Genomic DNA, 44055 nt, shown 5'->3' with positions numbered 1-44055 from the left:
ATGTTGGTAGAGTTAAAATCGTTGCAGTGTTGATGGAAAATCAGAAAAACCTAAGTATCTGGTCTCTACAAACCATAAAAGAAGGCAGAGAACATAATAAGCGAGTATATGAAGAGACCAAAGATAGAAGAAAAGCATAGAAGAGATAAATCGATTTTAGATGTTGAGGGAAATTACCTAACGTCTGAAAAGAGCAATATTGGGTTTGTTAGGTTTATAGCAATGGTATCAAACTGTATAGAATATTTAAGCCACAAATATGGATTATCATTCTATGAAGTGATTAAAGAGTGCAGTAAAGAGCTAATAAAGAAAGGATTCTCGTAATCACACTGTCAGTAGATTAAAAAAATCGTAGAAAAAAATATATATAAAAACTAGACATTTTAAATCAGTAAATGCAGAATTTGCAGTTCGGTGGAAAGGGAGGGAAGTGAAATGAGGGAGATAGTAGCAAAGGTAAAAGAAAGGACATCAATTCCAGTCTACGAGCGCAGTGTAGGGGAGGTTATAAGTGCCATAATGGCAAGTGATGATTTTTGGAGCATTGTTGATATAAGTGAGGAACCATTGCCATTAGTTTGCGATATTATCAATGTTTTAAAAGAAAGGGGTTATGTGGAAATTAAAGAAAACAGAATACTCCTCACAGATAAAGGGGAAGGGTTGGTAAAAGAATACAGAATCGGTCCAAAAATTAACACTACTTGCAAATGCTGCGAAGGAAGAACTGTGGATTTGAATGACTTTAAGGAACCCTTAGAGAGATTTAAAGAAATTGTCAAAAACAGACCTCATCCATTGCATGAATTTGACCAGGGTTATGTCACTCCTGAAACAACAGTTTCAAGAGTCGTTATGATGCATTCGAGAGGGGATTTATTAAACAAAGAGATATTTGTCCTTGGGGATGATGATTTAACAAGTATTGCATTAATGCTCTCTGGACTGCCAAAAAGAATTGCTGTTGTTGATATTGATGATAGGTTGATAAAGTTCATAGAAAAAACTGCAGATGAGATTGGCTATAACAACCTTGAAATATTGACTCTTGATATTAGAAAGCCATTACCGGATTACTTGGTTGGTAAGTTCGATACCTTTATAACAGACCCTCCAGAGACATTAAATGCAGTAAGGACATTCATTGGTAGGGGAATTGCAACATTAAAAGGCCCAAGATGTGCAGGATACTTTGGAATAACAAGGAGAGAATCTTCAATTGATAAATGGAGAAACCTTCAAAAGATTTTAATTAATGAGTTTAATGTTGTTATAACAGATATTGTAAGGAACTTTAACCACTATGTAAATTGGGGATATGAGGAGGAGACAAGGGCTTGGAGGTTATCTCCAGTTAAAGTTCTTCCAAAGGATATTTGGTATAGATCATACATGTATAGAATTGAAACACTTGAGGGTTCAAGGGGTTTGATGGAAGAGATGAATGTTGGACAGGAGTTGTATGATGATGAAGAAAGTTCAACAACATAATTTAGAAAAATTTAAAAATATTTAAATCATAAAATTTCACAAAATTGTTTTAGTGTGGTGATAGTATGGAAGTTAATATGGTTGTTAGTGATGCAATGAGTACTCCAGTTATAACTGTTAACGTAGATACAACAGCATACGATGTAGCAAATATAATGAAAGATAATAACATAGGTTGTGTGGTTGTTGTTGAAAAAGACTCAAAACCTTTGGGTATTGTAACAGAGAGGGATTTGGTTATAAATATAGTAGCAAAGAATTTAAAGCCAAAAGATGTTTTGATAAAGGATATAATGACTACAAAATTGGTTGTCATAAGCCCAACAGCAACATTAATGGATGCTGCAAAAAAGATGACTGAGAAGAATGTTAAAAGGCTCCCTGTTGTGGAAGGGGACAAACTCCTCGGTATAATAACAGTCAGCGACATAACAAAAATCTCTCCAAAGATCTTTGAGATTATGTCTGAAATGAGTAAAATGGGTGGGGAACTTCCATACCGTGGGGATGAGTATATTGAAGGTATTTGCGAAGTTTGTGGTAGTCAAGGGCCTGTAAGACTTGTAAATGGAAGATACATATGCGACAATTGTATTGATGAACTTTAAGCAAAACTTAAATAATAAAAAATTAGGGGTCTGTCCAATATGGACATTTATGGACATAAGTCCACGTTGGACTTGGGCGTCATCAGCCACGCAAGCGTGTCTCTGCCCCTGTCGTGGACTTTAAAACCTTGTGGTTTTTAAGTTCTCGTCGCTTCGCTCCGAGAAAACCCAACTCCTCCCATCAATTAATAAAACCAAATAATTCCTGTCTCTCAGGTCTCCAGTATCATCCTCATCAGGCAGGATTATAATGTAATCTTTTTATATAAACTCGTATATAAAGATTCTTTATATAAAAACTTACAAATAATTTGGTGGTTTGATGTCCAAAAGAGAAGATAGAGGACTTGCTACAAGTGCTGGATTAGTAAGATATATGGATGAATCACTTTCAAAAATAAGAATAGAGCCAGAAAAGGTTATAGGGATAACTTTGTCCATAATTATTGCAGAGGTTATATTAAACTACGGGATATTCTTACACTAATTTTCACTTACTCTAAAAATAACCTTTTAGTAAAAATTTGGCAGTAGCGTTGGATTTTGTCTACTGTTTTTATTATGTTATATAGATTCTTTTTATCTCAAAATTTAATGTTGAGATATTATTTCTCCATCCTTCATTTTCACAATCCTTGTGGCATATTTGGTTAAATTTGCATCATGGGTAACCATAACAATCGTTATTCCTTTTTCATGTAACTCCTTTAATATATTTATTATCACTTCACCGCTTTTGCTATCCAAATTTCCTGTCGGTTCATCTGCAAATATTATCTTTGGATTGTTTGCTAATGCTCTTGCTATAGCCACTCTTTGCTGCTGTCCACCACTTAATTGGTTAGGATAGTGATTCATCCTATCCTCTAAACCTACAAGTTTTAATAGTTCCTTTGCTATCTTTCTTCTATATTCTTTATTTTTTTCATCAAGCATTAATGGCAATTCCACATTTTCAAGGGAGGTTAGTGTTTTTATTAAATGGAATTGTTGGTATATAAATCCACTTATTTTTCTCCTAAAAATTGCCCTTTCATTTTCATTCATCAATGTAGTTTTTTTGCCTTTTATATGGACCTCTCCCTTTGTAGGTACGTCTAAAAGTCCTAAAATGTTTAGAAGAGTTGATTTTCCACAACCACTCGGTCCCATTATTGCTAAAAACTCCCCCTCATCGATGGCAATATCTACTCCTCTTAAAGCGTAGGTTTTTGCCTCTCCAGTTCCATAAATTTTCCAAATATTTTTTCCTTCTATTATTGCCATTATTCCCCTCTTAATGTTTCAATTGGATTTAATTTTGCCCCACTTCTCGCAGGGAAATATCCGCTAATTACTCCAACAATAAATGAGAACCCTAAAACTCCAACTGCGAGCTCCCATGAAATCCATGCTTGAATCATACCATACCCCATATTTTGAGCTATTATTTCAACTAATTTGGCAATACCTATACCAATTATCAAGCCCACAATCCCACCTAATAAACCTAAAAATCCTGCTTCAACCACAAATATTGATAGTATCGTCGTGGTTTCTGCACCAAGTGCTTTTAAAATCCCAATGTCTTTTCTTCTTTCCAAGATGCTCATATGCATAGTATTGGAGATTCCAACTGCACCAACTAATAAGGATATCCCCGCAACTCCTGCTACAAACATGGTTAAAACACCTAATATTCCACCAATTGATTTTGCCATCTGTTCAGCAGTTAAAACACTGAAATTATCCGTCCCCATGGACTTTTCCAAGGCATCTTTTATATCTTCCGATATTTTTTTAATATCTGCACCTTCTTTAATTTTCACTACTATGAAATTATACTCTCCTTTTTTATTAAATAGTTCCTCCCCTGAGCTCATGGGTATCATTACCATATTATCATCTTGCTGGTTGCCCACTTGAGTCATGATTCCCACAATTTTAAATTTTTTTCCATTGATATATATTGAGTCCCCTACGTCCAATTCTTTTTTGAATAAGTTATGTGCTATTCCATAACCCACAATACATTTATAGTTATCATTATCTGATAACCACCGCCCTTTTTCAATACCATACCCTCCGACATCAGAATAAACTGATTTTTGAAGAGATGGTTTTGCATAGAATATATTTACGAAATATTTTTCGCCCCCGTATTCAACATTAACACCGCTGTACCATCCATATAATACTTCATCTACTCCCCTTATATTTTTAATTGCTTTAATCTCTTTATCTCTAAATAGTTTGGTTGGCGGAGTTCCAAACTGTTTCATAGGGAAAATTTGTATTTTATTTGCCCCCAACTTTGCAGTTTCATCTTGTATGTAATTTTGAACACCATACCCCAAAGAAACAAGGCTGACTATAGCCACAATGCCTATTACAATCCCCACAATTGTTAGCAAACTTTGAGTTCTTTTTTGTTTCATGTTTTTCCATGCAAATGAAATGATATCAACTGTTTTCATGATTTTCCACCATTAATTATATATATGAATTTTTTGATTATGTTTATATATAAGTGTTATGGTTAAATTATGAATAAACCTTAAATGGAGGTCAATGAAATGAGAAAATTTCTGATACTTGGTTTGATTTTTTTATTAACTCCACTATATGCCCTTCAAATAGACAATCCCCAATATGAACCACTAAAAATACATCCTGGGGATGATGTAAATTTGTGGTTTAAAATAACAAACAACAAGGGGGAGGGGGTTAATGATATTGTAGTTGAAATAACACCTCATTATCCATTCGAATTAAGGCAGGTAAATCCCACAATTGGAAAAGCAACAATATCCCACTTAAATGAGGGGGAGAGTGATACGGTTTACTTCAAACTGCACGTGGATGAAAATGCCCCTTCAAGGGATTATAAGATAGATGTTAAGGTTAGTTATAACATAGCAGATGAAGAACGCAGTTATGAATTCACAAAGGTCTATTATTTGCCAGTTTATGGTATTGCAAGATTTCAGGTTGAAGTAGATAATAACTCAATCTCTCCATCAGAATCAAAAGCCATAAAAATAAAATTAAAAAATTGTGGGACTGGAAATGCAAAGTATCTATCTGTAAATTTTTTGGGAAATGATAAAATAAACATTTTAGGGAGTGGGAGTTATTATATTGGATTTTTAAAGGCAAAGTATGAAAAAACCATCCCTCTAACAATATATGCAGTTCCAGAGATTGATAATGGAATTTACTCAATATATGCAAACGTTATTTGGGTTGGGGAAGATGGCAATTTTTACAACTTCTCAACACCAATAAATATAAAGGTTGTCAAAAGAATCTATGAAAATCAGCCATTTGTCTATTTGGATAGTGTTGAGTATAAGGACAACTATGAGGTAACCATTGGCATTGCAAATAGGGGAAGTTCAAAAATAAGGCATTGTGTCTTAACATTAAATGTAAATGGGAAAAACCATACAAAATACATTGGGGATTTGGATGAGGATGATTACGACACCTCAATATTTGAATTGGATAACGTGAATGGAACAGTTCCTTTAAATGTATCTGTGAATTACTTTGATGATTATCACAATGAGTATAAATTTTCAAAAACATTTGTTGTAAATTTTGTGGAACACAGAGAATCTAAACAAAACAACTACTGGATAATTGGAATTTTGGGGGTTTTTGTAGTATTGCTTTTGATATATTGGAGAAAAAGAAAAAGAGAAATTGAGAGTTTTGAATAATTACTCATTAAAAAATTCATTATAAAACACATCAAAATCTTGATTGTATTTTTTGCCTATTTTTAAGGCGATCTCTGCCTTTGCCAACTCTCTTCCAAAATATGCAGCATGGTCTAACTTTTTTATTAAATTTAATCTTATAGCGGTTTCATAGATTTCTTTTGGAGTTTTTCCCCTAATAATTAATTTTGGCTCTCTTTTTTTGAAGTAGATTGCAACAATTTCCTTCTTTTCCCTATCGAGTTCTATCTTAAAACTTCCTTCATCTAAAATCTGCTTTTCATCTTCCTTTGCATAAACAACTGAAACATTCAAGTCCTTAAAGGTTGTTGTTTCCTCAAACTTCTTATCCTTATAATTTATCAAATTAAAACCTAAATCCTTTGGGAGGGAGTTTCTCTTTTTAGATAAAAACATCATTTTTGATGCTATTTTTAGTTCTTTTATTGAGAATTTGCACTTTGAACTAGCCTCTGGCGTAAAGAGGATATTTGCTCCTATCTCGCTTCCTATTGCTGTAAGTGTTGCATTAACTCCATGGCTATCTACATCAAACAATTCTGAAACATTTCCTATTCCAAAGAACAGTGGAATTTTATGCTTTTTCTTAAACTCTCTGCATGCAATAACACTTTCAATAAAATTGCAACCGCTATTATTTATTGGCTCCAAAATAGGGTCTGCAACAACTTTTATATCATGCTCTATAAGATTTTCAATATTTTTTTCTAAGGATTTAACCTTATCCTCAATAGTTTCTGGGACGTAATTTATTTTGTAGTTTGTTGGTAAAACTACTGCCGCTGTATTTCCTTCTTTTAAATAAGGTAGGAGTTCATCAACATTTCCTCCATCAACACTCAAAACCATATCCACATCCAATTTTATTGCAACAATTAATTCTTTTGTGTTTAATGTATCAATGCTTATTGGTTTATCCGTTATATCCCTCGCTATTTTTATTATCCTCTTTAAATCGTCTGCATGATTCTCATTACTAACCATCCCCAAATCAATCATATCTGCTCCACTTTCAATATAATAGATGATTTTTTTCTCTAATTCTTTATCACTTAACCATGGGGTGTGAACAATCTCTCCCAAGACACGCATTGGGTAATCATCACCAACCTTCAAATTGCCAATTTTTATGTTTGGGGGTTTTAAAGGTATTTTTTCCGCTTCTTCAATCTCCTTTTCAGCATTTTTCTTTATAAATTCCATTAATTGATTGTCAGCATAATCAATTGTTGATAACTTTATATTATTTAGGTTTTCTATTAAAATTGGGATGTCAGAGGCCTCTCTTGTAGATTTGAAGGTTTTTATTCCCGTTTCTTCCTCTACTTTTTTTAAATCATGTCTTATTAATCCCGTAACTAAAACAAAATCATAAATATCTTTTAATTTGATGTTTTTTTCTTTTTCTATTTGTTTTATTTCTTTTATAATCAAATTTGGTGTCAAAAATGCTGCAATTGAGATGTCTGCTACATGGACATCTATGAAATCGTATTTTTTTACAGCATTTTTTACTTTTTTTTCTGCTATCTTTCCAGTTATTATTAAGATTTTCATAGTTTTCCCTTGCAATTTTACTGTGTTTTTTGGATTCTATAAAAATTATAAAAAATATAATAACAAATTTCAAAAAATAAAAAAATTCATAAAAAAGTTAAAAAAATCCAGACTTAAAAATAATAAAAAAGTATTAAATAGAGTTTATTGGCTGTTTAATGGTGCTAAGTTTCCTGCCAAGTTTCCTGCATAGTTTCCAGGCATGATGTTTCCTGCCAAGTTTCCTGCATAGTTTCCAGGCATGATGTTTCCTGCTAAGTTTCCGTTGTATACTACTGTATCATCTATTACTGAGCCATCTCCAAGGACTGCATGAATTATACCAATGAACAATTTAGTTATGCTATTCCATAAACCAACTAACCATGAATCGCTACCTTCTTTTATATTTCCTCCACTAAGTGTTGCGTTTACAGGGTATACGTTATTGTCATTAACCATACTGTCAACTAATGAATCAATAGTATCATTTGTCTTTTCTTTTATTTTCTCTGCAATTATTGTTTTATTTCCAGAACTATAGCTTACATTTGCTGTTTTTATTCCTTCACTTGTATTTAATGTTATACTATTTCCATCAAGAGTTACACTGTTTAATGTTGCAGTTTTGGTTGGTGGGGTTGTTGATGTTGTTGCGCTTCCTCCAGAACTTCCAACATGCCTAACTGGTGTAACACCTGTTGTTGTTGATACAGAAACAGTTGCTCCTTCAGATTTTGACACTTTTGTTATAACATTAACTACTTTATCCATTATTGTTGAAGATTCACCAAACACATTTACATTGGTGTTGATTGAGATTACCCCACTTATAATATTTGATATTGATTTATCATCTTCTGTTGGGATTGGTACTATAGAGCCGACATTTCCTTTTACAAATTCAAGTATTGCATTAATTATTGGATTATTAGTTTTTTCAAATGCTACTACAGCAACTGATTTTTTAGAAATTTCTGGGTTTATTTCTTTGGCAAAACTAATTGCAGTTTTTATAACTTTTGCTGGGTCTTTATCTGATGCAACCATTACTGTTTTACTAATTTTTGAAACTTCTTTTACCTCTTTAGGCACTTCAGTTCCAAGAATTACCGCTTTGTCTATTTTTACATTTAATGTTTTTAATGTATTAATAGCAATTTCTGCCTTATTTGGAGCGTAGTATAACACTGGTGCATCAAAACCAACTGCAACTGGGATTATTTTTTCATTAAATCCTTCTGCAAGGACGACTTTTTCTGCAATTTTTGGGTCTTCTTTAACCCATCTTTCGAAGAGTTTTGCTGAGGTTTCTACTCTTGTTTCCCCCCAAACTCTTTCAGTTTTTATCTTTAAATCCAACTTTAATTTATTTTCTACATTGTTACTTACTGCTACAGGACCACCAACTATGATAACCTTGTTAATATGTTCTATCTCAAGAGTTCTTTTTGCATCTTCTGATAGGTCTTTTGATGGTGTGTATATTAACTTATAACCCATCGCTTTTGCGTAAGGTGCTGCCACAACAGCATCTGCCGGTGTTGAAACAATTATTGCAACATTTTCTTTCGAATCTGCAAAAGTTAATGGCATCACACTAAGTATCATTAGAATCGAAATGAGTATAGACACTTTAGGCTTCAATTTAGTTCACCCCCAAGTTATGCCATAATTTGTTTATATTCTACAAAATAAAGTATATATACTTTTTGGATATATTTTACTAAATATCTTTATTCTGCCATTGGGTGATAACATGAGAATATTGCAGATTTTTAAAATTGGTGTAATGGTTTTATTTGGAATATTGGGATTGTCAATAGTATATTATGTTGAAGGGATTTATAAATATTTATTGGTTTTGATTTTCATCCCTTCGATATTACATATATTATTAATAAAGTCATTTAAAAAATTAGAGTTATTTTTAAATTACTATTGTTTATCAACATTCATAATAGTTTTAATTTTGCTTGCAATAAATAATCCATCATACATAAAAAATGCAATGTTACTATTCATGATTCCAATAGTGGTTCTAATACCATCAGTTAGGGTTTCTCCACAATCGTTTATTAAAATATTTATTTCTGTATTTTCATTGTGGATTACTGTAGCATATTTTAAAACCATTGGGATATTTGCCGTCTTACTATCAATTTTTTCATTTGTTTTGGTGTACATCTCTTTATATTTAAAAAATATTAAAAAATTCAGTAATTTACCAATTGGGGATTTAGAACCTTCAGGGGTTTTTATTTTGGGGGCAATACTGGGTTTAATTATCTCAGCGATATGCCTGATGAAAAATAACGAATATTTGGCAAATAAAATAGCAGAGTATGCATACTTTTTGTTAGTTGTTGGAGTGTTTAGAGCATTTTATGAATACATTAAAGATATAAGAGAAAATGGGGATGATACACATGAAATTTATTGATAATATTTCAAAAAATGCCAAATTTTGGATTTTAATTTTGTGCATTGTTATTTTAGGTTTTATTCTTAGGATAAAAACACTTAAATATGATTTATTATTACTTGCAGACCCTTGGTATCATTATGCGATGATTAAATCAATAGTCAATAACGGCTATTATATCCCATTTAACAATTTATCAAATCATCCATTTTATGGGAGATCCCCCAACCCCTCTGGTCTTTATTGGATTCCGGCAATTCTATATTGGGTAGTATCTAAATTTTACAATGTTGATTTATTAAAGTTTGTTCAGATTATCCCCCCAATTATTGGCTCTTTAACAGTGATTCCTATTTATTTAATTGGAAAGGAATTAAAAAATAGATATTTAGGAATAACCATGGCTTTTGTATTTGCAGTATCTCCGATTATCGTTAAGAGTGGTCTTGCTGGGTATTATAGAGGAGAAGTTTGGATGGTTTTCTTTGGTATGTTTGCAGTGTATTACTTTTTGAAATATTTAAATTCATTGAAAATGAAATTTGTTTTTTTATCATCCGTTTTTACATTATTGTGTTCCCTTGTATGGAATGGATGGGTTTATATACCAATAATCATTGGGATTATTCATTTTGTTTATGTTATATTTAAAAAAGAAGATGTTCTAAAGGGATTTACAATTTATATTGGATGTTCATTAATCTTTGTAGGAATTTGGAAGGTATGGTTCTTTTACCACTATGTTAGTCATTTATTAGTGTTTTTGGTATTATTTGGAGTTTATTTATTTGAGTTGGTATATATTAAATATATAAAAATTAAAAATGCAAGTGTTTATTTGGGGATTTTTCTGTTGTTTGGGCTTTTTTTGATATTGGGTTTTAAAATGTTGAATATAGATATAGTATCCAAAATAATTTCTTTAATACTCACTGGAAAGATTGGAAAAGGCCCAAGAATTATTTTAACAGAAAGTTTTTTCAGTTATTGGGACTTACTTTTAGGTTTTAGTATCTATATATTTTTGATTGTGGCATTTATTGTTAAAATTATTAGAATGCTAATAAAAAAGTCAATAACATTTAACTATCTATTGGCATTGGCACTTTTTGTTTCTTCTATTGTTTTATGTTTTAATGGAGTGAGGTATGTTTTTGTGGGCTCTTTGGGATTTATACTACCAATTGGGTTGATTTTTTCAGATTTTACAGAAAATATCCAAAAAAGAATAATAAATTTTAAAAATTATGACATTTCTTTGAAATTAAGAACTGTGTTTAGCATATTTATATTTTTGATATTGGTATCTGTTCCTGTAGTTAGTTCAGAAAACCAAATGAGTAAAATAACTCCATATATTTCAGAAGATTGGTATAAAGCAAGTTTGTGGATGAAAGATAAGGATGGAAAAACAATATTCACATTTTGGGATCAGGCAAATTGGTTTATTGCAATATCTGAAAAAACTGTCTTTACTGATACTCAAACAGAATTTGGAAACAACCCATACAAAAACGCCTATGTATTTTGTGCTAATTATTCAACTGGTGTTGAGAGGTTGAAAGAGTTAAGGGCAAATTATGTTGCAGTTGATAAGAGGACTTTGTTGATGTGGTATTGGTTACAGGCATTTAACAAAATGGATAAAGATGTTAAATTTAATGAGTCCTTCCTTTGTCATCTCTATTACGAGAATATCTCTTCCAAAGATTTAAAACTTGTATTTAAATCAGATGATTTAAAGATTTATGAGGTTGTTTATGATAAACCAGTTATATACAATGTTTTATGCAATAACTCTAAGATAAGAATATATTGCTATTCCCCATATACCTCCAAAATTAATGCAACTTTAAAGATTTGTGAGTTTAATAAAACAAAAGTTGTATTTGAAAAGAATTTTTCGTTTGAATGTTATGGAGATGATATAAAATTATTAAATGTTAGTTTGGATAAAGGAATTTATGATGTTTATGTTTCTGATGGAGAAGTGACTATCAAGAAAGTTCTTGTTGTAAGATAATTCTTCTTTATTTAAATTTATTTTTAAGAATTAATGGGCTAAGATACGCTTAGCAATTTTTAAAAATGGAATTTGAATGATTATAGATAATATTGAAGTCATTAGGACAATATCTATTATTTGGTTTATATTTTGATGGAAGATAGTAATCCCTATTATCTCGATTACTAATGTTAGGGATAATGCATAGGCGACTCTTGTAATTCCTAATGACAGGAGATAATTCATAATCAATCCAGAAATTGCAAAGAAGAACATCGCCAAAGCATATTTTGCTAAGTAAGGGATTGCTTTTAGATATTTTGTTCCAAAGATAGTTTTTATGATTAATTCTGGGAAGAATTTGAATAACAACAATGTAGGTAATGTTAAGATAATTGTTAATACTAGTGCTTTTATAAATAAGTTGAAATGATTTAATTCCTTCTCTTTTAATTCTGATGCTTTTGGGAATAGAACTACTGCTATTCCCCCCGGAGCAAATAAGATTATTTTTCCTAAGACAGAGACTGATGAATAAATTCCCGCTAAAAATCCAGTTAGATAGTGTTTTGCTAAGATTGTGTCTATTGAATAGGATGTGGTATAGGTCAATAATGCTAATAAAGTTAAAGTTGAGTATTTGTACAGGTTTGGGATTTTGAATGGTTCTGGTTTTATTTTCATTAGGTCTTTTAGAAAGTAGAAGGAAATGAGAAAAACAATTATATTTGCAATTAAGAACGGTGCTAATGCTCCGCTAACGCTAAAGCCCAAATATACAAACGCTATTCCTAACACAAATTTTAAGAAAGCCCATAGTGTTTGAGTTATTCCCAATGGGATGAATCTTTGTAAACCTTGTAAAATACCTGAATTTACGGGAGATGCGTAAGCAAATAGTAGGGATGAAAATAATATTAATGCTGGTATTTGAGAAGGAAGATGAAGGTAATTTGATAAGAAAGGAGTTATCATAAAAAATAAAATTGTTGTTATTACTCCAAATGTGAAGGATTTTTTTAATGCATATCTCCAAAAGTAGGAGAGTTTATTAAATTGATTTTTTGCTTTTAGTTGGGATGTATATTTTGTCATTATAGTTTGAACTGTTAAGGATAGAACGCTAAAAATATAAAAAATATTTATTAAAGAGAATAAGATTCCATATTCCTCTGGAGTTAATAACCTCCCCATAAAAAGTTGATAAAGGTAGTTAAAAAATGCTGCTGATAAAGTAAAGAATATCATAATGAAACTATGTTTTGCTAATTTTTGCTCCATAGTTATCTCCTTTTTAAGATAATTATTTCTTTATAAAATCTTCTTTATTGCATTCCAAACCAAATAGCTTTGTGGCTTTAAAGTTCCTTCAATTGGATTTAAAAACAAAATATTTTCTTTAATTAAATAGATATAAACTGGAGTTGGAATTTCTTTTTTAGAAATTTCATAATTGTTTTTAAATAATTTTAATGCATTTGTAATGTCCTCTTTTTTAATCTCTATAATTTCATCTCCAATCTCTATTTTTGGTTTTGAGTAATCCAAAATTTCCAATAGCATATCTAATTTTGAGATTTCATCTTTTAACATCGAATTTAAAATCTCATTTAAACTTATGGTATCTAATTTATTCATAACTTTAACAATAAGTTTTGGCTTCCCACCAACATAGCTATAGATTAATTCCTTATCATCATCAGAGAGTTTAATATTATTTTCTTTAGCTAAAAAATCCATGAACCTTATCGCTGTTTGTTTATCAAAGTCATCTACTAAAATATAATCAGCCCTGTCTTTTAACTCTCCTGTGTTATAAACATATTCAATAAATAAACTATCAGAACTTAAGCAAAAAACATGGCATAGATGTTGTTCTTTAGTTAATGAGACTAAGAATTGGAATAATTCTTTTAATAAATATTTTTGTCCATTTAAAACAACATCTTTAATCATCTGGAGTTCATCAAATATTAAAATTGGCTGTTTTCCGCTATTTTTAACAACTAATAATAAACTATTTAAGTATTGAAAGGCATCGTTTATCTTCTCCTCAAATAGTTTATCAAATTCAATCTCAGGAATTGGAATGCCGGTTAAAATCTTAGCTCCTTTGGTTATTAACTTTAAAACCTCTGATTTATCCTTTATTTTTTCAAAGAAATCATCTTTTTTTGTCGTGAAGATGGCTTCAATAAACTCTCTTTTCTCTGAGATTAAATAAGTTCTGAAGTTGATGTAAAAGATTTTATAATTGTCGTTTAGTTTATTTTCTATAATATGTTTTATTAAGGTTGTCTTTCCTGAATTTATAGAGCCGTAGATAAAATAAATATCATCAGGTTCTCTATTTAAAATATTTAAAATCTCATTAATCTCTTTCTCTCTGTTGAAAAATTTCATTTAAATCACCTTTTTAATAGCATTCCAAACTAAATAGCTTTGAGATTTTAAAGTTCCCTTTTGTGGATTTAAGAATAAAATATTTTTCTTGACTAAAAATTCCCTAACTTTTTTAGGTATTCTTATATCCTCAACTTCATAAGTTTCTTTAAATATCTTTAATGCATCAACAACTTTATTATAAAACTCTTCATTCTCTTCTTTAACATCTTCTAAGAAATACTTTAACTTTTGAATTTCATCTCTGAGCATTTCATCTAAAATTTCCTTTAAGTCCTTATTTTTAAGTTTTTGAATTATATAAATTATATCAATTGGTTTTCCTCCAACATAAGAATAAATTAACTCTTTCTCATTATCGGAGAGTTTTTTATTTAAAATTTCTTCAGATAGAAAGTCAATAAATTTTAAGGCAGTTTCTTTATTAAAATCATCCACTAATAAATACTTAGCTCTACCATCTAACATTGCCTCATTATAAACCTGCTCTATAAATAAGCTATCTGAACTCAAACAAAAAACATGGCATAAATGCAACTCTTTCGTTAAATTAATAAAGTAGTTAAACAACTCGTATATTAAAAACCCGTTTATTTTCATATCTCCTATTTTTTGTAATTCATCTATTATTAAAATTGGTTGCTTTCCATCTTTTTTAATCTCCATTAAAACATTGGTTATATACCTAAATACATTTTTAACTTCTTTATTCTTTAATATCTCCCTTAATGTGTTTTTAGGTATTGGAATGCTATCTAAAACCCCACCAGATATTTTGGTTATTAAAAAACTCTTAACAACATCTGGAGAGTCTTTTATTAAAGATAATAATAATCTTTTAATCCTATCAATAAATGATTCCTCATACTCTTCAAATAAGACTTCTATAAAATCATTATATCCTGAAATAAATATTCCTCTTAAATTTATATAGAAGACAACATACTTATTTTTGTTCAACCTATTGTTAATTATCTCACTAATTAGGGCAGTCTTTCCAGAGTTTATAGATCCATAGATAAAATAAATTAGATTTGGTTCGGATTCAATAATTGATAGAATTTCTTTAATCTCTTTTTCTCTATTAAAAAACTTCATTTTTTCACCCAAAATAATATATTATGTTAATTTAATTCTTGATAATAAGTTGTTGTTTCCTTTTCCTTTTTAATATGCATATTTACATTTTAAAGTTTGATGCAACATAATGGATTGTTTAATGATGTATCTTTAGTAAATTATATAATATCTAATCAACATAATACATTTGCATATTTGATGGAAATTGGAGTTTTAACAAACTTAAATATATATGGGGATATATGGTTATAAAGGTGATGAAGTGTTGTTGGATGATGATAAAGATTATACTATTGAAGATGTTATAAACATGCTAAAAAATATTGATGGAGATAACTTAATTAAAACTGAACATTTTATATCGCAACATAATGAGAGGATTCCAGAATTGGATATTATCAATGATTTTATTTTAAAAAAGGAGGTTGTAGGCATAATAAAACAAGATAGAGCAAAATTTAAATTAATATATGAAATTAATGAAAGATACGATTTAATTGTAATAATAGGTATTAAATCTGAAAACCCTAACAAAATTAGTTTAATTACTTGTTTTAAGCAGTCCTCAAAAAGAAGGGTGAGACGTGATGAAAAAAGTTAAATTAAATAATAAAGAGATTAAAGGGGAGGCAGGTTTAGATTATGATGCTGAAACTGATGCCCTTTATGTTTATGCAAAGGATATAAAATATGTTGAATCTATTGATTTAGATGATATTATTTTAGATATTGGAGAAAATGGAATTATAAAAGGTATTGAGATACTTGACGCCTCAAAAAAATTTAAGTTAAATAAATATGATTTAAAACATATTAAAAAATTAATTGCTGAAATTGAAATAACTCCTGATGTCATTAAATTAAAAATAACCATTAGCGTTTTAAAAAGAAATAAAGAAATAGAAAGATTCACAACTGCAAAAGGTTTGAATGATATTTCCTTACCTTCTGGCGTTGTTTGTGTAGAGTGCTAATGATAAAACATTATTATAATAAAAATTTATGTTAATTTAATTTTTGATAATAAGTTATTTAGTTTTTTATTTAAATTGATTACCCATTTATCTCCTTTTTCCCTTCTCCAATCATAGATTAGATAAGTGACACATAATAAGAAAGTTATTCCTGAGATTGCTAAACCAATCTCAAACCAGTCTTGTGGTTTATATCTAATGATTATTTTTAGGTCTCCTGTTTCATTTATGTAGAAACCATTTATCACCCCATATAATGGAACTGGGGAAACTTTTTGTATTAGTTTTCCATCTTTGTAAATTCTTGCTTCCCATAGTGGGTTGTAGGATTCTGCAAATGACAACATGAAAGGTTTTGTTGCATTTACTTGAACTTCCCATAGAGTTGGGTTGATTTTGGTGTAGTTTATTATTTCTGCTGGTTTTTCTTTAACTTGGAAGAGTTGGTCTATAGTTTCGTTGTTTTTGGTTGAATAGAGCCAGATAACATCAAGTTTTGGAGCTTTATCAAGTGGTATAATTTCTATATCGTCGAACCAAGTTACAGCTTCACCTTTACTTTTATTGAAACCCCAGCCAGCGTTTAAAACTACTCTTATCTTTGTAACATTTTCAGGTATTTTGAGAATGTAGCTGAATTCTCTCCAATCATAAGTTCCAGTTCCTACCGCTCCACAAGGTATTTGGACTAATTGTTTCCATTGTTTTTTATTTTCAACATATCCCTCTATTGGAATATGACTTGCATTTGCATTGTATATTTTCATGTGAGTTATAATTAGATATTTTTTATTTGGTTTAACATCTATTGGTTCACTTCTTATCCAACTCCAAGATTTGGTCGTTGTGGTAGTTGATACTCTTAAACTATAATATCCTTTATAGGATGTTGTATTGTCTAATTCTACATTAAATTTTTTAGTTTTCCAATTCCAGAACTTAATAGCTCCAATTTCAAATGATGGATTTTTAACTAAGTTATTGTTATTTGTCAATACTGGAGTTATTTCTAGTACATAATTTCCTTTACTAAGATTAAATATTGGCGAATATGTGAAGTTTGTAGAATTTAAGTTAAGTATGAATGATTTATTTCCAATATTGATTTTGAATTTCTCTTTTCCTTTTAATGCTAGTCTATAAGTTCCCGCTTTAATTATTTCTAATTCTTGCCATGCTTTTCCATCTTTTATGAAGTTTATAACTTGCCCATTACTTGCATCTGGAAGTTTTTCTATTTTTGCATTATGTCTGTATAAGTCATATTCTCCTTCAAAGATATAAATTATTATTGTTTTATTTTGTAAGAGTTTTTCAATTTCTTTTTTAGTTTTGTAGTATTCATCTTCTGGGATTAGAACAAGCAAATTGATAGCATTAAGTCCTTTGACATTTTTAAAAGCTATATTATATTCACCTCTATTTAATTTACCTAAATTAATCTTTTTCCAGAGAAATCCATTGTAGTCTCCTAATGTTTCTACTTTAAATGACGAATTTCCTACATCTACTTTGATTTCCCCACCATTATTACTTACAAGACATCTCACTAAAAGGATGTAGTTATTAGTGTTTTCAACCTTAATTGGGATTGTAAATTTATCATTGGAGTTAATTGTAAGTACAGCACCTTTCATATAATCGAAATCCCATGCATAATTTTTCCAATTAACATAAGGATGCCATATTTGATTTTCTGCATCCAAGAAAGATACTCTTGACCATTTACTTTTGGGTTTGTGCTCAATTACATAATTGTATGGATATATTACATAATTTGAAAATTTTTGTAGGATTTCTACAAATGCTAAATCATTCATTAGCTGATCTTTGGATTTGTCAGTTAGTATGATCTGAGTTCCTTTTATCAATTCTGGTGAAGTCTTTTGATCTATAAATATGAAGCCATAAGTATCTAAATCATTTAAGATTGAGTTGTAAAACTTTTTAACTGCTCTATATCCTCCATCTACCAATATTAACTTAGATGGAGCATATATTTCCCCTTTAGCAAGTTTATTTTCAAAGACATATATGAAATTATCATGGAATGTTAGTTTAAAATTTGTCGAATTATTTAACGACTGTATACATTTTGTAATTTTCTTCTCTATTGTGGGTATGTCGTTATGAACCACAACATATTTGATATTGACCCATCCTAAGAAATGTGATAATGTGTTTGTATCTCCTGTTGTTAATAAAGAGTGGTAATATGGAGATAATGTGAATTCATAATATTGACTCCAATGCAAATTTGGCCAAAATGTTGGTTTAGGTGAAGAAAAAGTCAAAAATTCCTGAATCATCCCACATTTAGAACTCCAAAACGGTTTTAGATTCGTTTCCCGACCATAAGAGTAAGTAAACTCTGGGATATATATAACCCTAAAATTCTCTAGCTGATTTGATAGAAAACTATAGGTTTCAAAATATTCATTAGGAACTTTGACTAATGACAGAAGTCCATTTACGTCACCAGTTAGTAGAGGCCAGGAATAAACACAAAATACGAAAAGAATTGTTGAAATTACAATAGAAATAATATATTTTCTTTTTTTATATAATTTTTCAAGTATGTGATATAGGGAAAATGCTGTTAATACACTTAATGATAAAGCTATATATGCATCAGAGATTCTCCATGTTCTAAAAGCTGGACCTATTGGCAAATTAAAGAAGATCCAATAATGGATCCATTTAAAAGGACTTCCAACGAAAAATGGCAATATGGATAAAATCAACAAAATACTATAAAATAGTATAATCCAATTCCTTTTCTTTTTGTAATATATTAATGATAAAAATGCCATACCTGGAATTATCAAAGTTATAGGCATTAGTGAATTCAAGAAATTAAACAAAAAACTCTTGATGAAGTATTGGTTTGGGAGACTCATGTGTGACATTGCTCTTAACATGTTAAGTATGGTTGCTTGCATCCAACATATATCTAGTCCTTCTTTAGTTAAAGCATATGTGTAGGATGAAAAATTATTAGGTTTTATAATTAGTTTATGTATATTAAGCAATATAAAAATTAGGATAATTAAAAACGGGCTTAAAATAGTATAAATATCAATTTTTTTTTCTTTTAATATTTTAACTAAAAAAATAAACCAGGCATATAAAAGTAAAATTATTGGAAATCCTGCCCAAAGAAAATGTTCATCAGTATTTGTCGCCATAAGCAATGCACAAATTATAAGATATTTCCAATTTTTATTTAGAACGACTTTGCTAAAACTCCAAATTATCCATGGAAGTGTTGTAAATGAAAATTGTATTCCAATCCAAAAGCTATCACCTACCCAAAAAGAAGGGTTCATGCTATAAAACAAACCTGCAATAAATGATGATAAATAAACAATTTTTATATTTTTATTTTTCATAATTTCTGTTAAGTAATACCTTAGAAGAATAAATACGCCCAAAAATGAAAAAAATTGGAATAGCAATCTTTCCAAAATTACAATCTGAGTAACATTCAAATTTAGTAATATACCAATTATCCAGAAGAAAAATCTAAATGAAAGAAATTCTAAACCCCACATTGGAGTCGATAAAAACATATTCCAACTGTAAAATCCAGGACCTATCGTTGATTTTAAATAATTATCTAAATATAATGGAGCATTTTCAGGAATAACCAATAACGCACCATTTTCTGTAATACCGGGTAACAATTTATAATTAAAAAATATTATAAAAATAAAAATAACCAAATAAAAAATAATATTGCTCCATTTGTTCATATTTAGACACCTCTTAAATATGTGTTTTTTTACCTCTTTTTATCTATGTCCACACCCACGACAGAAGCTCCGGTTAATTTATTTAGGAGATATGATCCATATCCCAAGCCACAAGCAATATCTAAAACTTTATATTTTGAGTTAGATAATGATTTTTTATAATTGTTATGATAAATATGAGAATTTATGATATTAGCGGCATATTTATATCTACTAATATGCATTTCTTTTTCTACCAAATTTTCACTTTCTTTTAAGGCATCCATCCTCTCTAATACCATAAACTCACCTCTTTTAAAAAACTTACAAATTTTTTAACAATATTATCCCAATCAAATTCTTCAGCCACAGTTCTATTGTTCTTACAGATTTTATTAAATTTAAATTCTGAAGATTCCCACAAAGAGTAACTTTTTATTATAGCCTGATATAAATAATATTTTTTTGTTTTAATTTTGTCGTCAACTATATTACCAGATGGAATTATCCCATAATCAGAAGAAGATATCACATATAAACCTGAAGCCATTGCTTCTAATATCACTAACGGCAAACCTTCAGCCTTTGAAGGTAAAACAAATGTATGGGCAGTTTTGTATAATTCTAATTTATTTTTTCCATAAACAAACCCCTTATATTCAATATTACTGTATCTTTTTGAATATTCTATAACTTTATTTTTTAATGGACCATCTCCAGCAAATACGAACTTTATCTCATTACCATATTTTTTATAGATGTCCTTGGCACACTCTAATATAATGTCTACTCCCTTGAGATTGCAAAGTTTGCCAATGAATAGAACAGCATAATTTTCATTCTTTTCAGACATCTTTCCTGGTAAATATTGTCTGGTATTTACCCCATTAGGAATACAACGCACATTTTTATAACCATGTGATAACAAAAATTTTTGTTGTTCTAATGTCAACACATGATGGGCTGAAAAGCTTTTCCAACGTCTTAATAGCCATAATTTTGTAATTAAATCATGTAATATTTTTCCGTTGTAAATGTGTGTATGATATCCAATAATAAAAGGTCTTTCAATATCTTTTTTTATTTTTAATAATTGAACATCCTGCCCTAAAAAAATATTCTGAGTGTAAACTACATCAGCTTTTTTAGCAAATGTTTTAATTTTTAACAAGGAATTACCTTTAAATGGCACAATATAAAACTTTTTGAGAGTTTCTATGATTGGCAATTCTTTATAAAATATGCCTTCTTTACTTAGGGTCTCAATTGTTTCATTTGTTAAATTTGGAGAAAAATCTGTAAAAGACGAAGCAAATACTCTGATATCAATTTCTTTTTCGTGGAGTCTTGGTAAAATTTCTTTGGCCCAATTACTAACCCCCCCAAAAGTTCTTAAACTAGTAGGAAAAATAAACATTATTTCCATATTTAACACCTACTAATCTTATATTGCAAATATCCCTTTTATATATGCCTTTGCTATTTTTAGCCTCTCTTTAAATGGTTTTTTAGATTCAGACAATATAACTTTTAAATAATACCCCATTACTAACCAGTTAAATACCAAAATAAAAATCAAGAACTGCCACCATTTAGAATATTTTTTATGAAAAATAATTCTATTTCTTCCCATATAATATGCTCTTTTTTCATCATACACATGGAATTGCCTATCTTTATCCATTTCTTCTGGAAGAGACATATCATGATAAATAATAGCATTTTTAACAACTAAACATTTATATCCATTTTGCCTCACTCTAATTCCAAAATCTGCCTCATCATACTGAATTGCAAATATTTTTTCGTCAAATACTCCAACTTCTTCTATCACCTCCCGTTTTACCATAAAAGCATTAGGAAAATCATCTGTTTCCCATATTTCTTCATTTGGTAAAGGTAAATCTCTACCAATAAAATAAGTTCTACTGGTTATCATATTTCTTTTTGTTCCTGCCCACCAAATTCTTTTTTTATCTTTCCAATAATACATTATGGGTCCAACCATTCCTATTTTATTATCCGAAGTGATAACTTTTACTAAATTTTCGATACAATTCTTATCCAATACATTATCATCATCAATTAAAAAAATCAATTCGCCTTTTGATAAACTTATACCTTTATTTCTACTGCCTGCTAACAACAGATTTTTATTATTTCTTACAATTTTGAAATTAGTTAAACTACCAAATTTTTCTTTGAGATATTCATAAGTTCCATCAGTTGAAGCATCATCTACTACAATCATTTCAATGTTTTTATAAATATTTTCTAAAATTGAATTTATTAACCGTTCAACATGTTTTTTTCTATTATGTGTTGGAATTACTACGGAAACCAGTGGATTTTTATCCATTATATATCACCATCCCCAAACTCTTTCAGACACTTCAAAATATATCCACCGCCTCATTTAATATCCTATCTTTTAAAAGTGGGTGGATTGAGTTGTAGGTTAATAAATCAACCTTTTTTCCCAAAATCTCTTCAAGTTCATATTTTAATCTAACCAAATCTAATAAACTTTTCCCTTCCCCAAATTCAACTAAAATATCAATATCTGATGTCTTTTTTGTTCCCCCCTAACATAAGAACCAAATATTGATGCTCTTTTAACACCATGTTTTAACAAAATTGGGGTGATTTTTCTTTTAATTTCGTTGATATTCATTATATCATCACCAATTTGGAGTTTTCTTTTATATATTTTTAAGAAAAGTCATTTAAAATTTTGTTTAACATTTTTTCATTCATTAGTTATCACCATTTATTTAAACAACAGCAACTTTCCAATTATTTCAGGAGTATACATTGCTAAAATTATAATTAGGGCTATTATAATCACATCCCTTCTAACTAACTCAATCTTTTTTTCTAACCTTTCCTCTAATGCTTTCATTTCCCCCCTTAGACGCTCTTCTGCTAATAAAACATCTTCTTTTGTTGCCAATTCACTCCTTAACTCATCCTTTAACTCATTTTTTATAATTACCTTCTCATTCTTAAATTTTTGTTCAATCCTCTGCTCATTTTCCTTTATAAACTCTTCCACTATCTTATATAATTCTTCTGCCTCCTTCTCATCCTTAACTTTTTTAAGAATCAACTCATACAATTTAGCATAAGCAATAGCCATAATTTCACCAAACAAACGAAATATATTTTTCTCATTTGGTTATTTATCTATTTTGAAGTTTTTATACTCTTTTACTCTAAACCATATTTTTCTTTTAAAAAGCCCTTAACAACTTTTAAAACTTCCTCTGCATTTTTAATACATTCTTCTGCATCTTCTTTAGTATATTCATCTAATGGATTCCAAAATTCACCAAAATATGGTTCTGGATATCTTGGCATAACCCAGTGTTCTTCTAAACTCTCAATTTTAGGTATTAAATAAAGTAATTTCTCTTTCCATGACTCCTCAATATCTATTCTATATATAACATCTCTAAATATTCCTGAAACAATATGTCTCCTAACAATAACATTATTTAAAATCAAAATTGATTTTACTGCCTTTTCAGCACATTGTTGAGAGTGATAAATGGAATCAGGATAATGATTTGTTTTCAATAAGACATTTGCAACCTCTAAGTCCTCTTCAGCTCTTTTTATAAACAATTTAGCATATTTTATATTAAACTCGCTATCTCCCATTCCTTATCCCCATCAATAAATACTGGTTTGGTCCTTTTAATAATTGGCTTTATCTTCTCAATATAATTTCTCCAGAAGTTGTTTTTATCATAAATTATTTTATAGCCAGTTAAAATACCATAAATTAATGGATTTATATCTTTGGGTGACAAATCTCTTGGTTCAATCAATATTGGAGAAATATTAACTCCATATTTAAAAATAAAATGTAATATCTCATTCCTTAAAACTTTATACCTATCAATTCTTCTTTTTGGTAAGTTATTAGCAATAACTAATAAATCAACATCAGAGTATTTTGTAGCACTTCCTCTCGCATAAGAACCAAATAAAATTATTGAGATTAAATCATCACCAAATTTTTCCTTGCATTTTTCTAAAAATTCATTTAAGATTTTATTTAATTTTTCTTTATCCATTAGTTATCACCATTTATTTAAACAACAGCAATTTACCAATAATCTCTGGAGCATACATTGCCAAAATTATAATTAATGCTATTATTATCATATCCCTCCTAACCAACTCAATTTTTTTATCTAATATATCAATCTTCCTATCTAATCTCTCTTCCATTGCCTTCATTTCTTCCCTAACTAAATCAATCTCTTTTTTAAGTTCTGTTTTAGTTAATAAAACATCTTCTTTTGTTGCCAATTCACTCCTTAACTCATCCTTTAACTCATTTTTTATAATTACCTTCTCATTCTTAAATTTTTGTTCAATCCTCTGCTCATTTTCTTTAATAAATTCTTCAACCGCCCTATAAATTTCTTCCGCCTTCTTATCATCTTTAACATTTTTATATATTAACTCATATAACTTAGCATAGGCAATAGCCATAATTCCACCAAACAATATATGGTTTTATCATTCGTTATTTATCTATTTTGAAGTTTTTATACTCTTTTACCCTAAACCATATTTTTCTTTTAAAAAGCCATTAACAACTTTTAAAACTTCCTCTGCATTTTTAATACATTCTTCTGCATCTTCTTTGGTATAATTATCCAATGGATTCCACACCTCCTCCCCCATTGGTTCAGGATAGCGAGGCAAAGCCCAATGCCTTTCCAATTCCCTTATTATTGGTAACAAACTATCAAATCTCTCTTTCCAATATTCATCAAACTTATCCAAATTTCTTACCAGTAGATTTGAGACATAGTGTGTTTTTATAAAAACCCCAAATAAAATTAAGACAGATTTAATGGATTTTTCAATACACTGTTGAGAGTGAAAGACAGAGCCAGCATAGTGTTCTGTCTTTAACAAAACCTTGGCAATTTCTAAATCTTCCTCTGCCATAGATAAAAAGTATTTGCTTAAATTAACTCTGCTATGTTCCATTCTTTATCCCTCTCAACATAAATAGCCCCTTCTTTTTTTATAATTGGCTTTATTTTTTCAATATAATTTTTCCAGAAATTGTTTTTGTCATAAATAACTTTATAGCCAGTTAAAATACCATAAATTAATGGATTTATTGATTTAGTTGATAACTCCTCTGGTTTAATTAAGATTGGAGATATGGTTATGTGATATTTTTTGAGAATCTCTAAGTCAATGTCTTTTATAATTTTATACCTATCAATTCTTCTTTTTGGTAAGTTATTAGCAATAACTAATAAATCAACATCAGAGTATTTTGTAGCAGTTCCCCTTGCATAAGAACCAAATAAAATTATTGATATTAAATCATCATCAAATTTTTCCTTGCATTTTTGTAGGGATTCATTTAAGATTTTATTTAACATTTTTTCATTCATTATTTATCACCATCTCCAAAACTCTTTCAAATTCTTCAGCACTTTTATCCCAACTAAATTGCTTAGCCCATTCAACAGCATTTTTACTTAACTTTTTCCTTAAATCATCATCTTTTAAAATTTTAATTAAGGTCTTGGATAACTCTTCAATATTTCCATCCTCTACTAATAAACCATTATAACCATCCTTAATAGAATCTACCAACCCTGAAACCCTATAACCAATAACAGGCACACCAAGAGCATTAGCTTCAATAACATTCAAACCCCACCCTTCTTTAACGGAAGTTACTACTAAGATTTGACTTTTTTTAATTATCTCATTTCTCTTTTCAAAAGGGACAAAGCCAAAGAATTTAACATTTTTTTCTAACCCTAACTTATTAACCAAATTTTTTAATTTATATAAATAACTTTCTTTCTTTGGACTTCCCAAAATCCATAACTTTACATCTGGAATTTCTTTTTTAACATAATAAACTGCTTTAATTGCATGCTCAACTCTTTTCATTGGTGTTAATCTTGAAACAAAACAAATAGTACTTTCTTCTTTTTCTTCAAAATCAATTTTTTCTAATGGTTTAACATCGCATCCATTATAAATAACATGGACATTTTCTTCTTTAAATCCTAAGTTAATCAAATCTTTTTTTGTTGAGGGGGAGACGCAAATTGTTGGGATGTTTTTATATAATCTTAAAAAATTCCTCTCTGCAAACTTACCTATCTTGTTTAGAGGGAATGGCATTTCATAGTCCCAAACAACCCCTTCATAATGATGTATAAAGAGTATTTTTGGTTCTTTTATATATAACGGTGTAAAAAACGGAATACCATTAACTTGGTCAATAACAACATCAAACTTCCCTTTAAATTCAGAAAAATATTTTCTCCATGCATTAAAATTTATAGTATAAATATTAAAATCCCTAATAATTTCTATTCCATCAATATTTTCTTTCTCTAAACATCCCTTAAACTTTGGGGTAAACCAAACACATTCATGACCTTTTTCAGACAATCTTTTTAAATATTCATAAGTAACGAATTCAGCCCCTCCCCTCCATGGATGTTTTATACATTTCCATGACATCATTAAAATTTTCATTATTTCAACCTCATTTTCAACTTAATAACATCACTACCCATTTTATAAATCGTTTTTATCAATCCAACTCCTGAACCAATTCCTGTAAATTTCTGCTTGAATATACAAGGGGCATAGCCTATTTCATATCCTTTTCTTCTTGCCAAAACTAAAATGCATATATCAAAAGCATATCCATTTATTGATTTATAATTATTGTTGAATAAATCTTCTATCACATCATGCTTAAACATTTTAATACCTGCCTGAGTGTCCCTAAGTTTTAACTCTGGAAACATCAAATTCACATAAGCATTAAAACAATAACTCAAAAATTTTCTAAGTAGTGAATACTCAAATACGCTATTTTTATCCCTTCTATTTCCAATAACAACATCAACATTATCATTTTTAATTTTTCCAAGAAACCACTTCAAAGCCTTGGGATGATAATCCAAATCGCTATCCAACAAAGCTATATAATCTCCCTCACAAAATCTTAAACCATATTTAATAGCATAACCTTTCCCCCTATTTTTCTCATATCCAACAACTTTTAAATTACCAAACTCTTCCTCTAACTTTTTAGCAATCTCATAAGTTTTATCAACAAATCCATCAACTACAACAATAACTTCAAAATCATTACAAAATTCACTAACAACTTTTTCAACTTCTCCAATAGAATTTTCAATAAATTTCTCCCCTTTATAACATGGCATAATAATAGACAACTCAACCATAATCCCACAACATTTTGCGATATTTTAATTTATTTACCACTATATTGAAGTTTCAACATTATAACAACATTCACGATTTAAAATTTAAAGTATTCTTCAATTATTTAAAATTTTCTATATTGTATTGCTTGTTTAGTGTAATTTAGAGAATTAAGGCTTGATTAAATTTATTACTACGCTAACAATTGCTTTTATAAACCCAATAATTTGTATATGTAAAAGTTCTTTTTTATTTTCGTTAACGTTAATTTCATTTTCTTTAATTGCATAGTAACCTGATTTATTTATTTTTATTATTATGTTACTTTTTTCATCAACCGTGTAAGATAGGGCTTTCCAGGATTTTAATTTGTTGTCGTAATATAGAACTTTTATTTCTTTGTTTTGAGAAGGTTTTATTTTAACTTTTAAAGTGAGTGGGGGTTTAAACTCAGCATTTTCTGGAGTTATGTAGTAGGTTAATGTTATATTTGGAAGGACTACTTCTTTTATTTGTATGTCTCCAACTACACTAATTTTTGTTCCATCGGATATTATTAAGGTGGCATTTCCCACATGCTTTATTATTGTTCCATAAACAATATTTTCCTGTTTCGAGTTATTATTGTTTTGAATATGAATAATCTTTTTATTATTCACTATTTTTTCAGAAGTATTATTTTGACTGGAAGCAATATCCGCACTTTTATCATCTACAGTATTTTCATTTTTCTGATTTTTTGGTTTGTAGTAGTTAAGATATAGGATTTTTCTGTTTTTGTTATTGTATTCATCTTTTGCAATTATTTCAAATGTATTTTTTCCTTCTTTTAAATTAAGAACTCCGGTATAGTGATTATTTGATTCATTATAGTCCAAGTTATTACCATTCAAATAAAATTTTACCATATAACCAGATTCATCTTCAACAATTACATCAAAATATACCTTTGATATATTATAGTCTCTTTTTGATGGGGATAATATTGTTATTTTTGGTGGCTCTTTATCCAAATTAACGGTTTGATTAGTCATTGTGTTTTTATCTTCAATTATTGGTGTATTTTCTTCTGCGGGAGGTGTTGGTATGTCCCCTTCAATTAGAACATCTTTGCTAACTCCTCCAATGTTTAAATGAACAACAGTTCCTTCTGGAATGTTGTTTGCTTTATAAGAATATTTGAAGTTTCCATTTTCATCTGCCTTTATTGTAGTTGAAGCAATAATTTTTAGTTTTACAGGTTTTGATGGGTCTTTTATGGTTCCCCCTATTTTTATATCGTAAGTTCCCACAGGAACATTTGACTGGGAAACTATTGCCACACCATCACTATTTGCAGTTGCACTTTTTGTAATCCATATACCCATTTTTACGCTCACATATACTTTATTTACATTTTCAGCAACAACCTTAAAATTATTTGGTGAGCTCGGTATCTCAACACTATTCATAAGATATCCATAGTATGGTGGGGATATTATTGGATTTACTTCAAACCATGCCTGACAATTTATAGCTTCGTTTGGATTTGCAGTTCCAGTCAATACTACAGTATCTCCAACTTTTGGGTTTGAAGGAGATATTTGAATATCTGAAACTGCATAAATTGGAGAAATCAAAAATCCAAAAATAATAATCATAAATAATGTTTTTTTAATACAAACCACCCCTTATTAAGTGTGAATTTATCATATTATAAAAATCTAAATATATTTATAATTTTTTATTTTAAATTTTTTTAAAAAAATATCTTTCTAAAATATAATAAAAAAAGAAAAAAATGTATGTTTTATTGCTGTTCTACTGCAACAATCTTTTTATCTACTGTATCATAGGCTATTCCTATCACATAAGCGTCTGATACATTATTGAGGTCTAATGAAACTGTGCTGTTGGTTATAATTGAACTGTATGTTGCTGACGCAGTATCTGGTGTAAATATTGTTCCTATTATATCATTTATTTTTGATGCACTTAATGTTATGAAATCATTGTTTTCTACAACGATTTCGCTTCCATTATTCCCAACTACTGAGACATTGAATAAGTTATTGTTTGGATTTGTTCCAATTACATCTAATGTTATTCCTACATTTTTATTTATCATTGCTAATCCATATCTTACTGGATTTGATGGTGTGTCGTTTAATGATATAATGTATGTTGTTGTATTAAACACGTCTGTTCCATTGAATGTCAATGTCATATTGTATTTCATTACTTCAAATCCACCAACTGCAAGGATTTTTGCATAGGTATTATCTATATAACTTTCATTATCAAGGATTAAGACAATATCATCCTTGTGTGATGAATTTGCTGTTATTGTGAATTTTGCATATCCATTACTATCGACAGTTGTTGTTCCATAGCTATTGTTCAATAACTCAAAGAATTTCGTTGCATCTCCATTTAATAATTTATTCATTGCATTTCTGAACTCATTTCTATCTGGTATTATTATTAATGAGACGTTTTTTCCTTTCATTTCTGGGTTGTAGTAAGTTATATTAACCCCTTCTTCATCATAGGCAATTTTGTTGAAGACATTCATTGCTTTGATTATTGATTCAACACTTTCGTTATCTTTGAAGTAAATCCTTACACCTTTTTCAGTATCTTCTTTATCTACCACATTTACTGTTGCGTCTATTGTTGGGAATTTAATTGTGTGCGGTGTTGAAATTGTTAATGTATTGTCTGATTGCCCTGCAAATTCAATAGTTTTTCCATTTGCTATGACTTTTATTGCTGGTTTTTCTGCAACTGGCTGTGTTACTGAAACTGTAATTACTGATGAAACTTCATAAACCCCATCTGATACAATCAATGTGATATCATAAGTTCCACTTTTTGGGTAGGTTATGTTTATTGTTTTTCCATCCTCGAGGTATGAAACACTCTGGTTTCCTGGTGCTAACCATTTGAATGTTAAAGTTTTACCTTCTGGGTCGTAAGATTCTGAGGCATTTATTAACACATTCAGTCCATCTTCAATGTATGTGTATGATATTACAGGTGGCTGATTTACTACCTTTACACTTAATGTAATACTTACCAATGGGTCATCTTTTAGGAATAATGTCAAGATACCATTAGTTGCATCGTATCTGAAGTAATTTATTTGGGTTCCTGTTCCATCATATTCTGGAATGGTACCTAAACCTTCTTTATATACCTTACTTACTGAGTTATTACCGACTGGTATTGCCACAACAACATACGTATCGTTTGTAGATTTATTAAAGCTTATTTCTGTGTTTATTGTAGCCTCGTTTTTAGTTTCATCAATGGTGACGTTTTTAACATCCACTGATACGTTATTTACATCCTTACTTGCAATAACTACTGGCCTTATAGTTTCCTCTGTTAATGTTGATGTGTTTTTAACTTTTTCAGCTCTTTCTAATACCTCTTTAATATTTTCTAAATGAATGGTTGTATTTTCTATTGTTGATGTGTCTGAAGTGTTCGTTGTTGGAATTATAATATCTATTGATTTGTCGCCCACTGTTGTATTTACAATAAATGCATTTGTAGTGTTATCGTTTATTTCAATGCTTGTATTTTCTGCAACGGTTGTATTTACAATCTGTAATGAGACAGTTTTACCTGATGTTGTGGTTTTGTTTTCTATTTTTGGAATTATAATGTCTAGTACAAATGTTTTATTTATTTCTGGATGTTTATCTAAGGCAAATACAACTTTTGCTTGGTATGCTTTTCCAGATGTTAGTGCTGACGTATTTATAATCCTGCATATTACACTACCAGTGGTATTTATTGAATTATTATTTATTGATACGTTAAGGCCAGTTGGAGATATAGCATTTATTGATATAGTTTTATTTTGGTAGTTTTTAATTGTTATTGGAATGGATTCATTTATATTTCCACTAAGGATTGTTTTTGATATATGTTCTGGAGTTATATCAAAGTATCTTAAATTTACAGATTTAGATGCTGTATTTGCTTGATCTTTATTGTCATATACGGTTAAAGTTGCAGTATATACTCCTTGCATTAGGTAATTTCTTGATATATTCAAACTATATGAAGTTCCTGAAATTTCTTTTTCAAATTTAGTTCCATCACCATATGTTAATACGATTTTTTTCAATCCGTTATCATCACTTACATTTATAGTGAATGCTGTCTTCAAACCATCGGTTGAAATATCGAATTTGTTTATTGTTGGTTTATTATCCACTACTACTGGTGGTCTATATTTTGTAGTTACTGATTTTGCAAATGTTGGTGTTACAGTTGATACTGTTGTTATATCTGTTTTAGAGGCGATACTTGATATAATATCACTTACACTAGGAACATCGCATGCGATTGATATTTTAGAGGTAAATGTTGCTATTTTACCAATTATTTTTTCTATAGTATCTCTACTTTTTTCAGGAAGGGGCACAATTGCATTAACTCTTCCCTCAACAAAGTTCATAATTGCATCTAATATTGGATCTTTATCTATTTCAGAATAAACAACTGCTACTTCTTCATTTTTAACATTTGGATTTATTTTAGCGACATAGGATAAGGCAGTTTTTATAACCGTATCATCCTTACCTGTTGCTATAATGGTTTTCTTTGCAATACTTGATGCAATATCTTTAACTTTTGGAGGTACTGTGGTTCCAATGATAATGACATTTTCAGCATCTTTAACCAACTTCAATGTTTCAATGGTTTTGTTCTCTTTACCAGGTGCATAGTATAGAATAGGAGCATTAAAACTTACTGCTACTGGAGATACATTTTCGTTGAATCCCTCTGTAATTACTATGTTTTTTGTTATTTCTGGTTTCTCTTTAATTAAGGTCTCAAAGACTTTCTGAGAAGTTTCTACTCTTGTCTCCCCCCAGATCCTTTCAATTTTTAATTTTAAATCAGATTTTAATTCATTTTCTACATTGTTACTAACTGCAACAGGTCCCCCAACAATTATTACTTTATTTATGTTATTTCTTTCAAGTTCTCTTTTCGCATTATCTGATAACTCATCTGTTGGTGTATACACAAGTAAGTATCCCATTGCTTTAGCATAAGGTGCTGCAACAATGGCATCTGCTGGAGTTGACACAACAATTGCCACATTTTCATCTGAGGCAAAACTTAAGGGTAGTACTCCAAGAACGAGCAATATGGATAAGATCATGGGTAATGTTTTCATAGTATCCCCCATACAGTTAGATTATTCATACTTTTGTTATTACTTCAATCATAGTTATTAACTTAAGAAATTACATTATTTATTTTATAAAAAATTTGTATACCCATTCTATTTAAATTTTACTGTAGTTTTATTAACTATTCGAAGTATTTAATATTTTGTTAAATATATTCAACAATAATATATTGATATTTAGTTTTTTGCTAATGTTCTAATTTCTCTCAGAAATTCTACAAACTTTGGGAAATTCGTTCATTTCATAAGTTTATTTGTCAATAACATTATTCATGATAATCTCACCACCAAAATATAGCATGATTTATATATTGTTTGGAATTTTATATATCTATGTATGTGGAAATACAGCAAGATTCATATTTAACATGGAATAAATTTCAAAGTTGAATGAACTTTAATTTCATCAACCCTAATTTTGGATATTTCATGGACTTTAGATTGTTAAATTAAACATTATCCCAAGTCACAATAAACTTATATAACCCAACTACCATATAATCCATTTTGCAAAGAATTATCAATAATTTTTGGAATATTAATTGAACTGATCATCATTACTCGTTTTATGGTGAGATTATGAAGGAGTATTTAAAAAAGGTGTCTGATGCGGTATATGAATTGCCAAAGGATTACAAAGAATGCATGAGAGTGCCAGGTAGAATATTTTTAAGTGAGATTCTACTTGAGGGTTTGGAGGATGATGTTCTTGAGCAAATAGCAAACGTTGCATGCCTCCCTGGAATTCAGAAGTATTCTTTGGCTATGCCAGATTGTCATTATGGATATGGTTTCTGCCTTCACCCAGATGCGAAGGTTTTAACTGAAAATGGATTCTACTATAGAATAAAAGATTATGAAAACTTAAAAGATGAGAGGGTTGAGGTATTTAACACAGAAGACAAAAAAATAGAACCAAGTGAAGTTAAAAAGTTCTTTAAATTGAAGCCATACTGTAAAATCTATAAGGTAAGAACAAAACTTGGATATGAGACAATAGCAACAGAAGACCATCCATTCTATACACCAAATGGTATGGTTAAACTTAAAAAGTTAAGAGTAGGAGATAGAGTAGCAATCTACCCATTTGAAGGGGTTGTGTATGAGGAACCATTAGATGACGTTATTATCAACGAAAAGGATATAATCAAATGCATGGAAAGGCTAAATCTAAGCAAAAAGAGAATGGAAATTATCTTAAGAAAACTAAAAGATAGGGGATTAATTCCATTGACTTACAATCATAAAAAACTGCCTTACTTGTTAAAAATTATTGGCTTTGTCTTTGGAGATGCCTCTATGAACTTTATAGGGAAGAAAAAAGATGGAATCATACACTTCTCATCAAAACACCTGGATGATTTAGAAAAGATTAGGGAAGATATTAAAAAGATTGGCTACACTCCATCAAGAGTCTATAATGATAAAAAGGGATGTTATAGATTCTATGTAAATGCATCAAGTTTAGTTGTTTTGTTATGTGCATTAGGAGTTCCAATTGGAAACAAGACATTGAAGAAATATAACTTTCCAGAGTGGATATTTAACTGCAAATTATGGCAAAAGAGGTTGTTTTTAGCGTCGTTCTTTGGATCTGAGTTAAGAAAACCATACCCAAGAAAGGATAGAAAGGCATTATTCACATTCCCAACACTGGAGATGGCTAAAGATATAAAAATTAAAGAAGATGCGTTAAAATTCTTGGAAAATATTGCTAAATTATTAAATGAATTTGGTGTAGAGGCAACAATTACAAAAAGAAATTCAACCCACAAAAGAAATGATGGAATTGAGACAGTTAGATATGTTTTAACAATAATTGGCACATCTAAGAATTTAATAAACTTATGGACAAAGATTGGTTATGAATACAACAAAGAGAGGCAAGAACTCGGATGCTATGCAGTGGCATTTTTAAAGTATAGGGAGAGGGGGATAAATAGAAGAAAGATACTTGCTGAAAAGATAAAAGAGTTGTTTGAAGAAGGTAAAAAGCCATCAGAGATTATAAGATTGCTAAATGTAAATAAAGGGGATGAGAGATTTGTTAAAGATATTTGGAATAAGTTAAAGAATGGAAAAGAGATTGATGAAATTAGAGTTCCTTCAAACTTCCCAAGTTATGAAGAATTTATTAAAGAAAGAAAAGTTGGAGATGGGCTAATTTGGGATGAGATTGAATGTATAGAAGAAGTTGATGTAGATGAGGTTTATGACTTCACCATAAACCATAAAGACCATAACTTTATAGCAGATAACTTTTTAGTTTCAAACTGTATTGGGGGAGTCGCTGCTTTTGATGTAAAAGGAGGGGTAATAAGTCCTGGAGGAGTTGGTTTTGATATAAATTGCCTTACTCCAGATGCAAATATATTAACAGAAGACGGATATTTCATAAAATTGGAAAAACTAAAAGAAAAATTGGATTTGTATGTTAAGATTTATAACACAGAGGAAGGAGAAAAGAGTTCAAACATATTATTTGTCTCTGAAAGGGATGCAAAAGAAAAAATAATAAGGATAAAAACAGAATCTGGAAGAATTTTAGAAGGTAGTAAAGACCATCCAGTTTTGACATTAAATGGCTACGTTCCAATGAGTATGCTAAAAGAAGGGGATGATGTAATTGTATATCCTTATGAAGGAGTTGAGTATGAAGAACCATCAGATGAGATTATATTGGATGAGGATGATTTTGCAGAGTATGATAAACAAATCATCAAATATTTAAAAGATAGGGGCTTATTGCCATTTAAAATGAACAACAAAAATATTGGAATTATTGCAAGGTTGTTAGGTTTTGCTTATGGAGATGGAAGTATAGTTAAAGGGAATGGAGATAGAGAGAGGTTGTATGTAGCATTCTATGGAAAGAAAGAGGTATTAACTAAAATTAAAGAGGATTTAGAAAAGTTGGGAATAAAAGCTTCAAAGATATATTCAAGAAAGAGGGAAGTTGAGATAAGAAACGCTTATGGAGATGAATATACAAGTTTATGTGAAGACAACCCTATAAAAATAACTTCAAAGGCATTTGCATTGTTTATGCACAAATTAGGAATGCCAATTGGTAAAAAGACAGAGCAAATATACAAAATTCCAGAGTGGATAAAGAAAGCACCAAAATGGGTAAAGAGGAATTTCTTAGCAGGATTGTTTGGGGCAGATAGAAGTAGGGTGGTGTTTAAAAACTACACACCGTTGCCAATAAACTTAACAATGTCAAAGAGTGTAGAGTTAAAAGAAAATATCTTAGAATTTTTAAACGAAATTAAACTATTATTGAAAGAGTTTGAAATTGAAAGTATGATTTATGAGATAAAATCTTTAGAAGGAAAAGTTTCATACAGATTGGCAATTGTTAGAGAGGAGAGCATAAAGAACTTCTTAGGAAAAATAAACTATGAATATTCAAAGGAGAAAAAAGTTATTGGATTGTTGGCTTATGAATACTTAAAGAGAAAAGATGCTATAAAAGAGATAAGAAAGAAATGTATTGAAAAGGCAAAAGAACTATATGAAAAGGGATTATCTATTTCAGAAATTTTAAAAATGGATGAATTTAGAAATGAGTTTATAAACAGGAGGTTAATTGAAAGAACAATATATGGAAAGTTAGATGGAGATGATGTAAGAGTTTCAACAAAATTCCCAAAGTTTGAAGAATTCATTAAAAAATATGGAGTTAGAGGAGGGTTTGTAATAGATAAGATAAAGGAAATTAAAGAAATTCCTTATGATTCAAAATTATGTGATGTTGGAATTGTAAGTAAAGAACACAACTTTATAGCAAATAGCATAGTTGTTCACAACTGTGGAGTTAGATTAATAAGAACAAATTTAACAAAAGAAGAAGTTAAGCCAAAAATAAAAGAACTTGTAAGCGAGATATTTAAAAATGTCCCATCTGGATTGGGTAGTAAAGGAAAGATAAGAATTACCAAGAACGAGATTGATGATGTTTTAGAAGAAGGGGCAAAATGGGCAATAAATGAAGGATATGGTTGGGAGGAGGATATAAAATTCATTGAAGAACATGGGTATATGAAAGATGCTGATGCTTCCCTTGTTTCAGATAGTGCGAAGAAAAGAGGTTTGCCACAACTTGGCTCATTAGGTAGTGGAAACCATTTCTTGGAGATTCAGTATGTGGATAAGGTATTTGATGAAGAAACGGGAGAGATATTTGGAGTTGAGGAAAATCAAGTTGTTGTTATGGTTCATTGTTTGCCTGAAAGTTCAAAAATCTTAACAGAATACGGATATTGCATAAAAATTAAAGATTTAGAAAACTGTTATGATAAAATTAAAGTTATAACTTATGATAAAGAGAATAAAACTCCAATCCCTGCAAAAATTAAAAAGTTTTGGAAATTTAAAAACAATAAAAACATCTATAAAATAAAAACCTTCACAGGAAAGGAAATAGTTTGCACAGAAGACCACCCAATATGGACGCCATCAGGATGGAAACAGGCAAAGGATTTAAAACCTGATGATTTAGTTTTGATTTATCCTTTTGAAGGAGTTGAGTATGAAGATCCAGAGGATAAAGTAATTGTTAGTGAGGAGGATATAATTAATGCAGGAGGAACTGAAAGAATAGTTAAAAATCTAAAGAAAAAGGGATTGTTGCCATTAAAGTTAAACCACAAAGATATTGGAATTATTGCAAGATTAGTTGGATATGCTTTTGGTGATGCATGGGTTGGAGGAAAAAGACCAACAGTTAAATTTATTGATGATTTGGAAGTATTAAAAAGAATAAAATCTGATTTAGATGAGTTAGGGTTTTCTTCAACAATAGTTAAAGTAATGAGACATAAGTCAGAAATAAACCATATAATGTCCAACAAGGAAATAAAAAGGCATGAATTTGAAGGAGAAGGTTATCAACTGGTTGTTTCAACTCCATCATTTGCTATACTGTTAAAATCATTAGGAGTTCCTTACGGTAAAAAAACTGATGTTCCATTTAATGTTCCAAAATGGATAAAAGAATCGCCAAAATGGATAAAAAGGTTGTTCTTAGCAGGATATTTTGGAGCAGAAATGAATATTATAAAACAAAGAAAGAACGAGGCATATAGATTAGAAAATCTAAAGATACCATTGAATAAAGTTGAAGATTTACTAAATAATGGCATTTCATTTATGGAAGAAATCAAAGAGATATTGGAAGAGTTTGGAGTTAAAGGAAAAATCATTGTAAAACCTTATGTTAAAAGGAAAGATGGAAAGACAAGTTATAAAATAATTTTAACATTGAGTAGTAATTTGGAGAATATCATCAAATTTGCAAGTAAAATTGGATATGAATACAATAAAAAAAGACAATCAATGCTAATAAAATCACTTCAGTATTATTTATACAAGAAAAAAATTGTAGAATTGGAGTCAATAAAAACAGGTAAAGATGTAGAAAAATTACTAACAACTGCCCATAAATACAGAAAAATAAAAACTGAAACTTATGATTCATACATATCAAGATATTCTGAAGGGGACTTAACAATATGGGATGCGGTTGTTTCAGTTGAAAAGTTAAAAGAAGATGTTGAGATTGTTTATGATTTAACAATAGATGACAAAAACCACAACTTTATAGCAGATAACTTTGTAGTTAGCAATACTGGTTCAAGGGGTTTGGGACATCAAATCTGTGCTGATTACATAAGAGTTATGGAAAAAGCAGCGAAGAAATACGGCATAAAACTTCCAGATAGGCAGTTGGCATGTGCTCCAATAGAATCGGAGGAAGGTATTGAATATTATAAAGCAATGTCTTGTGGAGCAAACTATGCATGGACAAATAGGCAGATGATTACCCATTGGGTAAGAGAGAGTTTTGAAAAGGTATTTAAAACATCTGCAGAGGATTTGGAGATGAATATTATATATGATGTTGCCCACAACATAGCAAAGATGGAAGAGCATGTAATAGATGGGAAGAAAAAGAAGGTTGTTGTTCATAGGAAGGGAGCAACGAGGGCATTTGGTCCTGGAAGTGAATTAATTCCAAAAGAATACAGAAGAGTTGGACAACCAGTCATCATTCCGGGGGACATGGGGACTGCATCATATCTAATGCATGGGACTGAAAAGGCCATGGAAGAGACATTTGGTTCAACGGCACACGGAGCAGGGAGAACATTGAGTAGGGCAAAGGCTTTAAAGTTGTGGAAGGGTAAAGAGATTAAGGAAAAACTTGAAAAAGAGGGAATCATTGTTATGGCAGATTCCAGGGCAGTTATTGCAGAGGAATGCCCAGAAGCATATAAAAGCATTGATTTAGTTGCAGATGTTTGCCATAAATCAGGAATTTCATTGAAAGTTAGTAGGATGAAGCCCATGGGTGTTGTTAAGGGATAATTATAGTTGTTTGCGAATTTTACTAAATTTATTTATATGCTTCGAAATTCTTAAATATTGTATTTGTCTTAAATTTTAAAATAGAGGTGTATTTTCTTAAACCTATTTCATTTTTCCAATATTTAACGCAAACAATCATAATCTTATCTATCTGATTTAATTTCCATATTCAGAACTATTTAATTTTTTGTTTTTGGTAACTTTAATTTAAAGGATATTAATTGGTGATATTGATGGAGATTATTGGAAGGGTGATCTCTGGGAGAGGAGAAGGGAAATACTATGTATCTCTTCCACCATACAAAAGAAGATTTAAGAAGATTTTGGAATTTACCCCTTATCCTGGAACATTAAATGTTAAATTAGATGAAATATTGGATATTAACAAATTAAACCCAATTGAAACAGATGACTTTATCTATAATGACAAAAAATACTTTGGTGTTAAAATAATTCCAGTAAAAATATCAACATTTAAGCATGACTTTGAGGTTGAAGGTGCGATAATAGTTCCGAAAAAAACATATCACTCAAACAATATAGTAGAGATAATCTCTCCAGTTAAGTTGAGAGATTTATTATCATTAAATGATGGAGATTTGATTAAAATAAAGATTAAATAAGGCGAGAATATGGATATTGTAGAAAAAGCAATGCAGGCACTCAAAAATGGAGAAATTGTTTTAGTATATGATGCAGATGATAGAGAGGGAGAAACTGATATGGTAGTTGCTTCTGAAAAGATAACTCCAAACCATATAAGGATAATGAGAAAAGATGGAGGAGGATTAATCTGCACTGCAATTCATCCAGAGTTTTGTGAGAAATTGGGAATTCCATTTATGGTGGATATTTTGGATTTTGCATCCCAAAAATTTAAAGTTTTAAAAGAACTCTATCCAAACGACATTCCTTATGATGAGAAATCATCATTTTCCATAACAGTAAACCACAGAAAAACCTTCACTGGGATAACAGATAATGATAGGGCATTAACAATTAAATCCCTTGCAAAACTTTGTAAGGAAAAGAGATTTGAGGACTTTGGTAAGGAATTTAGAAGTCCTGGACATGTTACTTTGCTGAGGGCTGCAGAGGGTCTTGTGAAAAAAAGAAAAGGTCATACAGAAATGACTGTGGCGTTGGCAGAGATGGCAAACTTAACTCCAATAACAACAATCTGTGAAATGATGGGTGATGATGGAAATGCAATGAGTAAAAATGAGACAAAAAAGTATGCTGAAAAACATAATTTAGTTTATTTAAGTGGGGAGGAGTTGATTAACTATTATTTAGATTATATTGAGAAAAAAGAATAAATATTTAATAAGGAACTGGTAATCCAATTTGAAACTTTTAAAAAAAATTCATCAAAAAGGATGCACTGCCTCGCTACACTCGGCAGTGCCTCTTAATAAGGTACAGGCAAACCAATTTCTTTTCTATGTTCAATTTCTTTTGCATTTTTCTCTTTCTTAGTTAAAGCCAACTTCTCAACTAATCCTAAACCTGGTTTAACTTCTTCTATTGGTTTAACTTCTAAATAACCATCTTCAACCATTTTGTTGAAGAACTCTTCTCCTCTTGCAGTCCTTATAAAGACAGTGCTCCATCCATCTGGGCTTCCAACTGAACCAGTTGATATATCTGCTAACTCTGCTGTATAGTCGGTGCAAACGTGGCATGCTATTTGTTCATAAGGATGAGTTTCTTTCAATTTGATTGCCTTAGTTTCTCCCCACTTAGTGTAGACCCAAAACTTACCCTTTCCGATATCCATCTTAACAACATCTTCTATCTTTACATTGCAGTGTTCTTCAACAATTAACTTTAATCCATTGTATGGGAAGTTCTCCATACAGAAGATGCCAATTAATAAAGCGATTTTGCTATCTGTATGTCTAAATCCTACAGGATACTTCATTAACTTCCTAACTGCTCTTATTTGGCATGGGGTTCCAACTACACCAACTTTTTCTAACGCATATTCTCTAACTGCACTTTTTAAAACACTAATGTTTGGGCAAACTGTATATTTGGTTCCCCCTGCTTCTAAAATCTCTTCTGGAGTGGTAGCAACTTTTGGAATTGCTTTGAATCCATCTTCTTTATCTGCAACAACAACTCCATCCAACAAATTATTTTCTAAGCCATAAATAAATGCTGCTGAAACAATCCCACCATCTTGGGACTTTTTTAATATTCTCTTATCAGTCGCCCTTGCAGAGACAACAGTTTTATACTTTCCAAAGGCATCCACAAATACCACCTCTCTATTCAATATCCTCAATTAAATTTGGGAATCTAATTCTTGGGCATTGGACTGAACAAGCCCCACACTTAATGCAGAGTTCTTTCAACACATTTGGTCTTCCATCGAGCATCTCTATTGCCCTTGTAGGACACGCTGCCGCACAAGTCCCACAGCCCATACAGAGGGATTTATTAACAACTTTATACAACAAATCACATCCACATGCCTCTCCATTTTCAGCAAGTTCTGCAAATGGTTGCAAATAATCCATATCTCCATTTAATGCTGCTGTTATTACGTTGACAATTACCTCTGGAGAAGGAGGACATCCTGGAATTGCCAAATCACATTTTACAACTTCTGTTAGTGGAGAGAATGAACTATGAACTGGTTTTGACATTTGGTTTCCTCTGCAGAATCTTGTAACTCCACCAGTTGCAGCACATGCTCCTAAGGCAACTAAAATCTTTGCCTTTTTTCTAACCTCCTCTGCCAACTCCAATGCATGATGGTCATCTAAACAAACACTACCTTCAACCAATATAATATCTACATTATCTGGAATATCTCTTGCATCTGCTAAAGTTTGGCAATATACTAACTCAATGCTATTCAATACGTCCAAAAGTTTCTCATACGTATCTGCTAAGGAAACTAAACACCCACAGCAACTACTCAATTGAACGTGGGCTACTTTTACCATAATTTCTCCCCCGTTAATTGTTGGTTTTTTAATTCCTTTAGAATAATCTCAACTGCCTTATCAACAGCATCTTCAACCTCTTTACTTAAACCAATAACTACATCTGGCTCAGATATGTATTTTGCCTGACAACCAACAACCATAACCTCTATCCTAAAGGACTCACTAACTTGCCTTAGTATTGTTGATAAAGGGAAGTCGTGGATATCAATCCTGTTATGTTTTAGGTTTGGTAAGTCATCTTTTTTCAATATCTTAATTTCTCCTGGTTTTAATCCGAAATCAATAACATCCACAACGATAATTTTTTTGGTTTTTGAATTTTCATCTATGAGTGTTAGAACTTGCTGTGGAGCCCCAGCACCTGCATCTACTAAAGCAATGTTCTTTTTTTCTTCTTCTGTGAGGATGTTATTTAGTTTTTCAATTACATGAACACTAAATCCATCATCCGCAAATAGTATGTTTCCACATGCCAAAACCATAATTTCTTTTTTTAGGTAAGATGGTGTAAAGTCAAGCAAATCTTCATCAATATTTTCTTCTAAGAGTGTTTTCATCATTTCACCATAGAAGGATAAGAAGCAATATTGAATTATCAATTTTAATCAATAACACCCCATACAACCCATGCGCGGGTTGTCCCTCTCAGGGTCCCTTTCGGGTTCCCCCTCGAGTTCATCCTTTGGGGTGTGATGATTTAGATTTTTCTTACTTCGATGACCTCTTTTGTTTCGTCATCTTTAACTATAACGTGTGTTGCACATGATGCTCATATGTCATACGCTCTCATGATAACTTCCGCATATTGGTGTGGGTAGCCTTCGATAGCCTTTTCAACTATTGGCATGTTCCATGTTGATGCTGCAATAATCTTATAGGATTTTATTCTTCCATCCTTTCCAACTTCTGCCATGTGAACATTTGTTGCTCTTGGTGCCTCGTGAACACCAATTCCAAATCCATCCTTGTATTCTAGTTCTACTCTTGTTTTTCCATTGAGATTTAGTTCATCAAGGATTTCAAATACTCTATAAACTGCTCCGAAGTTTTCTTGTGCCCTTGCAAGGTTTATATCCAATGCACTTCCTCCGGCCTTAAAGTTTCCAAATTTAACCATCCTTGCCCTTGGACCTCCTTCTACTGGAACTCCGCAGTAGAGAGGAATTTGGTTTGTTGCAGTTTGGGCAATTTCTGGGTTTTCATAGTATCTCTGTGCTGGGATTTCAGTTACATCATCCCAATTTATAGCGTATCTGTCCCCAAATGTTGTGTGTGTTGCAATGTATGGGTAATCATGCGCCCCTAAATCAGAAATTCCTACTTCTTCCAAGTACCTTTCAATGAGCATCTCTAAGAGTTCGTACATTTTGTAGGCGTCTTTCTCATATTCCCTGCATGCATAGTATATCTTTGATTTTGCTCTTTCTGTGATGTTTGTTCTCATTCCACCAATAACAATGTTTGGCGGATGGATTCCTTCCCCTCCAACAATGTCCACAATTAACTGTCCAACTTTTCTCATTTTTTGGATGAGTTTTATTGCCTCTATCCTTAAATCCTGCTCTTCTGGTTTTACAAAATCATCTGCTATAAGTAAGTGGTGCAATGGGTGGGAATGCATTCTATTTCCTAACCCAACCAATTCTCTCAATAATTTACCATCTTCGGGAATTTCACATCCAATAGCATCCTCGATTGCTTCACATGAAGCAATTCCATGCGTTGTTTGACATATCCCACAAATTCTCATAACAGCGAGTGGTGCAAAATCCGCAGGTCTTCCTTTTAACATCGTCTCGAATCCCCTAACAGGGGTGGTATTTGGATAGTATGCTTTTGTTACAACTCCTTCATCATCTACTTCTAAAACCAACTTGGCATGTCCTTCATGTCTTGTTGTAGGGGCAATTTCTATAGTATTTGACACACTGTCCACCTCCAAAAATAAAAATAATCTATTAACTTTTTTAAAGGCCATTATATAAAGAAATATCTCTTTAAAAATGTAAATATAGGCATTTAATTTCTTAAATATGTCAAAAATTAAAATTTTATGCTATTATGGTAATAATAATTTCCATAATGTATTAACACACTTCGACAGTTTTAAATAGACTTAACTTCAATTTATAGTTGAATTTCAAAACATTTTGGAAAACGATTTTAAACCTGTATTTTTGAGAATATTGTTTATAAATTTATCTGAATAACTTAAATTCGAACTTAGCTTGTAGAATTCACATATACATCGATTTACAATCTCGTTTATGTCTAAGACGGATAATTTCGAGATGAATCTT

37 protein-coding genes and 1 pseudogene are annotated in these 44055 nt (G+C 30.4%); 12 read left to right on the top strand and 26 right to left on the bottom strand.

From position 1 onward, the window contains the following. The first annotated feature begins 108 nt into the window (after positions 1-108). From METFODRAFT_RS02090 to METFODRAFT_RS02075, 4 genes are all read left to right on the top strand, one after another. Positions 109-327 (top strand): hypothetical protein, encoded by a 219-nt coding sequence (locus METFODRAFT_RS02090; RefSeq protein WP_007043479.1) that lies wholly within the window; start codon positions 109-111, stop codon positions 325-327. Positions 328-438: 111 nt separating this feature from the next. Next, positions 439-1494, top strand: a complete 1056-nt coding sequence (locus METFODRAFT_RS02085; protein WP_007043875.1) for a bis-aminopropyl spermidine synthase family protein — start codon at positions 439-441, stop codon at positions 1492-1494. Positions 1495-1559: 65 nt separating this feature from the next. Next, positions 1560-2102, top strand: a complete 543-nt coding sequence (locus METFODRAFT_RS02080; RefSeq protein ID WP_245528876.1) for a CBS domain-containing protein — start codon at positions 1560-1562, stop codon at positions 2100-2102. A gap of 322 nt (positions 2103-2424) precedes the next feature. After that, the gene (locus METFODRAFT_RS02075; protein ID WP_007043873.1) at positions 2425-2589 is read left to right on the top strand and encodes a preprotein translocase subunit Sec61beta; all 165 of its coding nucleotides are present in this window, start codon (positions 2425-2427) and stop codon (positions 2587-2589) included. A 104-nt stretch (positions 2590-2693) separates the two neighbouring features. On the opposite strand, the gene METFODRAFT_RS02070 is transcribed toward METFODRAFT_RS02075, so the two are convergent. Continuing rightward, on the bottom strand, positions 2694-3368 hold the full coding sequence (locus METFODRAFT_RS02070; RefSeq protein ID WP_007043872.1) for an ABC transporter ATP-binding protein: 675 nt from the start codon (positions 3366-3368) through the stop codon (positions 2694-2696). Next, complete coding sequence (locus METFODRAFT_RS02065; protein WP_007043871.1) at positions 3368-4558, bottom strand: ABC transporter permease; 1191 nt, start codon at positions 4556-4558, stop codon at positions 3368-3370. Before METFODRAFT_RS02065 ends, METFODRAFT_RS02070 begins: the two co-directional genes overlap by 1 nt. Before the next feature lie 99 nt (positions 4559-4657). Here METFODRAFT_RS02065 and METFODRAFT_RS02060 point away from each other — a divergent pair, with 99 nt between their 5' ends. Then, entirely contained in the window at positions 4658-5806 is a 1149-nt protein-coding gene (locus tag METFODRAFT_RS02060; RefSeq protein ID WP_007043870.1) for a COG1361 S-layer family protein, read from the top strand. Here METFODRAFT_RS02060 and METFODRAFT_RS02055 read toward each other — a convergent pair whose 3' ends face one another. Both METFODRAFT_RS02055 and METFODRAFT_RS02050 read right to left on the bottom strand, forming a co-directional pair. After that, positions 5807-7384, bottom strand: coding sequence for a dihydropteroate synthase-like protein (locus tag METFODRAFT_RS02055; protein WP_007043869.1), 1578 nt, complete (start codon positions 7382-7384; stop codon positions 5807-5809). It lies immediately after the preceding gene. Positions 7385-7528: 144 nt separating this feature from the next. Further along, on the bottom strand, positions 7529-9010 hold the full coding sequence (locus METFODRAFT_RS02050) for a cell wall-binding repeat-containing protein (RefSeq protein ID WP_007043868.1): 1482 nt from the start codon (positions 9008-9010) through the stop codon (positions 7529-7531). A gap of 112 nt (positions 9011-9122) precedes the next feature. On the opposite strand from METFODRAFT_RS02050, the gene METFODRAFT_RS02045 reads away from it, so the two are divergent. Then, positions 9123-9806 carry a hypothetical protein gene (locus tag METFODRAFT_RS02045; protein ID WP_007043867.1) on the top strand — a complete coding sequence of 228 codons (684 nt, stop codon included), beginning with the start codon at positions 9123-9125 and terminating at the stop codon, positions 9804-9806. Then, a complete protein-coding gene (locus METFODRAFT_RS02040; protein WP_007043866.1) occupies positions 9793-11811 on the top strand; it encodes an STT3 domain-containing protein in 2019 nt (672 codons plus the stop codon). The genes METFODRAFT_RS02045 and METFODRAFT_RS02040 overlap by 14 nt, the downstream gene beginning before the upstream one ends. Before the next feature lie 30 nt (positions 11812-11841). Here METFODRAFT_RS02040 and METFODRAFT_RS02035 read toward each other — a convergent pair whose 3' ends face one another. From METFODRAFT_RS02035 to METFODRAFT_RS02025, 3 genes are read right to left on the bottom strand one after another with little or no spacing between them, the layout of a single operon-like run. After that, positions 11842-13074 carry an oligosaccharide flippase family protein gene (locus METFODRAFT_RS02035; RefSeq protein ID WP_007043865.1) on the bottom strand — a complete coding sequence of 411 codons (1233 nt, stop codon included), beginning with the start codon at positions 13072-13074 and terminating at the stop codon, positions 11842-11844. 30 nt (positions 13075-13104) lie between these two features. Beyond that, complete coding sequence (locus METFODRAFT_RS02030; RefSeq protein WP_007043864.1) at positions 13105-14196, bottom strand: ATP-binding protein; 1092 nt, start codon at positions 14194-14196, stop codon at positions 13105-13107. Then, positions 14197-15294, bottom strand: coding sequence for an ATP-binding protein (locus METFODRAFT_RS02025; protein ID WP_007043863.1), 1098 nt, complete (start codon positions 15292-15294; stop codon positions 14197-14199). Positions 15295-15538: 244 nt separating this feature from the next. Between METFODRAFT_RS02025 and METFODRAFT_RS02020 the strand changes: the two genes are divergently transcribed. Both METFODRAFT_RS02020 and METFODRAFT_RS02015 read left to right on the top strand, forming a co-directional pair. Continuing rightward, positions 15539-15877: a hypothetical protein gene (locus METFODRAFT_RS02020; RefSeq protein WP_052322762.1), complete on the top strand. Its 339-nt coding sequence runs from the start codon at positions 15539-15541 to the stop codon at positions 15875-15877. Beyond that, complete coding sequence (locus tag METFODRAFT_RS02015; RefSeq protein ID WP_007043861.1) at positions 15864-16250, top strand: DUF2283 domain-containing protein; 387 nt, start codon at positions 15864-15866, stop codon at positions 16248-16250. The genes METFODRAFT_RS02020 and METFODRAFT_RS02015 overlap by 14 nt, the downstream gene beginning before the upstream one ends. 26 nt (positions 16251-16276) lie before the next feature. Here METFODRAFT_RS02015 and METFODRAFT_RS11130 read toward each other — a convergent pair whose 3' ends face one another. The 15 genes and pseudogenes from METFODRAFT_RS11130 to METFODRAFT_RS01940 form a co-directional block, all read right to left on the bottom strand. Further along, positions 16277-19903: a carbohydrate binding domain-containing protein gene (locus METFODRAFT_RS11130; protein ID WP_216698819.1), complete on the bottom strand. Its 3627-nt coding sequence runs from the start codon at positions 19901-19903 to the stop codon at positions 16277-16279. 131 nt (positions 19904-20034) lie between these two features. Further along, entirely contained in the window at positions 20035-20286 is a 252-nt protein-coding gene (locus tag METFODRAFT_RS02005) for a class I SAM-dependent methyltransferase (protein ID WP_007043859.1), read from the bottom strand. Beyond that, on the bottom strand, positions 20277-21410 hold the full coding sequence (locus tag METFODRAFT_RS02000; RefSeq protein ID WP_007043858.1) for a glycosyltransferase family 4 protein: 1134 nt from the start codon (positions 21408-21410) through the stop codon (positions 20277-20279). Before METFODRAFT_RS02000 ends, METFODRAFT_RS02005 begins: the two co-directional genes overlap by 10 nt. 18 nt (positions 21411-21428) lie before the next feature. Continuing rightward, entirely contained in the window at positions 21429-22343 is a 915-nt protein-coding gene (locus METFODRAFT_RS01995; protein ID WP_007043857.1) for a glycosyltransferase family 2 protein, read from the bottom strand. 34 nt (positions 22344-22377) lie between these two features. Further along, positions 22378-22658 (bottom strand): annotated as a pseudogene (locus METFODRAFT_RS01990) (nucleotidyltransferase family protein). 96 nt (positions 22659-22754) lie between these two features. Continuing rightward, complete coding sequence (locus tag METFODRAFT_RS01985) at positions 22755-23123, bottom strand: hypothetical protein (RefSeq protein ID WP_007043856.1); 369 nt, start codon at positions 23121-23123, stop codon at positions 22755-22757. Between the two features lie 71 nt (positions 23124-23194). Beyond that, positions 23195-23647, bottom strand: coding sequence for a HEPN domain-containing protein (locus tag METFODRAFT_RS01980; protein ID WP_007043855.1), 453 nt, complete (start codon positions 23645-23647; stop codon positions 23195-23197). Then, positions 23623-24066 (bottom strand): nucleotidyltransferase domain-containing protein, encoded by a 444-nt coding sequence (locus METFODRAFT_RS01975; RefSeq protein WP_007043854.1) that lies wholly within the window; start codon positions 24064-24066, stop codon positions 23623-23625. The genes METFODRAFT_RS01980 and METFODRAFT_RS01975 overlap by 25 nt, the downstream gene beginning before the upstream one ends. A 13-nt stretch (positions 24067-24079) precedes the next feature. Continuing rightward, entirely contained in the window at positions 24080-24490 is a 411-nt protein-coding gene (locus METFODRAFT_RS01970; protein ID WP_007043853.1) for a hypothetical protein, read from the bottom strand. A gap of 66 nt (positions 24491-24556) precedes the next feature. Further along, positions 24557-24997 (bottom strand): HEPN domain-containing protein, encoded by a 441-nt coding sequence (locus METFODRAFT_RS01965; RefSeq protein WP_007043852.1) that lies wholly within the window; start codon positions 24995-24997, stop codon positions 24557-24559. Further along, the gene (locus tag METFODRAFT_RS01960; RefSeq protein ID WP_007043851.1) at positions 24973-25416 is read right to left on the bottom strand and encodes a nucleotidyltransferase domain-containing protein; all 444 of its coding nucleotides are present in this window, start codon (positions 25414-25416) and stop codon (positions 24973-24975) included. The genes METFODRAFT_RS01965 and METFODRAFT_RS01960 overlap by 25 nt, the downstream gene beginning before the upstream one ends. After that, on the bottom strand, positions 25409-26524 hold the full coding sequence (locus tag METFODRAFT_RS01955) for a glycosyltransferase family 4 protein (RefSeq protein ID WP_007043850.1): 1116 nt from the start codon (positions 26522-26524) through the stop codon (positions 25409-25411). Before METFODRAFT_RS01955 ends, METFODRAFT_RS01960 begins: the two co-directional genes overlap by 8 nt. Then, a complete protein-coding gene (locus METFODRAFT_RS01950) occupies positions 26524-27246 on the bottom strand; it encodes a glycosyltransferase family 2 protein (protein WP_007043849.1) in 723 nt (240 codons plus the stop codon). The genes METFODRAFT_RS01955 and METFODRAFT_RS01950 overlap by 1 nt, the downstream gene beginning before the upstream one ends. A gap of 150 nt (positions 27247-27396) precedes the next feature. Continuing rightward, on the bottom strand, positions 27397-28845 hold the full coding sequence (locus METFODRAFT_RS01945; RefSeq protein ID WP_245528874.1) for a hypothetical protein: 1449 nt from the start codon (positions 28843-28845) through the stop codon (positions 27397-27399). Positions 28846-29015: 170 nt separating this feature from the next. Further along, positions 29016-32408, bottom strand: coding sequence for a PKD domain-containing protein (locus METFODRAFT_RS01940; protein ID WP_007043847.1), 3393 nt, complete (start codon positions 32406-32408; stop codon positions 29016-29018). 594 nt (positions 32409-33002) lie between these two features. On the opposite strand from METFODRAFT_RS01940, the gene METFODRAFT_RS11855 reads away from it, so the two are divergent. The 3 genes from METFODRAFT_RS11855 to ribB all read left to right on the top strand — a co-directional run bounded on the left by METFODRAFT_RS11855 (position 33003) and on the right by ribB (position 40114). Continuing rightward, positions 33003-38795 carry an RtcB family protein gene (locus tag METFODRAFT_RS11855; RefSeq protein ID WP_007043846.1) on the top strand — a complete coding sequence of 1931 codons (5793 nt, stop codon included), beginning with the start codon at positions 33003-33005 and terminating at the stop codon, positions 38793-38795. A 233-nt stretch (positions 38796-39028) separates the two neighbouring features. Then, positions 39029-39418 (top strand): CTP-dependent riboflavin kinase, encoded by a 390-nt coding sequence (gene ribK, locus METFODRAFT_RS01925; RefSeq protein ID WP_007043845.1) that lies wholly within the window; start codon positions 39029-39031, stop codon positions 39416-39418. A 9-nt stretch (positions 39419-39427) separates the two neighbouring features. Beyond that, the gene (ribB, locus tag METFODRAFT_RS01920) at positions 39428-40114 is read left to right on the top strand and encodes a 3,4-dihydroxy-2-butanone-4-phosphate synthase (RefSeq protein ID WP_007043844.1); all 687 of its coding nucleotides are present in this window, start codon (positions 39428-39430) and stop codon (positions 40112-40114) included. 92 nt (positions 40115-40206) lie between these two features. On the opposite strand, the gene frhB is transcribed toward ribB, so the two are convergent. The 4 genes from frhB to frhA all read right to left on the bottom strand — a co-directional run bounded on the left by frhB (position 40207) and on the right by frhA (position 43682). Next, on the bottom strand, positions 40207-41055 hold the full coding sequence (gene frhB / locus METFODRAFT_RS01915; RefSeq protein ID WP_007043843.1) for a coenzyme F420 hydrogenase subunit beta: 849 nt from the start codon (positions 41053-41055) through the stop codon (positions 40207-40209). A gap of 13 nt (positions 41056-41068) precedes the next feature. Next, complete coding sequence (gene frhG, locus METFODRAFT_RS01910) at positions 41069-41752, bottom strand: coenzyme F420 hydrogenase subunit gamma (RefSeq protein ID WP_007043842.1); 684 nt, start codon at positions 41750-41752, stop codon at positions 41069-41071. Continuing rightward, positions 41746-42315, bottom strand: coding sequence for a coenzyme F420-reducing hydrogenase, FrhD protein (gene frhD / locus METFODRAFT_RS01905; RefSeq protein ID WP_007043841.1), 570 nt, complete (start codon positions 42313-42315; stop codon positions 41746-41748). The genes frhG and frhD overlap by 7 nt, the downstream gene beginning before the upstream one ends. 137 nt (positions 42316-42452) lie before the next feature. Then, the gene (gene frhA, locus METFODRAFT_RS01900) at positions 42453-43682 is read right to left on the bottom strand and encodes a coenzyme F420 hydrogenase subunit alpha (protein WP_141564040.1); all 1230 of its coding nucleotides are present in this window, start codon (positions 43680-43682) and stop codon (positions 42453-42455) included. Between the last annotated feature and the right edge of the window lie 373 nt (positions 43683-44055).

The organism is Methanotorris formicicus Mc-S-70 (assembly GCF_000243455.1).
Taxonomy (GTDB): Archaea; AGJL01; Methanococci; order Methanococcales; family Methanococcaceae; genus Methanotorris; species Methanotorris formicicus.
This window is presented reverse-complemented; position numbering and strand designations above follow the sequence as displayed.

Excerpts from the sequence above, each read along its gene's own strand:
- METFODRAFT_RS02090 (WP_007043479.1), top strand. The coding sequence starts at position 109 with ATGAAGAGACCAAAGATAGAAGAAAAGCATAGAAGAGATAAATCGATT.
- METFODRAFT_RS02085 (WP_007043875.1), top strand. The coding sequence starts at position 439 with ATGAGGGAGATAGTAGCAAAGGTAAAAGAAAGGACATCAATTCCAGTC.
- METFODRAFT_RS02080 (WP_245528876.1), top strand. The coding sequence starts at position 1,560 with ATGGAAGTTAATATGGTTGTTAGTGATGCAATGAGTACTCCAGTTATA.
- METFODRAFT_RS02075 (WP_007043873.1), top strand. The coding sequence starts at position 2,425 with ATGTCCAAAAGAGAAGATAGAGGACTTGCTACAAGTGCTGGATTAGTA.
- METFODRAFT_RS02070 (WP_007043872.1), bottom strand. The coding sequence starts at position 3,368 with ATGGCAATAATAGAAGGAAAAAATATTTGGAAAATTTATGGAACTGGA.
- METFODRAFT_RS02065 (WP_007043871.1), bottom strand. The coding sequence starts at position 4,558 with ATGAAAACAGTTGATATCATTTCATTTGCATGGAAAAACATGAAACAA.
- METFODRAFT_RS02060 (WP_007043870.1), top strand. The coding sequence starts at position 4,658 with ATGAGAAAATTTCTGATACTTGGTTTGATTTTTTTATTAACTCCACTA.
- METFODRAFT_RS02055 (WP_007043869.1), bottom strand. The coding sequence starts at position 7,384 with ATGAAAATCTTAATAATAACTGGAAAGATAGCAGAAAAAAAAGTAAAA.
- METFODRAFT_RS02045 (WP_007043867.1), top strand. The coding sequence starts at position 9,123 with ATGAGAATATTGCAGATTTTTAAAATTGGTGTAATGGTTTTATTTGGA.
- METFODRAFT_RS02040 (WP_007043866.1), top strand. The coding sequence starts at position 9,793 with ATGAAATTTATTGATAATATTTCAAAAAATGCCAAATTTTGGATTTTA.
- METFODRAFT_RS02035 (WP_007043865.1), bottom strand. The coding sequence starts at position 13,074 with ATGGAGCAAAAATTAGCAAAACATAGTTTCATTATGATATTCTTTACT.
- METFODRAFT_RS02030 (WP_007043864.1), bottom strand. The coding sequence starts at position 14,196 with ATGAAATTTTTCAACAGAGAGAAAGAGATTAATGAGATTTTAAATATT.
- METFODRAFT_RS02025 (WP_007043863.1), bottom strand. The coding sequence starts at position 15,294 with ATGAAGTTTTTTAATAGAGAAAAAGAGATTAAAGAAATTCTATCAATT.
- METFODRAFT_RS02015 (WP_007043861.1), top strand. The coding sequence starts at position 15,864 with ATGAAAAAAGTTAAATTAAATAATAAAGAGATTAAAGGGGAGGCAGGT.
- METFODRAFT_RS02005 (WP_007043859.1), bottom strand. The coding sequence starts at position 20,286 with ATGGTATTAGAGAGGATGGATGCCTTAAAAGAAAGTGAAAATTTGGTA.
- METFODRAFT_RS02000 (WP_007043858.1), bottom strand. The coding sequence starts at position 21,410 with ATGGAAATAATGTTTATTTTTCCTACTAGTTTAAGAACTTTTGGGGGG.
- METFODRAFT_RS01995 (WP_007043857.1), bottom strand. The coding sequence starts at position 22,343 with ATGGATAAAAATCCACTGGTTTCCGTAGTAATTCCAACACATAATAGA.
- METFODRAFT_RS01985 (WP_007043856.1), bottom strand. The coding sequence starts at position 23,123 with ATGGCTATTGCTTATGCTAAATTGTATGAGTTGATTCTTAAAAAAGTT.
- METFODRAFT_RS01980 (WP_007043855.1), bottom strand. The coding sequence starts at position 23,647 with ATGGGAGATAGCGAGTTTAATATAAAATATGCTAAATTGTTTATAAAA.
- METFODRAFT_RS01975 (WP_007043854.1), bottom strand. The coding sequence starts at position 24,066 with ATGGATAAAGAAAAATTAAATAAAATCTTAAATGAATTTTTAGAAAAA.
- METFODRAFT_RS01970 (WP_007043853.1), bottom strand. The coding sequence starts at position 24,490 with ATGGCTATTGCCTATGCTAAGTTATATGAGTTAATATATAAAAATGTT.
- METFODRAFT_RS01965 (WP_007043852.1), bottom strand. The coding sequence starts at position 24,997 with ATGGAACATAGCAGAGTTAATTTAAGCAAATACTTTTTATCTATGGCA.
- METFODRAFT_RS01960 (WP_007043851.1), bottom strand. The coding sequence starts at position 25,416 with ATGAATGAAAAAATGTTAAATAAAATCTTAAATGAATCCCTACAAAAA.
- METFODRAFT_RS01955 (WP_007043850.1), bottom strand. The coding sequence starts at position 26,524 with ATGAAAATTTTAATGATGTCATGGAAATGTATAAAACATCCATGGAGG.
- METFODRAFT_RS01950 (WP_007043849.1), bottom strand. The coding sequence starts at position 27,246 with ATGGTTGAGTTGTCTATTATTATGCCATGTTATAAAGGGGAGAAATTT.
- METFODRAFT_RS01940 (WP_007043847.1), bottom strand. The coding sequence starts at position 32,408 with ATGAAAACATTACCCATGATCTTATCCATATTGCTCGTTCTTGGAGTA.
- METFODRAFT_RS11855 (WP_007043846.1), top strand. The coding sequence starts at position 33,003 with ATGAAGGAGTATTTAAAAAAGGTGTCTGATGCGGTATATGAATTGCCA.
- ribK (WP_007043845.1), top strand. The coding sequence starts at position 39,029 with ATGGAGATTATTGGAAGGGTGATCTCTGGGAGAGGAGAAGGGAAATAC.
- ribB (WP_007043844.1), top strand. The coding sequence starts at position 39,428 with ATGGATATTGTAGAAAAAGCAATGCAGGCACTCAAAAATGGAGAAATT.
- frhG (WP_007043842.1), bottom strand. The coding sequence starts at position 41,752 with ATGGTAAAAGTAGCCCACGTTCAATTGAGTAGTTGCTGTGGGTGTTTA.
- frhD (WP_007043841.1), bottom strand. The coding sequence starts at position 42,315 with ATGATGAAAACACTCTTAGAAGAAAATATTGATGAAGATTTGCTTGAC.